Annotated in this window: 54 protein-coding genes; 34 read left to right on the forward strand and 20 right to left on the reverse strand. The window is 68.6% G+C overall.

Going from position 1 to position 55,514, the window contains the following annotated elements; genetic code table 11:
* Positions 1-139 precede the first annotated feature (139 nt).
* The 3 genes from mltG to V5F48_RS04615 all read right to left on the reverse strand — a co-directional run bounded on the left by mltG (position 140) and on the right by V5F48_RS04615 (position 3,225).
* On the reverse strand, positions 140-1,156 hold the full coding sequence (gene mltG / locus V5F48_RS04605; protein ID WP_394040529.1) for an endolytic transglycosylase MltG: 1,017 nt from the start codon (positions 1,154-1,156) through the stop codon (positions 140-142).
* A 460-nt stretch (positions 1,157-1,616) separates the two neighbouring features.
* Positions 1,617-2,879 (reverse strand): beta-ketoacyl-ACP synthase II, encoded by a 1,263-nt coding sequence (fabF, locus tag V5F48_RS04610; protein ID WP_394040531.1) that lies wholly within the window; start codon positions 2,877-2,879, stop codon positions 1,617-1,619.
* A 109-nt stretch (positions 2,880-2,988) separates the two neighbouring features.
* Positions 2,989-3,225 (reverse strand): acyl carrier protein, encoded by a 237-nt coding sequence (locus V5F48_RS04615; protein WP_012115109.1) that lies wholly within the window; start codon positions 3,223-3,225, stop codon positions 2,989-2,991.
* A 724-nt stretch (positions 3,226-3,949) separates the two neighbouring features.
* On the opposite strand from V5F48_RS04615, the gene murA reads away from it, so the two are divergent.
* The 8 genes from murA (at position 3,950) to V5F48_RS04655 (ending at position 12,879) form a co-directional block, all read left to right on the forward strand.
* Positions 3,950-5,239 carry a UDP-N-acetylglucosamine 1-carboxyvinyltransferase gene (gene murA / locus V5F48_RS04620; protein ID WP_394040533.1) on the forward strand — a complete coding sequence of 430 codons (1,290 nt, stop codon included), beginning with the start codon at positions 3,950-3,952 and terminating at the stop codon, positions 5,237-5,239.
* Positions 5,240-5,341: 102 nt separating this feature from the next.
* Positions 5,342-5,872: a CDP-alcohol phosphatidyltransferase family protein gene (locus tag V5F48_RS04625; RefSeq protein WP_394040535.1), complete on the forward strand. Its 531-nt coding sequence runs from the start codon at positions 5,342-5,344 to the stop codon at positions 5,870-5,872.
* Between the two features lie 289 nt (positions 5,873-6,161).
* On the forward strand, positions 6,162-7,235 hold the full coding sequence (locus tag V5F48_RS04630; RefSeq protein WP_394040537.1) for an AI-2E family transporter: 1,074 nt from the start codon (positions 6,162-6,164) through the stop codon (positions 7,233-7,235).
* A gap of 2 nt (positions 7,236-7,237) precedes the next feature.
* On the forward strand, positions 7,238-7,972 hold the full coding sequence (locus V5F48_RS04635; RefSeq protein WP_394040539.1) for an HdaA/DnaA family protein: 735 nt from the start codon (positions 7,238-7,240) through the stop codon (positions 7,970-7,972).
* Positions 7,973-8,046: 74 nt separating this feature from the next.
* Positions 8,047-10,251 (forward strand): RNA degradosome polyphosphate kinase, encoded by a 2,205-nt coding sequence (locus V5F48_RS04640; protein ID WP_394040541.1) that lies wholly within the window; start codon positions 8,047-8,049, stop codon positions 10,249-10,251.
* 7 nt (positions 10,252-10,258) lie between these two features.
* Complete coding sequence (ppx, locus tag V5F48_RS04645) at positions 10,259-11,770, forward strand: exopolyphosphatase (protein WP_394040724.1); 1,512 nt, start codon at positions 10,259-10,261, stop codon at positions 11,768-11,770.
* A gap of 148 nt (positions 11,771-11,918) precedes the next feature.
* Positions 11,919-12,272, forward strand: a complete 354-nt coding sequence (locus tag V5F48_RS04650; protein WP_394040543.1) for a hypothetical protein — start codon at positions 11,919-11,921, stop codon at positions 12,270-12,272.
* 154 nt (positions 12,273-12,426) lie between these two features.
* Positions 12,427-12,879: an ion channel gene (locus V5F48_RS04655; RefSeq protein ID WP_394040545.1), complete on the forward strand. Its 453-nt coding sequence runs from the start codon at positions 12,427-12,429 to the stop codon at positions 12,877-12,879.
* A 188-nt stretch (positions 12,880-13,067) separates the two neighbouring features.
* Here V5F48_RS04655 and guaB read toward each other — a convergent pair whose 3' ends face one another.
* The 6 genes from guaB to V5F48_RS04685 form a co-directional block, all read right to left on the reverse strand.
* Positions 13,068-14,600 carry an IMP dehydrogenase gene (gene guaB, locus V5F48_RS04660; protein ID WP_394040547.1) on the reverse strand — a complete coding sequence of 511 codons (1,533 nt, stop codon included), beginning with the start codon at positions 14,598-14,600 and terminating at the stop codon, positions 13,068-13,070.
* 580 nt (positions 14,601-15,180) lie between these two features.
* Positions 15,181-15,762, reverse strand: a complete 582-nt coding sequence (gene rplI / locus V5F48_RS04665) for a 50S ribosomal protein L9 (protein ID WP_394040549.1) — start codon at positions 15,760-15,762, stop codon at positions 15,181-15,183.
* Between the two features lie 42 nt (positions 15,763-15,804).
* Complete coding sequence (locus V5F48_RS04670; protein WP_394040551.1) at positions 15,805-16,761, reverse strand: DUF2232 domain-containing protein; 957 nt, start codon at positions 16,759-16,761, stop codon at positions 15,805-15,807.
* A 132-nt stretch (positions 16,762-16,893) separates the two neighbouring features.
* Entirely contained in the window at positions 16,894-17,175 is a 282-nt protein-coding gene (gene rpsR / locus V5F48_RS04675) for a 30S ribosomal protein S18 (protein WP_394040553.1), read from the reverse strand.
* Positions 17,175-17,633: a 30S ribosomal protein S6 gene (rpsF, locus tag V5F48_RS04680; protein WP_394040726.1), complete on the reverse strand. Its 459-nt coding sequence runs from the start codon at positions 17,631-17,633 to the stop codon at positions 17,175-17,177. The genes rpsR and rpsF overlap by 1 nt, the downstream gene beginning before the upstream one ends.
* Before the next feature lie 267 nt (positions 17,634-17,900).
* On the reverse strand, positions 17,901-19,013 hold the full coding sequence (locus tag V5F48_RS04685) for a DUF3047 domain-containing protein (RefSeq protein WP_394040555.1): 1,113 nt from the start codon (positions 19,011-19,013) through the stop codon (positions 17,901-17,903).
* A 108-nt stretch (positions 19,014-19,121) separates the two neighbouring features.
* Between V5F48_RS04685 and V5F48_RS04690 the strand changes: the two genes are divergently transcribed.
* Positions 19,122-20,141: a helix-turn-helix domain-containing protein gene (locus V5F48_RS04690; protein WP_394040557.1), complete on the forward strand. Its 1,020-nt coding sequence runs from the start codon at positions 19,122-19,124 to the stop codon at positions 20,139-20,141.
* Between the two features lie 167 nt (positions 20,142-20,308).
* On the opposite strand, the gene V5F48_RS04695 is transcribed toward V5F48_RS04690, so the two are convergent.
* On the reverse strand, positions 20,309-21,355 hold the full coding sequence (locus V5F48_RS04695; protein WP_394040559.1) for a polysaccharide deacetylase family protein: 1,047 nt from the start codon (positions 21,353-21,355) through the stop codon (positions 20,309-20,311).
* Positions 21,356-21,562: 207 nt separating this feature from the next.
* On the opposite strand from V5F48_RS04695, the gene fabD reads away from it, so the two are divergent.
* From fabD to V5F48_RS04715, 4 genes are all read left to right on the forward strand, one after another.
* Complete coding sequence (gene fabD / locus V5F48_RS04700) at positions 21,563-22,549, forward strand: ACP S-malonyltransferase (protein ID WP_394040561.1); 987 nt, start codon at positions 21,563-21,565, stop codon at positions 22,547-22,549.
* A 199-nt stretch (positions 22,550-22,748) separates the two neighbouring features.
* The gene (gene fabG / locus V5F48_RS04705; RefSeq protein WP_394040563.1) at positions 22,749-23,492 is read left to right on the forward strand and encodes a 3-oxoacyl-[acyl-carrier-protein] reductase; all 744 of its coding nucleotides are present in this window, start codon (positions 22,749-22,751) and stop codon (positions 23,490-23,492) included.
* A 96-nt stretch (positions 23,493-23,588) separates the two neighbouring features.
* Positions 23,589-26,105 carry a hypothetical protein gene (locus V5F48_RS04710; protein ID WP_394040565.1) on the forward strand — a complete coding sequence of 839 codons (2,517 nt, stop codon included), beginning with the start codon at positions 23,589-23,591 and terminating at the stop codon, positions 26,103-26,105.
* Between the two features lie 136 nt (positions 26,106-26,241).
* Positions 26,242-26,661: a hypothetical protein gene (locus tag V5F48_RS04715; RefSeq protein ID WP_394040567.1), complete on the forward strand. Its 420-nt coding sequence runs from the start codon at positions 26,242-26,244 to the stop codon at positions 26,659-26,661.
* Positions 26,662-26,744: 83 nt separating this feature from the next.
* Here V5F48_RS04715 and V5F48_RS04720 read toward each other — a convergent pair whose 3' ends face one another.
* Complete coding sequence (locus V5F48_RS04720) at positions 26,745-27,662, reverse strand: peptidylprolyl isomerase (protein WP_394040569.1); 918 nt, start codon at positions 27,660-27,662, stop codon at positions 26,745-26,747.
* 348 nt (positions 27,663-28,010) lie between these two features.
* Between V5F48_RS04720 and rpmF the strand changes: the two genes are divergently transcribed.
* The 3 genes from rpmF (at position 28,011) to V5F48_RS04735 (ending at position 29,260) form a co-directional block, all read left to right on the forward strand.
* Entirely contained in the window at positions 28,011-28,196 is a 186-nt protein-coding gene (gene rpmF, locus V5F48_RS04725; RefSeq protein WP_394040571.1) for a 50S ribosomal protein L32, read from the forward strand.
* A 306-nt stretch (positions 28,197-28,502) separates the two neighbouring features.
* Positions 28,503-28,904 (forward strand): hypothetical protein, encoded by a 402-nt coding sequence (locus V5F48_RS04730; protein ID WP_394040573.1) that lies wholly within the window; start codon positions 28,503-28,505, stop codon positions 28,902-28,904.
* Positions 28,905-28,984: 80 nt separating this feature from the next.
* Positions 28,985-29,260: a hypothetical protein gene (locus V5F48_RS04735; protein WP_394040575.1), complete on the forward strand. Its 276-nt coding sequence runs from the start codon at positions 28,985-28,987 to the stop codon at positions 29,258-29,260.
* Between the two features lie 69 nt (positions 29,261-29,329).
* Here V5F48_RS04735 and phaR read toward each other — a convergent pair whose 3' ends face one another.
* Positions 29,330-29,956 (reverse strand): polyhydroxyalkanoate synthesis repressor PhaR, encoded by a 627-nt coding sequence (phaR, locus tag V5F48_RS04740; RefSeq protein WP_394040576.1) that lies wholly within the window; start codon positions 29,954-29,956, stop codon positions 29,330-29,332.
* A gap of 298 nt (positions 29,957-30,254) precedes the next feature.
* Here phaR and V5F48_RS04745 point away from each other — a divergent pair, with 298 nt between their 5' ends.
* Both V5F48_RS04745 and phbB read left to right on the forward strand, forming a co-directional pair.
* Complete coding sequence (locus V5F48_RS04745; protein ID WP_394040578.1) at positions 30,255-31,433, forward strand: acetyl-CoA C-acetyltransferase; 1,179 nt, start codon at positions 30,255-30,257, stop codon at positions 31,431-31,433.
* Positions 31,434-31,652: 219 nt separating this feature from the next.
* Positions 31,653-32,375, forward strand: coding sequence for an acetoacetyl-CoA reductase (phbB, locus tag V5F48_RS04750; protein WP_394040580.1), 723 nt, complete (start codon positions 31,653-31,655; stop codon positions 32,373-32,375).
* Between the two features lie 86 nt (positions 32,376-32,461).
* Here phbB and V5F48_RS04755 read toward each other — a convergent pair whose 3' ends face one another.
* A complete protein-coding gene (locus tag V5F48_RS04755) occupies positions 32,462-32,920 on the reverse strand; it encodes an acyl-CoA thioesterase (RefSeq protein ID WP_394040582.1) in 459 nt (152 codons plus the stop codon).
* An 84-nt stretch (positions 32,921-33,004) separates the two neighbouring features.
* On the reverse strand, positions 33,005-33,919 hold the full coding sequence (locus V5F48_RS04760) for a methyltransferase domain-containing protein (protein WP_394040584.1): 915 nt from the start codon (positions 33,917-33,919) through the stop codon (positions 33,005-33,007).
* A 204-nt stretch (positions 33,920-34,123) separates the two neighbouring features.
* Between V5F48_RS04760 and V5F48_RS04765 the strand changes: the two genes are divergently transcribed.
* Positions 34,124-35,380, forward strand: a complete 1,257-nt coding sequence (locus V5F48_RS04765) for a glycerate kinase type-2 family protein (RefSeq protein ID WP_394040586.1) — start codon at positions 34,124-34,126, stop codon at positions 35,378-35,380.
* A 247-nt stretch (positions 35,381-35,627) separates the two neighbouring features.
* Positions 35,628-36,254: a GNAT family N-acetyltransferase gene (locus tag V5F48_RS04770; RefSeq protein WP_394040588.1), complete on the forward strand. Its 627-nt coding sequence runs from the start codon at positions 35,628-35,630 to the stop codon at positions 36,252-36,254.
* Positions 36,255-36,314: 60 nt separating this feature from the next.
* Here the strand turns inward: V5F48_RS04770 and V5F48_RS04775 are convergent, their stop codons facing one another.
* Entirely contained in the window at positions 36,315-36,644 is a 330-nt protein-coding gene (locus tag V5F48_RS04775; protein WP_394040590.1) for a DMT family transporter, read from the reverse strand.
* 212 nt (positions 36,645-36,856) lie between these two features.
* Between V5F48_RS04775 and V5F48_RS04780 the strand changes: the two genes are divergently transcribed.
* From V5F48_RS04780 to V5F48_RS04810, 7 genes are all read left to right on the forward strand, one after another.
* A complete protein-coding gene (locus tag V5F48_RS04780) occupies positions 36,857-37,330 on the forward strand; it encodes a PaaI family thioesterase (protein ID WP_394040592.1) in 474 nt (157 codons plus the stop codon).
* Positions 37,330-38,043 carry a DNA/RNA nuclease SfsA gene (gene sfsA, locus V5F48_RS04785; RefSeq protein WP_394040594.1) on the forward strand — a complete coding sequence of 238 codons (714 nt, stop codon included), beginning with the start codon at positions 37,330-37,332 and terminating at the stop codon, positions 38,041-38,043. The genes V5F48_RS04780 and sfsA overlap by 1 nt, the downstream gene beginning before the upstream one ends.
* Positions 38,044-38,144: 101 nt before the next feature.
* Entirely contained in the window at positions 38,145-39,194 is a 1,050-nt protein-coding gene (locus V5F48_RS04790; RefSeq protein ID WP_394040596.1) for a L,D-transpeptidase, read from the forward strand.
* Positions 39,194-40,123 carry a penicillin-insensitive murein endopeptidase gene (mepA, locus tag V5F48_RS04795; RefSeq protein WP_394040598.1) on the forward strand — a complete coding sequence of 310 codons (930 nt, stop codon included), beginning with the start codon at positions 39,194-39,196 and terminating at the stop codon, positions 40,121-40,123. Before V5F48_RS04790 ends, mepA begins: the two co-directional genes overlap by 1 nt.
* 130 nt (positions 40,124-40,253) lie before the next feature.
* The gene (locus V5F48_RS04800; protein WP_394040600.1) at positions 40,254-40,538 is read left to right on the forward strand and encodes an HdeA/HdeB family chaperone; all 285 of its coding nucleotides are present in this window, start codon (positions 40,254-40,256) and stop codon (positions 40,536-40,538) included.
* A 142-nt stretch (positions 40,539-40,680) separates the two neighbouring features.
* Positions 40,681-41,586 carry an alpha/beta fold hydrolase gene (locus tag V5F48_RS04805; RefSeq protein WP_394040602.1) on the forward strand — a complete coding sequence of 302 codons (906 nt, stop codon included), beginning with the start codon at positions 40,681-40,683 and terminating at the stop codon, positions 41,584-41,586.
* Between the two features lie 289 nt (positions 41,587-41,875).
* Positions 41,876-42,292 (forward strand): hypothetical protein, encoded by a 417-nt coding sequence (locus V5F48_RS04810; RefSeq protein WP_394040604.1) that lies wholly within the window; start codon positions 41,876-41,878, stop codon positions 42,290-42,292.
* A 25-nt stretch (positions 42,293-42,317) separates the two neighbouring features.
* Here V5F48_RS04810 and V5F48_RS04815 read toward each other — a convergent pair whose 3' ends face one another.
* On the reverse strand, positions 42,318-42,761 hold the full coding sequence (locus V5F48_RS04815; RefSeq protein ID WP_282642625.1) for a nucleoside deaminase: 444 nt from the start codon (positions 42,759-42,761) through the stop codon (positions 42,318-42,320).
* 158 nt (positions 42,762-42,919) lie between these two features.
* Here V5F48_RS04815 and V5F48_RS04820 point away from each other — a divergent pair, with 158 nt between their 5' ends.
* Both V5F48_RS04820 and rsmD read left to right on the forward strand, forming a co-directional pair.
* Positions 42,920-45,214 carry a pseudouridine synthase gene (locus V5F48_RS04820; RefSeq protein WP_394040606.1) on the forward strand — a complete coding sequence of 765 codons (2,295 nt, stop codon included), beginning with the start codon at positions 42,920-42,922 and terminating at the stop codon, positions 45,212-45,214.
* 18 nt (positions 45,215-45,232) lie between these two features.
* The gene (gene rsmD, locus V5F48_RS04825) at positions 45,233-45,784 is read left to right on the forward strand and encodes a 16S rRNA (guanine(966)-N(2))-methyltransferase RsmD (RefSeq protein ID WP_394040608.1); all 552 of its coding nucleotides are present in this window, start codon (positions 45,233-45,235) and stop codon (positions 45,782-45,784) included.
* A gap of 90 nt (positions 45,785-45,874) precedes the next feature.
* Here rsmD and V5F48_RS04830 read toward each other — a convergent pair whose 3' ends face one another.
* The gene (locus tag V5F48_RS04830) at positions 45,875-46,150 is read right to left on the reverse strand and encodes a metal-sensitive transcriptional regulator (protein WP_394040610.1); all 276 of its coding nucleotides are present in this window, start codon (positions 46,148-46,150) and stop codon (positions 45,875-45,877) included.
* Between the two features lie 146 nt (positions 46,151-46,296).
* Here V5F48_RS04830 and V5F48_RS04835 point away from each other — a divergent pair, with 146 nt between their 5' ends.
* The 5 genes from V5F48_RS04835 (at position 46,297) to V5F48_RS04855 (ending at position 51,607) form a co-directional block, all read left to right on the forward strand.
* On the forward strand, positions 46,297-48,882 hold the full coding sequence (locus tag V5F48_RS04835; protein ID WP_394040612.1) for a heavy metal translocating P-type ATPase: 2,586 nt from the start codon (positions 46,297-46,299) through the stop codon (positions 48,880-48,882).
* A gap of 115 nt (positions 48,883-48,997) precedes the next feature.
* Positions 48,998-49,765, forward strand: coding sequence for a ComF family protein (locus V5F48_RS04840; protein ID WP_394040614.1), 768 nt, complete (start codon positions 48,998-49,000; stop codon positions 49,763-49,765).
* A gap of 67 nt (positions 49,766-49,832) precedes the next feature.
* Positions 49,833-50,087 carry a glutaredoxin 3 gene (gene grxC / locus V5F48_RS04845; protein WP_394040616.1) on the forward strand — a complete coding sequence of 85 codons (255 nt, stop codon included), beginning with the start codon at positions 49,833-49,835 and terminating at the stop codon, positions 50,085-50,087.
* 138 nt (positions 50,088-50,225) lie between these two features.
* On the forward strand, positions 50,226-51,113 hold the full coding sequence (locus tag V5F48_RS04850) for a carbon-nitrogen hydrolase family protein (protein ID WP_394040618.1): 888 nt from the start codon (positions 50,226-50,228) through the stop codon (positions 51,111-51,113).
* Positions 51,110-51,607, forward strand: coding sequence for a DUF1178 family protein (locus V5F48_RS04855; RefSeq protein WP_394040620.1), 498 nt, complete (start codon positions 51,110-51,112; stop codon positions 51,605-51,607). The genes V5F48_RS04850 and V5F48_RS04855 overlap by 4 nt, the downstream gene beginning before the upstream one ends.
* A 30-nt stretch (positions 51,608-51,637) precedes the next feature.
* Here V5F48_RS04855 and ubiG read toward each other — a convergent pair whose 3' ends face one another.
* From ubiG to murJ, 3 genes are all read right to left on the reverse strand, one after another.
* Positions 51,638-52,381, reverse strand: a complete 744-nt coding sequence (ubiG, locus tag V5F48_RS04860; RefSeq protein WP_394040622.1) for a bifunctional 2-polyprenyl-6-hydroxyphenol methylase/3-demethylubiquinol 3-O-methyltransferase UbiG — start codon at positions 52,379-52,381, stop codon at positions 51,638-51,640.
* A 93-nt stretch (positions 52,382-52,474) separates the two neighbouring features.
* Positions 52,475-53,512, reverse strand: coding sequence for a tryptophan--tRNA ligase (trpS, locus tag V5F48_RS04865; protein WP_394040624.1), 1,038 nt, complete (start codon positions 53,510-53,512; stop codon positions 52,475-52,477).
* Positions 53,513-53,754: 242 nt separating this feature from the next.
* Positions 53,755-55,332: a murein biosynthesis integral membrane protein MurJ gene (gene murJ, locus V5F48_RS04870; protein ID WP_394040626.1), complete on the reverse strand. Its 1,578-nt coding sequence runs from the start codon at positions 55,330-55,332 to the stop codon at positions 53,755-53,757.
* Positions 55,333-55,514: the final 182 nt, after the last annotated feature.

The raw sequence follows: 55,514 nt of genomic DNA on the forward strand, positions 1-55,514 counted from the left end.
TCTAAGCCCGCTCCAGACTCCAACCAGGAAAACGCCTATCCGGCCGGAGTGCGATGCAATCGGATCGGCGCGTGCTCTAGCGCATTTTCGAGCGAAGGGGATACCGGTTCGCGTAAAGAAAACGCGTAAACTCAATGACCTAGTTGCCCGCGTTCGGCGCTGCGGCGGGAGCCGGCGCGGCCGCAGCCGGAGCACCGCCCTGCTCGATGGCGCGCCACCGGGCCACATTCTTGTTGTGGTCGGCCAGCGTCTCGGCGAAGGCGTGGCCGCCGGTGCCGTCCGCGACGAAGAACAGGTCCTTCGTCTTGGGCGGGTTGGCCACCGCCGCCAGCGCGTCGCGCCCCGGATTGCTGATGGGGCCGGGCGGCAGGCCGTCGATGGCGTAGGTATTATAAGCCGTCGCGGTGGTGATGTCGGTGCGGCTGATGGGCCGCCCCAGCGCGCCGCGCCCGCCGACGATACCGTAGATGATGGTCGGATCCGACTGGAGCCGCATCTTCTTGTTCAGCCGGTTGATGAACACCGCGGCCACCTTGGGCCGTTCCGCCGCAAGGCCGGTTTCCTTCTCCACGATGGAGGCGAGGATCACCAGCTCCTGCGGGCTCTTGACCGGGATATCGGGCGCACGCTTGGCCCAGAGGGTGGCCAGCAGCTTGCGCTGCTCATCGGCCATCTTCTTCAGCACCTCCTCGCGGCTCTGCCCGCGGGTAATCTGGAACGTCTCGGGCAGCAATGTGCCCTCGGCCGGCACCGCCGGGGTGCCGGTGAGCAATTCGTTGTCCATCAGGCGCTTGACCACCTGCTGGCTGGTGAGGCCCTCGGGAATGGTAACTTGGTGCACTACCATCTTGCCGGACGCCAGCGTATCGATGACGCTCGCCAGCGACTGGCCGGGCTTGAACACGAATTCGCCGGCCTTGAAGCTGGCGTCGGGCCGGGCCAGCCGCTGGCCGGCCAGGAACAGCAGGGCGTTGCTGATCACGCCCTCGCGCTCAAGGATATCCCCCATGTCGCGCACGCCCGACCCACGCGGGATGTTCACCACCTTCTCGGTGGCGAGCGGTCCCGGGGCATAGAAGGCGCGCTCGGCGTACCAGGCTCCGAGCCCGCCGCCCACGGCGAGGAACAGCAGGAAGGTGAAGAGGCCGCTGAGCACGGTCACCGCCGGATGACGCGCGCTGCGCGAGGGGCGCGGCGGCTTGGCCTGCCGTGCGCTACGGCCGGATCGCGCGGATGCCTTCGGCGCGGGTTTGGGCGCTGCGGGTGCGGCGGGCCGGGGCGTTGCGGAACCCGCGGAGAGGGCGGTGTTCGCGCGAGGACTTCCGGCCGGGGGCACGGGCGAGCCGGCGGGCACCGCGACGTCCGGTGCTCCGGCCTCTGGTGATCCGTCGTTGGATTCGGCCATCCAAGGGCTCCCTGTCGTCGGCGAAGGTGCGTGGTCGAACGTTCAGGCCGGAACGCCGCCGCATGGGAGGCTTGCTAAAGGCACATTCGGGCGCAACGGCGGCATATGGCCCGGCATCTTCCGGTACGTCGGCCGGGCTGCGCCCCGCCGCCCGCCGATGGGACCACTTCAGGCGGGCGCCGGCCGGGGCGATGCACCGGCCAGCGCGCAATCAGGCGTCGTAGCGGCGGAAGATGAGGGACGCGTTGGTGCCGCCGAATCCGAACGAATTGGAAAGCACCACGTCGATCTTGCGCGGCTTCGCCTTGAGCGGCACCAGATCGATGGGGGTCTCCACCGACGGATTGTCGAGATTGAGCGTCGCCGGGGCGATCTGGTCGCGGATGGCGAGGACGGAGAAGATCGCCTCCACCGCGCCCGCGGCCCCCAGCAGGTGGCCGATGGACGATTTGGTGGACGACATGGAGGTCGTCGCCGCGGCATTGCCGAGCAGCCGTTCCACCGCCTTCAGCTCGATCTCGTCGGCCATGGTGGAGGTGCCGTGGGCGTTGATATAGTCGATGTCGCCCGGCGCCAGACCGGCCCGCTTCAGCGCCGCCGACATGCAGCGGAAGGCGCCGTCGCCATCCGGCGAAGGGGCGGTGATGTGGAAGGCGTCACCGGTCAGGCCGTAGCCCACCAGCTCCGCATAGATGTGCGCGCCGCGGGCCTTGGCGTGCTCGAGTTCCTCCAGCACCACCACGCCGGCACCCTCGCCCATGACGAAGCCGTCCCGGTCCCGGTCATAGGGGCGCGAGGCGCGGGTGGGATCGTCGTTGAAGGCGGTGCAGAGCGCCTTGCAGGCGGCAAAGCCGGCCAGCGCCAGGCGGTTGACCGTCGATTCGGTGCCGCCGGCCACCATCACGTCGGCATCCCCCAGCGCGATGAGCCGTCCGGCATCGCCGATGGCATGGGCGCCGGTGGAGCAGGCCGTGACCACCGCGTGGTTCGGACCCTTCAGCCCGTGGGTGATGGAGACGTAGCCGCCGGCCAGGTTGATGAGACGGCCGGGAATGAAGAAGGGCGAAATCCGCCGCGGCCCGCGCTCCTTGAGCAGCAGGGACGATTCGGCGATGCCCTCGATGCCGCCGATGCCCGAGCCGATGAGCACGCCGGTGTTGATCTGGTCCTCGTAGGACGAGGGATGCCATCCGGCATCATTCAGCGCCTGGGTGGCCGCAGCCATGGCGTAGACGATAAACTCGTCCACCTTGCGCTGCTCTTTCGGCTCCATCCACTGGTCGGGATTGTAGGTGCCGTCGGAACCATCGCCGCGCGGAACATTGGCGGCAATCTTGCACGCAAGGTCCGCCACTTCGAAATGGCTGACCGCCTTCACGCCGCTCTCGCCAGCGATGAGCCGCCGCCAGGTCGGCTCGACGCCGCAGCCGAGCGGCGTCACCATGCCGAGGCCGGTGACGACAACACGTCTCATGGGAAAAACTCCGGCAGGCGGGCCGATGGCGCAGATGGCGCGCGACCCGGTGCGACAACGGCCGCGGGCGCCCAGCGCCGCGCGACCGTCGAATGAACAGGCGTGAGGATCAAGCCGCGTTCTTTTCCAGGAACTTGATCGCGTCACCCACGGTCAAAATGGTCTCGGCGGCATCGTCCGGGATCTCGCAGTTGAAAGCCTCCTCGAAGGCCATCACGAGTTCCACGGTGTCGAGGCTGTCGGCGCCGAGATCGTCGATGAAGGAGGCGCTCTCCGTGACCTTCTCGGGTTCCACCCCCAGATGCTCCGCGACAATCTTCTTCACCCGCTCGGCGATGTCACTCATAGATGCAACCCTCGTTGTTCGGATAATCCCGTTGCCGTTCGGCGGCTGGTGGAGGGCATAATGCCTTTTTTCCGCCGTGCCCAGCCCCCTCCGCCGCAAGGAACGTACCTTGCGAGCGGCACATGGATTGCGCCGGACAGCCCCCACCGCCGCGCGCGGATGAGAAGAGCCTTTTCAAGGCGCCCTTTCCCGGCCCAGCAATGCGGCTCGTTAGCACACTCCCCGCAGCAAGGCCAGCCAAGCTCGGCAACGGCCGGCCAGGCGATGGCGGAAGGTGATGACCGACCTGCGGCGATGCCCGTTCTTGCGCGACGCGTGTGTGCCGGCTACTCACTTTCCATGCCCGGGACCAGCGACCGATCGGAACGCCTCGCCGCCGCCCTGCGCGCGAACCTGTCGCGGCGCAAGGCCCAATCCCGCGCGCGCCGCACAGGTGATGCCGAAAGCGACACCGCTGCCGGCGCAGCGGGAGAACCGGAGGGACACCCCCCCGCCGGCGCCGCGGAAGGCCAGGACGCCGCGGAAGGCCGGGGCGCCCCATCGGCCGCCGAAGCGCCCCCGAACCACATGAATAGCGGTGAAAAGCTTGCGCGCGGCGGTAGCACGACGCCGGAGGCGGGTGCCGCCAAGATTGTGCCGGAGGGCGAGCCGGGCTAGAGCTTTTCTCTTAAATGCGCGGTCGGCCGGCTTGGGGGGGCCAGCCGGTAGGAGGCACAGGTAACGCATGGACAAGATTCGCATCGTCGGCGGAAACGAGCTGAAGGGCACCATTCCCATCTCCGGTGCGAAGAACGCCGCCCTGCCGCTGATGATCGCCAGCCTGCTGACCGAGGAGAAGCTGATTCTCGAGAACGTGCCGCGCCTCGCGGACGTGGCGCTGCTCCAGCGCATTCTCGGCAATCACGGCGTGGACATCACCACCAACGGCAAGCGCAACGGCGACGATCCCTACGCCGGCCAGACGCTGGAGATCGACGCACGGGTGATCGTGGACACCACCGCGCCCTACGATCTGGTCTCGCGCATGCGCGCTTCTTTCTGGGTGCTGGGGCCGCTTCTGGCCCGCATCGGCGTGGCCAAGGTCTCGCTGCCCGGCGGCTGCGCCATCGGCACCCGTCCGGTGGATTTCCATCTCGACGCCCTGCGCGCCCTCGGCGCCGAGATCGAGATCGACGCCGGCTATGTGGTGGCCAAGGCGCCCAACGGGCTCAAGGGCGCGCGCATCGTGTTCCCCAAGGTGTCCGTGGGTGCCACCCATACCGCCCTCATGGCCGCCGCCCTCGCCCGCGGCGACAGCATCATCGAGAATGCCGCCCGCGAGCCGGAGGTGGTGGATCTCGCCGACTGCCTCATCAAGATGGGCGCCCGCATCTCCGGCGCCGGCAGCTCCACCATCCATGTGGAGGGAGTAGCCCGCCTGAAGGCCGCCCGCCACGCCGTGCTGCCGGACCGCATCGAGACCGGCACCTATGCCATGGCCACTGCCATGACCGGCGGCGACGTGATGCTCGCCGGCGCCCGGCCCGACCTTCTGGAAAGCGCGCTGGACGCCCTGCGCCAGGCCGGCGCCGAGATCGACGCCACCAACGAGGGCATCCGGGTGCGTCGCAACGGCGCCGGCATCCTCCCGGTGGATGTGACCACCGCGCCCTACCCCGGCTTCCCCACCGACCTGCAAGCCCAGTTCATGGCGCTCATGACCAAGGCCAAGGGCAATTCCCGCATCACCGAGACCATTTTCGAGAATCGCTTCATGCACGTGCAGGAGCTGGCCCGTCTCGGCGCCCGCATCCACCTGGAGGGCGACACCGCCGTGGTGGAGGGGGTGGAGCGGCTGACCGGCGCGCCGGTGATGGCCACCGACCTTCGCGCCTCGGTCTCCCTCGTCATCGCCGGCCTTGCGGCGGAGGGCGAAACCATGGTGCAGCGCGTCTATCACCTCGACCGCGGCTTCGAGAAGCTGGAGGAAAAGCTGTCGCGCTGCGGGGCGCAGATCGAGCGCATCAGCAGCTGACCCTCAGCGTGGATCGCCCTTAACCTGAAGACAGGGAACGCGATATCCGGCCAGCCTGCGATCCAGGCGACCGCGCGTCCCCAAGGCGGCGCGGAGGCCGTGGTGAGCCTGCCGAACATCATCACCCTCATACGCATCCTGCTGGTGCCGGCCGTGGTCTGGTCGATCGCCTCCGGCGAGTTCGCGCTGGCCTTCTGGCTGTTCCTGGCGGCCGGCATCTCCGACGCGCTCGACGGCTTCATCGCCAAGCGCTTCCACATGCAGACCGAGCTTGGCTCCTATCTCGACCCGGTGGCCGACAAGGCCCTGCTGATCTCCATCTATGTGGCGCTGGCGGTGTGCGGCCTGATCCCGCGCTGGGTGGCCATCGCCGTGGTGTCACGCGACGTGATGATCATCGGGGCGGTGGTGCTGTCCCTCGTCATGGCCCAGCCGGTGGCCATCAGCCCGCTGCTCGTCTCCAAGGTGAATACGGCGGTCCAGATCGTGTTTGCCGCCTTCGTGCTGGCCGCATCCGGCTTCGGTCTGGACCTGCCGGGGCTGTTTCAGGTGGGGCTTGTGATGGTCGGGCTCTTGACGGGCCTTTCCGCCGCTGCCTATCTCGCCGAATGGACGCGCCACGTTGCGAGCTGACGCAGGCGGACCAACCAATGGCGATCCAACGAATGGTGTGCTCACGAACGGCGAGCTGATGGACCGTGAGCTGATCGGCGAACGCGACCCCCGCACCACCGCCGCCGGCCCGGCGCACGGTGGCGGCCTTCGCGCGCCCGGAATGCCGGAACCTCCCGCGCCGGAACCTCCCGCGCCGGAACCTCCCGCGCCAGACCATCCGGCACCAGGCCGCCCGACGCCAGCGCGTCGCCCACCCGACCTGAAGGATCTGGCGCCGGCGGAAGCCGCGATTCCGGTCCGGTTCCAGATGCGCTTCTGGGTCACGGCCCTCATCCTCACTGCCATCTCCCTGTGGCTGCTGAGCGGCATCCTGCTGCCGTTCGTTGCCGGCATCGTGCTCGCCTATTTCCTCAATCCCGTGGTCGCGCGACTGGAGCGCATCGGCGTCGCCCGCACCCTCTCCGCCCTGGTGGTGGTGGGGATCATGCTGCTCCTGGTGATGCTGTTCTTCCTGCTCGCCCTGCCGCTGCTCTCCTCGCAGATGTTCGAGTTCATCCAGCGCCTGCCGGCCTACGTGGCGCGGCTGCAGGGGCTTTTGACCGAAGAAAACCGCGAGTGGCTGAGCGGCATCGTCGGCGATCGCCTGCCGGACATGCAGCGCTCCATCTCCGATCTCATGACCCAGGGGGTCAGCCACCTGGTGGGCCTGCTCTCCTCCGTTTGGTCCGGAGGGCAGGCGCTGATCGCCCTGTTCGCGCTGATGGTGGTGACGCCCGTGGTCGTCTTCTACATCCTGTGCGACTGGAACAATATGGTCGCCTTCGTGGACCGGCTGGTGCCGCTGCCCCACCGCACGGAAGTGCGCAGCCTTGCCTGCGCCATGGACATGGCGGTGGCCGGCTTCGTGCGCGGGCAGGCCACGGTGTGCCTGCTGCTCGGCACCTTCTATGCGGTGGCGCTGACCATGGCGGGGCTGAATTTCGGCCTGCTCATCGGCATCGTGTCCGGCGTCATCACCTTCATTCCCTATGTGGGCTCGCTCACCGGCTTCGTGCTGGCCATCGGCGTCGCCATCGTCCAGTTCTTTCCCGACTGGGGCATGATCGGGATCATCCTCGCCATCTTCGTCATCGGCCAGACCATCGAGGGCTACGTGCTCTCGCCCAAGCTCGTGGGCGACAGCATCGGGGTGCATCCGGTCTGGCTCATGTTCGCGCTGTTCGCCTTCGGCTACCTCTTCGGCTTCGTGGGCCTGCTGCTCGCCGTTCCGCTCACCGCGGTGACCGGCGTGCTCGTGCGCTTCGCCATCAATCGCTACCTGCAGTCCGAACTTTACCAGGGCACCGCCGAAGATGCCTTGCCCCCGTCGGAGACACCCTGAGCATGGCGGAGCGCGACGGACGTCCGCGCCAGCTTCCCCTTGACCTGCCGGCTTACCCGGCGCTGCGGCGCGAGGATTTCCTCGCCGCGCCGGGCAACTCGGCGGCCCTTGCCCTGATCGATGCCTTTCCCGAGTGGCCGGCCCGCGTCGTCTGCATCGTGGGGCCGGAGGGGGCGGGCAAGAGCCACCTGGCGGCCATCTTCGCCGAGCGCTCCGGTGCGCGGACGCTGGAGGCGCGCGCCCTCACCCGCGACGGCGTGCCCGACGCCCTTGCGACCGGCGCGCTGGTGCTGGAAGATCTGGAGGCCGGCACCTTCAGCGAGGCCGCCCTATTCCACCTGCTCAACCTCGCCGGCGAGCAGCAGGCCTACCTGCTGATGACGGCGCGCATGCCGCCCGCCACCTACAGCCTCGCCACCGCCGACCTCGCCTCGCGGCTGCGCGCGGTGCCGGTGTTCGAGATTACGCCCGCGGACGACGCCCTGCTGGCGGCGGTACTGGTGAAACTGTTCGCGGACCGCCAGCTTTCGGTGGACGAAGCCACCGTCCAATACCTTCTCATGCGCATGCAACGCACTGTGGCGGGCGCCAAGCGGATCGTCGACGCACTGGATACAGCGGCCCTCGCCGCCCGGCGCCCGGTGACGCGCGCGCTCGCGGCGCAGGTACTGAAGGACCTGGGCGAAGAGCTGGGCGAAGACCCGCCTGTCCCCGATGTCCAAGGGGAAAAGGACTGATACCGCCGGGCGTCATAGAGTAGTCATCTAACGCGGCCATGGTCCGGCCGAAACGCGGGGGACCGAGCATGGGTATGAACGAGGCTGCAGCGCTCGCGGACGAAAATATGGACGTGAACTCGGACGTGAACCTGGAAATCTTGGAAAACGCGACCGAGGCGCTGGCCCAATCGCCGCAGCGCTTCATCAACCGCGAGATTTCCTGGCTGCACTTCAACCGGCGCGTGCTGGAGGAGGCGGAAAACCGCAACCATCCCCTGCTGGAGCAGCTGCGCTTCCTCTCCATCTCCGCCAACAACCTCGACGAATTCTTCATGGTCCGCGTGGCGGGCCTGAAGGAGCAGGTGCGCGAGGGTGTGCAGACACGCAGCCCCGATGGCCTCACCCCGTCCGAGCAGCTGACCACCATCCTCGCCAGCGCGGCCCAGCTCATCTCCGACCAGCAGGGCCGCTGGCTGGAGCTGCGGCGCGACCTCGCCAACGTCGGCATCGTGCTGGTGGACGGCGCGGAGGTGACCGCCGACGATCTGGTGGTGCTGGACCGGCACTTCCTCAACCACGTCTTCCCGGTGCTGACCCCGCTGGCCATCGATCCGGCGCACCCCTTCCCGTTCATTCCCAACCTCGGCTTTTCCCTCGCGCTCCAGCTGGTGCGGCAGTCGGACGGGCGCGGCATGAACGCGCTCATCCGCATCCCCGCCAAGGTGGAACGCTTCATCCGCCTGCCGGATTTCGGCACCGGCGCGCTGCGCTTCATCACCCTTGAGCAGATGATCGGCCTGTTCATCTCCCGCCTCTTCCCCGGCTATGCGGTGAAGGGACAGGGGGTGTTCCGGGTGGTCCGCGACAGCGATCTTGAAATCGAGGAGGAGGCGGAGGACCTCGTCCGCCTGTTCGAGACCGCGCTGAAGCAGCGCCGCTACGGCGAGGTGATCCGCATGGAGGCCGACGCCGCCATGCCGGCCGAACTGCGCAACTTTGTCGCCCGCGAGCTGGGCGTGAACGACGACGAGATCTTCGTGGTAGGCGGCGTGCTCGCCCTCAACGAATTCTCGCAGCTGGTGTCGGTGGACCGGCCGGACCTGAAGTTCCAGGCCTACAACGCCCGATTTCCCGAACGCATCCGCGAGCACGCCGGAGACTGCTTTCTGGCTATTCGCGAGAAGGACATACTGGTTCACCACCCTTATGAATCCTTTGACGTGGTGGTTCAGTTTCTCCGCCAGGCCGCCCGCGACCCCAACGTCGTCGCCATCAAGCAGACCCTCTACCGCACCTCCTCCGACAGCCCCATCGTGAAGGCGCTGGCCGAGGCGGCGGAAGCCGGCAAGTCGGTAACCGCTCTGGTGGAGCTGAAGGCCCGCTTCGACGAGGAAGCCAACATCCGCTGGGCGCGCGACCTGGAACGCGCCGGCGTGCAGGTGGTGTTCGGCTTCATCGAGCTGAAGACCCACGGCAAGCTGTCCATGGCGGTACGGCGCGAGGGCGCCTCACTTGCCACCTACGTGCATGTGGGCACCGGCAACTATCATCCCATTACCGCGCGCATCTATACGGACCTCAGCTTCTTCACCGCCGATCCGGTGATCGCCCAGGACGTGGCCCGCATCTTCAACTTCATCACCGGCTATGCCACCCCCGGCGAGCTGGACGCCATGGCGGTGTCGCCCACCGCCCTCAAGCCTCGGCTGCTGAAGCACATCGCCGACGAGATCGAATATGCCAAGGCCGGCCGCCCGGCCGCCATCTGGCTGAAGTGCAACTCGCTGGTGGATCCGGAGATCATCGACGCGCTGTACGAGGCGAGCGCCGCCGGCGTGCAGGTGGACTGCATCATCCGTGGCATCTGCTGCCTGCGGCCCGGCATTCCGGGGCTCTCCGAGAATATCCGGGTGAAGTCCATCGTCGGCCGCTTCCTGGAGCACTCGCGCATCTATTGCTTCGGCGCCGGCCACGGCCTGCCGAGCCCGAACGCGGTGGTCTACATCTCCTCCGCGGACCTGATGCCGCGCAACCTCGACCGCCGGGTCGAGACCCTGTGCCCCATCACCAATCCCACGGTGCACGAGCAGGTGCTCGACCAGATCATGGTCGCGAACCTTATCGACAACCAGCAGAGCTGGGACGTCTTGCCGGACGGCTCCTCCGAACGCATAGTCCCCGCGCCGGGCGAAGAGCCGTTCAACGCCCATCAATATTTCATGACCAACCCGAGCTTGTCCGGACGTGGAAAGTCTCTCAAAGATTCTTCGCCGCGTAGCCTCTTCGTCCGTCGCTGACGAGGAACTGACCCGCGCGCCTGGCCGGCTTTTCACCGGGGCGCCGGTTGCGGTCATCGATATCGGCTCCAACTCGGTCCGCCTCGTGGTCTATGAGGGGTTGAGCCGCGCGCTCACGCCCATCTTCAACGAGAAGGCCCTGTGCGGGCTGGGGCGCGAGGTGCTCTCCACCGGGCGCCTGCCGCAGGATGCGGTGGACCGCGCCCTGGCCGCGCTGAAGCGCTTCCGCGCCCTGTGCGACGCCATGGAGGTGGGCGAGGTCCATGCCCTCGCCACCGCCGCCGCGCGCGACGCGGAGAACGGTCCCGCCTTCATTGCCCAGTGCGAAGCCATCTGCGGCCAGAAGATCGAGCTGCTCACCGGCAAGCGGGAGGCGGAACTCGCCGCCGCCGGCGTGGTGGCCGGCGTCCATGCGCCGGACGGCATCGTGGGCGATCTCGGCGGCGGCTCGCTGGAGCTGGTGGACGTGAAGGGCCGCGTCGTCGGTACCGGCGTCACCCTGCCCCTCGGCGGCCTCGCCTTGCAGGACCGATCGTCCCGCTCGCCGCGCAAGGCGGAGAAGATCGTCCGCGAGACCATCCCCGAGGCCGAGGTTCTGAACGCCCTCGCCGGCCGCACCTTCTATGCGGTGGGCGGCACCTGGCGGGCGCTGGCGCGCCTGCACATGTACACCAAGGGCTATCCGCTCCATGTGATGCACGGCTATGTGATTCCCGCCCGCGAGGCGCTGGACTTCACCCGCATCGTGCACCGGGCCGATGCCGAGGCCCTTGCCCATATCGACGTGGTCTCCGACGCGCGCCGGCCCCTGCTCGCCTATGGCGCGCTGGTGCTGGAAAACATCGTGCGGCAGGGCCGGCCCTCCGAGGTGGTGATCTCCGCCCTGGGCGTGCGCGAGGGCCTGCTGAATTCCCTGATGCCCGAGGAAGAGCGCGTCCGTGACCCGCTCCTGATCGCGGCGGCCGAAATGAATGTGCTGCGCTCCCGCTCGCCCCGCCACGGGGAGGAGTTGGTGGCCTGGACCGATGGCTTCTTCGCCTCGGCTCCGGTGCTGGAGGAGGCGGAGGACGAGAAGCGCCTGCGTCGCGCCGCCTGCCTCCTGGCGGACGTGAGCTGGCGCGCGCACCCCGACTATCGTGGCGAGCAGAGCCTGAACATGATCGCCCATGCGGCCTTCGCCGGCATCGATCATCCTGGCCGCGCCTATGTCGCCCTCTCGGTTTATTTCCGGCACATGGGCCTCAACACCGACGAAACCGACACCCGCATTCTGGAGCTGCTGACCACCGGCATGCTCGACCGCGCCCGCATCCTCGGCGCCGCGATGCGGGTCGCCTACGTGCTTTCGGCGGCCATGCCCGGCATCCTGCCGCAGATGCCGCTGCAGGTGCGCGGTGACCAACTGGTGCTGGGTGTGCCGCGCAAGGTGGTCTCGCTGGTGAACGACAGAGTTTATAACCGCCTGCGCCAGCTGGCCCGGCTCATCGGCCGCGAGCCGCTGCTCGAACAGGGCGATTGATTGGTCCCGCTTTCGTCGTGCTGTCGTCCGGGTGCGGCGAAGCGGGAATGAGTAACGCCGGGCGGGCGCTGATCCATCTGTGATCGGCATCACGCCGGCGGCGCGGGGCGGTCGCAAGTCCGCCCCAATCCACCTCCACGCTGGTGCCATGAAACAGCTTCTGAACCTGTTTGGCGGAGTTGCCGGCCTGGTGGTCGCGGGCCTCGTGGGCCTTGCGCTGTTCACGCTTGTGGGCGGCCTCATCATCGTGGCGGGCATCGCGATCACGGCCCTTGTGCTCGGCGGGGGCGTCTATGCCCTTGTCACCGGCCGGGCGCCGGGCATGCGCCGCGGCGGCTTTTCGTCCCGCTTCGGCTCGGTGCGGGTGTTCGACCTGCGCACCGGTCAGCCCTTCGGCAATTCCGAAGGCGCGACCGACGAGAACGGCATGATCGACGTGACGCCGCCCAAGTCTTCCGCGTCTCCCGCGTCTCCCACCCGCACGCCCCGCAACGGCGCCTGAGGGCCAAGGGACCGGCTGATCTGCTGACCGGCTGACCTGCTGACCTGCTGACCTGCTGACCTGCTGACCTGCTGACCGGCGATTTTCCTCAACGCCGGAAGCAGGTAGGCTCCCTCGACGCGCGATACCACGCTGACGGGGGCCGGCACGGGACATGGACGGGAACATTGAAGCGGGCGAGTATCTGGCGTTGCTCGTGGTGTGCGTCGCGCTGGCCATGCTTACGGTGGTCTCTCACGCGATCGCGCTGGCGATCATCCGCCGGCGCCTCAGTTGGCGCATCCGCGGCAAGAGCTACTCGGACCACGTGTTCCTCGAAGCGGTGATCATCAGCGCCACCGTGCTGAGCCTCAGCGTCGCCCACCTGTTCGAGATCTGCATCTGGGCTGCGGCCTACGTCGCGCTCGGCGCCATCGCAAACCCGCACGATGCCCTCTATTATTCCATCTCCACCTACACGACGGTGGGCGCGGACGGCGTATCCATCGCCAAGTCCTTCCGCGCCATCGCCGGGTTCGAATCCCTCATCGGCCCGATGATGGTGGCCTGGTCCACCGCCTTCCTGGTGGAGTTCGTCACCCGCATGCGCGGGTCCAGCTCCACCTGAGCCGGGCCGCCGCCCATACCAACGCCGCCGGTCTTTGACCGGCAGCGGACCCTAGAGCATTTCCCCGTTTCACTGAATCGGGGAAATGCTCTAGATTATTGAGTTTACGCGTTTTCTTTACGCGAACCGATATCCACTTCGCTCGAAAACGCTCTAAGCCCGGTCGCGGCAACAGCCGGAACCGGACATCACACGCTGGTGGGATAGTTCGGGCTCTCGCGGGTGATGGTCACGTCATGCACGTGGCTCTCGCGCAGGCCGGCGGACGAAATTCGCACGAACCGGGCCCTCTCGCGGAACTCCTTCAGCGTGCTGCCGCCCACATAGCCCATGGCCGCCCGCAGGCCCCCGGCGAGCTGGTGCAGCACCGCGCTCACCGGACCCTTGTAGCCCACCTGCCCCTCGATGCCTTCCGGCACCAGCTTGAGCGTGTCGCGCACTTCCGCCTGGAAGTAGCGGTCCGCCGAGCCACGGGCCATGGCGCCCACCGAGCCCATGCCGCGATACGACTTGTAGGAGCGACCCTGATAGAGGAACACCTCGCCGGGGCTTTCGTCGGTGCCGGCGAGCAGCGAGCCCACCATGGCGGCGGAGGCGCCGGCCGCCAGCGCCTTGGCAAGGTCGCCGGAATATTTGATGCCGCCGTCGGCGATCACCGGCGTGCCGGTGGCGTAGGCGGCTTCCACCGCATCCATCACCGCGGTCAGCTGGGGCACGCCGACACCCGCCACGATGCGGGTGGTGCAGATGGAGCCGGGGCCGATGCCCACCTTCACCGCGTCCGCCCCGGCGTCGATGAGCGCCCGGGCGCCCTCGGCGGTGGCGATGTTGCCGGCAAGGATCTGGGTGCGGTTGGAGAGCTTCTTGATGCGCTCCACCTGGTCCAGCACCTTGCGGGAATGGCCGTGGGCGGTGTCCACCACCACCAGGTCCACGCCGGCGTCGATCAGGCGCTCGGTGCGCTCGAAGCCGTCGGGGCCAACGGTGGTGGCGGCGGCGACCCGCAGGCGGCCTTGCTCGTCCTTGGCGGCGTGGGGATAGGCCACCGCCTTCTCGATGTCCTTGACGGTGATGAGGCCGACGCAGCGCTCGTTGTTGTCCACCACCAGCAGCTTCTCGATGCGGTACTGGTGCAGGAGGCTCTTGGCTTCCTCCTGGTTCACCTGCCCCTCGCGGACGGTGATGAGCCGGTCCTTGGTCATCAGCTCGGCCACGCGCTGCTCGGGATTGTGGGCAAAGCGCACGTCGCGATTGGTGAGGATGCCGACCAGCCGCCCGGCGATGGCGCCGGTGCCGCGCTCCACCACCGGAATGCCGGAGATGGAATAGCGCTTCATGAGGGTCAAGGCGTGGGCAAGGGTCTCGTCGGGATGGATGGTGACCGGGTTCACCACCATGCCCGATTCGTATTTCTTCACCTGCCGCACGTGCTCGGCCTGAAGCTCGGGCGTGAGGTTGCGGTGGATGACGCCGATGCCCCCCGCCTGCGCCATGGCGATGGCGAGGCGCGATTCGGTGACCGTATCCATGGCCGCGGAGATGATGGGCAGGTTGAGGCTGATGGTCTTGGTGAGCTGGGTGGCGACATCCACCTCGCCCGGCATCACCTCGGAGGGGCCGGGCGTCAGCAGCACGTCGTCGAACGTCAGCGCCTCGCGGAACGGCGCGCGGCCGTTGGCATGATCCGCGGAGGGGGGAACGTTCGAAATCGGGGTGGTCATGGCCAACTCCTTAAGGCGGCGCGGAAGCCGGGCCGCTGGATCGGGGCCGGAACGGGTTGCAGTCACGCACTCCGCTACGAGTTGGCAGTGGCCGATACCATGAGTGGACGACGAATAGAAGACCTGTTGCGAGGCATTCGCTGCAACGCTCCCATGCGTGCAGCGGTGGGGGAACCATGCGCGGAGCGGCGGGGGAACCATGCCAACGGCCGATGAGCCTGACGCATTGCCCATGGGCACAGGCCGGCACGGCGCGTGGTCCAAGATCCACAAGCCAAGATCCACAAGCCAAGATCCACAAGCCAAGATCCACAAACCAAGATCCACAAATCGGAAGCGCCCGAAGTGTGGCGCGACACCCGCTTGGCGTCGGCCGAGATCGAAGCCTAGAGCGTTTTCGAGCGAAGCGGATACCGGTTCGCGTAAAGAAAACGCGTAAATTCAATAACCTAGAGCATTTCCCCGATTCAGTGAAACGGGGAAATGCTCTATGGTGCATGAACGGCGCCCCGGCTGGTACCGGGGCGCCGTCTGTCGCCGCAAAGTCAAAACCACCGCGCCATGGCGCAGGACGAAGGCCTCAGCCCTCGGTACCTTCCTCGGCCGCCAGCTCGGCGGCGACTTCGGCGCGCTCGATGGCGAGTTCAGCCTCGATCTCGGCATCCTCGTCGCGGGCGGTGCGCACGTCCTCGCCGCGGGCCTGACGCTCGGCCTCTTCAGCGTTGCGGGCGACGTTGACCTTCACGGTCACCTCCACCTCGGGATGCAGGGTCACCGGAACCAGATGCACGCCCAGGGTCTTGATGGGATGGTTGAGAACCACCTGCTGGCGATCCACCACGAAGCCGGCGGCGGTGAGGCCATCGGCGATGTCGCGGGTGGAGACGGAGCCGTAGAGCTGGCCGCTCTCGCCCGCCTGGCGGATCATCGCCACGCTCTGGCCATTGAGCTTCTCGGCCACCGCCTCGGCGTCCTTGCGGCGCTCGAGGTTGCGGGCCTCCAGCTCAATCTTCATGGTGTCGAAGCGGGTCTTGTTGGCCTTGGTGGCGCGCAGGGCCTTGCCGTTCGGCAGCAGGAAGTTGCGGGCGTAGCCGTCGCGCACCTTCACCACTTCGCCCATCTGGCCAAGCTTGGCGACGCGCTCAAGAAGAATCACATCCATTTTCGTTTCTCCTGTCTCGTATTCGGTTGGGATTTTTGAAGATCAGCGGTCGTTCGCGGCCGGCGGTCCCTTGCCGGTGGCGATACGGGCGCGGAAGTCGAGCATGCCGTCGACAAAGCCGAGCACGGCCATGGCCAGCACCGGCCAGCCCAGCACGGCGGAGGTCACCCACAGGGCGCCGAGAATGAGCGTCCGCGCCGGATGGCCTTCGGTCACGGCGTGGACCACGGCAAAGCCGGCCAGCGCATAGGCGCCGGCAAGGGTCACGGCACCGGCCGAGGCCGCGAGGCCGGACAGGCCCCCGGCCATGGACAGGGCCAGCACCACGGCAAGCACCAGCGAGGTCACCGGCGGGAGCCGGAAGGCGGCAAGGTTGGGCCACGGCCGCGCCAGCCGCCCGGAGACCCGCGCCGCGCGGGCGGCGAGGTAGAGGCAGGCGAGGTACGAGACCATGGCCATCCCGGCCGCCATGGCGGGCAGGACGTGGGCGATCAGCGAGGCCATGGCGAGGGGGTCGCGCCCCTCCGTCTCCAGGGGCAGGCCCGGGCCTGCCACCAACGCCTCGAAGGCGGCGGTCACCGCGGCATGGTAGGCCTCGTAATCGTGGGCCATGCCGAACAGCGCGACGGTAACGGAGACGGTGGCAAAGCCGGCCGCCAGCAGCACCAGCCCACCGACGGGAAACCAGACGAGGCCGTCACGGGCCGCCGGGTCGCTCCGGGCCATCAGCGCGGCATAGGACAGGCCCAGGGCCGGGCCACCGAGGCCCACCAGATAGGTCGCGAGAAAGGTGCCGCCGAAGGCGAGCCAAAGCCCGGCGCCGCCCGTGATCGCGGCCAGGGTCGCCGCCAGCGGGCTGAAGGCGATGCCGGCGATCATCACCGGCAGGGGCGAGAGATAGAACAGGGGGACGGCCAGAAGCGTCCCCGCCGCGGCACCGGCGGCAAGAAGCGCGGAGGCCGATCCGGCGGCCAGGCCGATAAGGACAAGAAGCATCATTCGACAAGCTGTCCCGCTCACGCGGTTAGAGGCAGACCTTTGGCCCACCCCAGCAGACGCCCCGGGGACCTCCCCGCGGCGCGTCGCCAAAACCTGAGAGAAACGCCCGCCCCGTCGGGGCGGGCGAATGGTTCAGCGGATCACGAAGGGCAGGAGGCCCAGGAACCGCGAGCGCTTGATGGCGGCAGACAGCTCACGCTGCTTCTTGGCGGAAACCGCCGTGATGCGCGAGGGCACGATCTTGCCACGCTCGGAGATGTAGCGCTGCAGGAGCCGCACATCCTTGTAGTCGATCTTCGGCGCGTTGGGGCCGGAGAACGGGCAGGTCTTGCGACGACGGAAGAAGGGGCGACGCTGGCCACCGCCACCGCCACCGCCGGCAGCACTGGCACCACCGGATTGAGCGAACGCCATCAGACTTCCTCCTCGCCGCCGTGGGATTCGTCAGAGGGACGCGGACGGCGCGGGCGGTCCTCGCGACCACCGAAGCCGCGATCGCCACGATCACCGCGATCGCCACGGTCCCCACGCTCGCCGCGATCGTCGCGGTCGCGCTTCTGGAGCATGGCGGACTGGCCTTCCTCGTGCTCATCGACGCGCAGGGTGAGGATGCGCAGGACGTCCTCATCGATGCGCTGCTGGCGCTCAAGCTCCTGGATCGCCGCCGCCGGGGCGTCGATGTTCAGCAGCGTGAAGTGCGCCTTGCGGTTCTTGTTGATGCGATAGGTCAGGGACTTGACGCCCCAGTACTCGGTCTTGCCGACCGAGCCGCCATTCGCCTCAATGACACCCTTGAACCGGGTGGTGAGTTCCTCGACCTGCTGCGCCGTCACGTCCTGGCGCGCGAGGAACACGTGCTCGTAAAGCGGCATGTGTTCGTGTGCCTTTCGTTTCATTTCCGTCCACCGGCGCCAAGCCCTTCTTGCCGGAAAGGCGCGAAGCTCGGAAGGCGGGGACACGGGACGACGGGCACTTGCCCTGTTTCTCATTGCCACGGCGGATCATCGCCAAGCCAAAGAGAGACCGTCCGTTCAGCCCCCGGCCGGGTGCGACGGAAGCGAGGGCATATAGCAGGTTCTGCGCGGAAGGCAAGGCGGGCGGAGCCTTCGGCATCCATCCCGCCCGCGTGGCGCAGCCGGTCAGGGCTGCATGGGCGCCCAGGGAGCGACCTTCACCTCGCCGCCGGCATGGTCAAGGCGAATGCGGGCGAAATCGCATACGCCCTCGCCCCGCTGAAAGGCGCTGACGGCGATCAGCCAGACGCCGACGATCCGTGCGGGGTCCGGCCCGCCGACCGCAGCCCTGTAGTCAGCGAGCACCGGGCGGCGCTCGCTGGTCCAGGCGCCGAGCCCGTCGTGCCCGGAACGCACGGCGATGTGCGTCTCCACCTTGTCCCACCCCGGCAGCGGGCAGCGGAAGGTGGTACCCACCGGCAGGCTGGAGCTCCAGAAATAGGTGACATCCTGGCCGTTGTCGAACTCCACCGCGATGGAGAGATAGTCGTGCGTGGGTACGCTGTCCTCGGCCTCCAGCGACGGCAGTTGCCGGATCCGCCAGTCCCAGGCGAGTTCCACGTCGGCGGCGAGGGGAACATCGAGCGGATACTTGAGGATGCCCGCATCCTGCCGGCAACGGCAGGCGATGTGCGGGGGCGCCCCCTCCTCCACCGCCTCGCAGAAGATGGCGGTCTGTCCCAGCCGCCAGAGGGGACCCCAGCCCCGCGGCACCGGGCGGGCCGCGGGGATGCGCGCGGCCTCGCTGGCGGCGAGCCCCGTCGCGTCGCCCGCGGCGAAGCGCGGAAGGCCGGCGGCAGCGGTCCCCTTCCACACCACCGCCGCCACGCAGAGCGCGCCGCCTTCCAGAGTGGAGGCCGGGTCGAAGCGTCCGGTCTCGTCGATCCATTGACCCGCAAGGCGGGCGATGACCATGAGCGGGCCGTCGCGGTCCGCAACGAAGCTCGTGGTGGAATCGATGGCCTTGGCGATGGGCCCGTCGCCGACGCGATACCAGAGCGACAGCTTGCCCTCGACGCCCAGGTCGAGCGCCCGGGACATCCAGACCACGCCACGGGACAGCAACGACACCGCCTCACCGCGGGCGAGCACGAGCCCGGTGTCCTCCCAGCCGGCCTCGTGGGCCGCAAGATGCATCACGGCCCCCGCCCGCACCACGTCGTCCGGCGCGCGGGCGATGGCGTCCCGCAGGGCTTGCTCCACCTGAGCGTGATCGATCGTTTCAAAAAATTTGCTCATCTGCGTTCCGTCCCTGATCGTGTGATCGCGGTCTTCGCCGCCGCTGGCAGGATGACGGCGCGGCAGGTGCGGTTCTTGCCATTTGGCGCCATCCGGACGGACGTGAGCATGGCGGTGCTGGGATTGACCAAGGCCCGCTCCATGGGGCCGGTCGCCGATGCGGTGGAGCGGGCGGGAGGCTCCCTGGCCCGCGTGTTCCGCACCGCCGACCTGCCGCTTCGGCTGATCGAGCAGCCGGAACGTTTCATCCTGCTGCGCGATCAGCTGCGCCTGGTGGCCTGCGCCGCGCGCGAGGTCGGCGACCCGGCCCTGGCCGCCCGCCTGTCGATGGAGGCCGGCGTGCCCGGTCTCGGCGCCCTGGGGCAATCCGTGCTCGCCGCCGACCGCCTCGACGCCGCCATCTCCCGGACCAACGGGATGATGGGGCGCATGCTGCAATCCTCGACCCGCCTTGAGCTGATCGCCGAGGACGGAATGGCGCACTGGACCTATCGGGTCACGGATGCGTCCGAGGTCGGCCGGCAATTGAACGAAATCCTGGCCCTCGGCTACATGCTGGACCTGTTGCGCCGCTTCCTCGGCCCCGGCTTCACGCCACTCCGGGCCGCGGTCACCGGGGCACCGGTGACCGGCCGGCCGGCGGTGGAGCAGGTCCTCGGCGTGGAGCTTTCACGGCATGCCACGGCGCTTCTGAGCTTTCCCGCCGAACATCTGTGCACGCCCAACCGGCGGCGCCTCCCCGGCCCCGGCGCGCCGGAGCGCGACATGCCGCCCGCGCCGATCGCCGACGACCTCGTCGCCCTCGCGCGGCACCTGATCGCCCTTCAGCTGCTGGAGCGCCGCCCCTGCCTCACCACGCTCGCCCGGCGGCTCGGCCTCTCGCCACGGACCCTGCAACGCCGGCTCGGCACGCGCGGCACCACCTTTGAGGCGTTGCTGCGCACGGTCATGGAAGAGGAGGCGGAAGTCTTGCTCCGGCACGGGCACCTGTCCGTCGCTGCCGTGGCACTGGAGCTCGGCTTTGCCGATGCCGCCCATTTCTCGCGCGCGTTCCGGAGCTGGAAGGGCATGCCGCCCCGCAACTGGCGACGCACAGCGCTCGCACAGCAGCATCGGCCGGACCCTTAGAGCGTTTTCGAGCGAAGTGGATACCGGTTCGCGTAAAGAAAACGCTTCAACTCAACGACTTAGAGCATTTCCCCGATTCAGTGAAACGGGGAAATGCTCTAGGTCCGCGACGTGCGACACTCCCTTCACCGTCAGGCGAGGAAGCCCTCCGCCCAGCCGCCCCGCTCTCAGAACAGCCCGACGCTGCCCGCTGGGGTAGGCTTGGTCGCCGGCTTCGCGGACGCGGGCTTGGCGGAGACCGGCTTCGCCGAAACCGGCTTTGGCGCCATGCCATTGGCGCCGGCCGCGGAGGCCGACGCGGCATTGGCCGGCTTCGGCTTCTTCTTCGGCGCGGGGGTGGCGGAGGCCACCTTCGGCTCCGGCACGCCCTTGTTCATGGCGATCAGCTCGGAGACGGTGACGAACTTGTAGCCCTTGGCCTTGAGGTCATCGAACACCTTGGGCATCGCGTCCACCGTGGTGGGGTGGATGTCGTGGACAAGCACGATGGCGCCCGGATGGGCATGGGACACGATCCGGTCGTGGATGACCTGCGGGTTGCGGTCCTTCCAGTCCAGCGGATCCACCGACCAGTAGATGAAGGTCGAGCCGAACTTCTCACGCAGATGGGCGCGCAGCGCCGGGGTCATGGCGCCGTAGGGCGGGCGCACATAAAGCGGCGACTTGCCGGTGAGCTGCTCGATGACGGCATTGGTGTCGCCGATCTGCTTGTCGGCGGCCGCCACCGAAATCTTGGGCAGCTGGGGGTGATCCCAGGAATGGTTGGCCACCTCGTGGCCCTGCGCGATCATCTGCTTGATGATGGCGGGCGAGGCCGTCGCCCGGCTACCGAGCACGAAGAAGGTGGCCTTGATGCCGCGCTGCTCCAGCATCTTCAGCAGCCGGGGCGTGGTCTCGGGGTTCGGGCCGTCGTCGAAGGTCATTGCGATATAGGGGCCGTCCACCACCGCGGAGGAATAGGCCACCAGCTTCTGCGGCGAGGTCCCAGCCACCGCCGGCGTGGCGGCTGGCGCGGACATGCCTGCGGCGAGGGCCGGCGGCTCGGCGGCGGTCTGCGCCGCGGCGAAAGTGCCGGTGGGCGTCATGGTCGCCAAGGGTTTGGTCGCGAGGGGCGTAATGGCGGAAGGCAGCGGCTGGAAGGTCTGGCCAAAGGCTGAGCCAAGGCCCATCACGCCCACGACGGCAAAAGCGAGAAATCCCCAGGAAGCCTTCACGATGGACCACTTTCCATGTCTGTGCCGGGCGACCATAGCCCGGTTTCGTTCACGCCCTACGCACAAGTTCGCCTAGCCCTTATGCATAAAATGTGAAGCGGGAGAGGCAAACGCCCCTCATTCCGCAAAGTCAAGTTCCCTCGCCTTGACTCGCCCACATTCCGGGTGTCTCTGCCCTCCCCAAATTTGATAACCGGAGGGCCGCGCATGTCGGATGGGCCGCGTACAGGATCTCAGACCGCCTTTATCTTCCCCGGCCAGGGCAGCCAGGCCGTGGGAATGGGCAAGGCGCTGGCGGACAATTTCCCGGCTGCGAAGGCCGTGTTCGATGAAGTGGACGCCGCCCTCAACGAGAGCCTGACGCAGGTGATGTGGGATGGCCCCATCGACGCGCTGACCCTCACCGCCAATGCCCAGCCGGCCCTCATGGCGGTCTCCCTCGCCGCGCTGCGCGTGCTGGAGGCCGAGGCGGGGCTGGACCTTGCCCGCGAGGCCGCCTTCGTGGCCGGCCATTCGCTCGGCGAATACTCGGCCCTCGCCGCCGCCGGTGCCCTCACCATCACCGAGGCGGCCCGGCTGCTGCGCATCCGCGGCAGCGCCATGCAGGAGGCGGTTCCGGTGGGCGAAGGCGCCATGGCCGCCCTGCTGGGCCTCGACTACGACCAGGCGGTGGCCGTGGCGGCGGAAGCCGCCGGCGACGACGTGTGCGAGGCGGCCAACGACAACGCCCCCGGCCAGGTGGTGGTCTCCGGCACCAAGGCGGCGGTGGAGCGCGCCATCGTCATCGCCAAGGAGAAGGGCGCCATGAAGGCCCTGCTGCTGCCGGTGTCCGCCCCCTTCCATTGCCGTCTCATGGGCCCGGCCGCCGAAGCCATGGAAGTGGCCCTCTCCGGCTCCACCGTCATGACGCCGCGGGTGCCGCTGGTGGCCAATGTGCGCGCCTCCCCGGTGACCGACCCGGCCGAGATCGTCCGCCTGCTGGTGGAGCAGGTGACCGGTACCGTGCGCTGGCGCGAGAGCGTCATCTACATGGCGGGCGCCGGCGTGACGCGCATGGTCGAGGTCGGCACCGGCAAGGTGCTGTGCGGCCTCGTCAAGCGCATCGACAAGTCGGTCTCCGCCAGCGCCGTGGGCACGGCGGAAGACGTGGCGGCCTTCATCGCCGCCCGCAACGCCGCCGCGTCGGCGGCCTGAGGCACCTTTCTCCCTCACAGATGTACCGTCATGGCCGGCTTTATGCCGGCCATTCGCGCGTTCGACCCGCGCCGCCATTGCGGAACGCCGGTAAACCCCTGCACAAGGCCGGGGATAATCCAGGCGATGTGCTCAGGCTGGCTTGCTCATCTCCAACCGGCCCTGAGGCCGGATACCCGATAAAGGACTGGGGGCACACATGTTCGATCTTTCCGGCAAGACCGCGCTCGTCACCGGCGCCACCGGCGGCATCGGTGGCGCGATTGCCAAGGCGCTGCACGCCCAGGGCGCCATCGTCGCCATTTCCGGCACCCGCAAGGAAGCCCTCGACGCCCTCGCCGCCGAGCTGGGCGGCGACCGCGTCCACGTGCTGCCGTGCAATCTCGGCAGCACGGAAGAGGTGGAGAAGCTGGTGCCGGCCGCCGAGACGGCGCTGGGCGGGCATATCGACATTCTCGTCAACAATGCCGGCATCACCCGCGACAACATCTTCATGCGCCTCTCCGACGAGGCGTGGGACCAGGTGATCGCGGTGAATCTCACCGCCGCCTTCCGCCTCAGCCGCGCCGCCGTGCGCACCATGATGCGCCGCCGCTCGGGCCGCATCATCTCCATCACCTCCATCGTCGGCGTCACCGGCAATGCGGGCCAGGGCAATTATGCCGCCGCCAAGGCCGGCATGATCGGCATGTCCAAGTCGCTGGCCCAGGAAGTGGCCTCGCGCGGGGTGACGGTGAACTGCGTCGCCCCCGGCTTCATCGCCACCCCCATGACCGACGCCCTCAACGACAAGCAGCGCGAGAGCATCCTGAAGGCCGTGCCGGCGGCAAAGCTCGGCACCCCCGAGGACATCGCCGCCGCCTGCGTCTACCTCGCCTCCAACGAGGCCGCCTATGTCACCGGCCAGACCCTGCACGTGAACGGCGGCATGGCCATGATCTGATCCGGACCACGGCCGGCCCGCACTGCGGTGGCCGGCCGTTGTTTGTGCCCTCCGAAAAGAGTAACGTCCTCATGCGTGCGGGGACTGGAGGCACGCATGAAGATCGAGCTTGAGAGCCCTGAAACCGGGCTCATGGGACGCAGTCCGGCAAAGCCCGGCGCATCCAGTCTGCTCGGCCGGATCTGGGGTCGCGTTCTCGATTTCGGGCTGATCCTGTGGGTGGTGAGGGTGCCGCTGGCCAGCGTCGTCCTTGGCCTGCTGCTCATGTCCGCCGTGACCCAGGCCCAGGATGTGACGCTGGACGTCGCCATGGCGGGATCGCCCGTTGGCGCGGCCGCCGGCCTGTCACGGGCCATGATCGCCCTCCTGGCCGCCGTCTTTCTGCTCTGGGCCATGCCGGTGCACTACGCCGCCCGCCTCCTGATGGAGACGGACCGCGGCCTCGCGGACACGGGCGCCCGGCGCAACGCCGCCGCCGTCGCGCGGGGACGGCAGCGCGATCTGATCTTCTGTCTCATGCTGCGCCACGTGCCCCGCATTCTCGGCGCGCTCACCTTCGTCGCCTTCGCCATCGGCGCGCGCAACGCCATCGGCAACCTGCCCACCCTCGCCGACCGGCCGGCCATGGCGGCTGCCCACGACCAGCTGGCGCTGCTGGCCTGGGTGATGCTGGCCGGCGCGCCGCTGTTCTACGCCTACTGCCTGCTGCGCGGGCTGTTCACCGACGTGGGCCCCCTCAAGGCCTTCGATGCGGCGCTGGGGCGACGGCTCGCCGGCGTGTTCGCCCTGCTCGGCATCGAGGCCCGGCCGGACGATCCCGAAGCCGAGTTGCACGCCACGGGCCGGCTGATCCTGCTCGCCTACGCGGTGCTGGTGCTCGTGGTGCTGGCCGCCAGCCCCCACTGGCTGGCCCGGCACCTGCCGCTCGCCTTCGCCGTACCGCTCATCTTCGGCGGCTGGGTGCCGATTCTCGCCTACCTGTCATCGGTGGGGCGGCGCTTCCACGTGCCGATCCTGACCGGCCTCTTCCTCCTCGGCGCCCTCGGCGTCTATGTCTTCGGCGACAATCACGCCGTGCGCACCCTCGCGGCCGTCGAGCCGGCTTACCGACGCACCTCCATGACGCCCGCGGTCCAGCTTTGGATGCGCGCCAATGGCTGCGCGGAGGCCCCCGCCTCGTGCCCGCGGCCGATCATCGTCGCGGCGGCGGGCGGGGCCAGCCGGGCCGGCTTCTTCACCGCCAGCGTCATCGGCCATTTCCTCGACTTCGAGCGCCACAAGCAGGGCTTCTCCTTCACCCGTGCTGACGGCTCGAAGATCAACCGGGCCGCCCGCGACGACGGCCGCTTCACCGCCGCCATCGAGCAGGCGCTGAACGGCAAGGACATCGCCACCCGCATCTTCGCCATTTCCGGCGTGTCCGGCGGGTCCTACGGTGCCGCCGTGGTGGCGGCAGCACTGGCGGCCCGCACCGGCGCCGCCGCCCCCTGCCCCAACAAGGCGCCGGACGGCTGGTTCGGCGGCACCCTCGCCGGCTGGCGCGACTGCCTGGAGAGCATGACGGCGGGGGACTATCTCACCGCCACCTTCTTCGGCCTCGCCTTCCACGATCAGGTCCAGCTCTTCCTGTCCGATCGCGCCGCGCTGCTGGAGCAGTCCTGGGAGGACAATTTCGCCCGGCATGTGCTTGCGGCCGGCGCAAAGGCGGCGCCCGACACGGCAGGCCGGCTAGCCATCCCCTTCCTCGGCGCACCGCCCGATCCGGGCCGCTGGGTGCCCTTCCTGGTGTTGAACGGCACCTCGGTGGAGACCGGCCAGCGCATCGTCACCACCGACCTTCTGCCCACCTATGCCGCCTCCGGCCGCTGCCCCTCGGGCGGCTCCAACGCGGAATGCCCGCTCTTCACCCACGCCATCGATTTCCACGGCATGGTCCGGTCCGATCTCGACGTGCGCCTGTCCACCGCCGCCACCAACTCCGCCCGCTTCCCGGTGATCTCCCCGCCGGGCTCCATCTACCAGATGGACAAGGACGTGGTGGACCGCATCGTGGACGGCGGCTTCTTCGAGAATTTCGGAGTGGAGAGCGCGCTTGAGCTGGCCCAGGCCATGGTGGAGATCGAGCCCCGGCTCGCCCCCTTCATCCTCGTCGTCGCCAACGATCCCGGCAGTGTTTTGACAGAGGAGCGCACCGCCCGCACCAGCAGCGGCGTCGTGGTGCCCGACGCCCCGGACCATGCCGCCTTCACCGAGATCGGCGGGCCGGTGGGCGCCATCGGCGCGGTGCGCAGCGGCCGCGGACGGCTGGCGGTGGCAACCGCCACCCACTGGCTCGATGCCCGCTTCAGCGACCGGTGCGCCACCAATCTCGCGCAGATCAAAGTGTGGCCGGAGTCCGTGAAGGACGGGCACTGCCCGGTGGGCGAGCCTACGCCGGAGAAGATCCGCGACGTATCCATGAGCTGGTGGCTCTCCAAGCCGGTGCAGATGAACCTGCACGAGCAGCTGGAAGCCACCGCCGACCGCTGCAACAACGCCGCGGCGGTGGAAGCCGTGTGGGCGGCGCTGGCGACGCCGTCGCAGGCCTGCATCGGCGGCGCCCCGCCGCGCTGATCCGGCTGCCCCGGGCCACGGACGCCGGTGCGGATCTTCCACGCGCCGGCGATCCGCTTTAGGATTTCCCCGTTTCAGCCCGCTGCCGGCCCGCCCGGCAGCCCCTTTTCAGTGACCCGATTTGAAAGGAGCCGCCATGGCGCGCGCCCAGACCGCCTTTTTGTCCCGCAGCGACGTGCCGGCCCGCCCGGCCCTGCAACAGGCCCTCGACGCCCTCAAGCTGAAGCTGGTGCTGGATGACGGCTACGTGCCATTCGAATCGTCCGGCTACCTGCCCTGCACCCTCGACGGCGAGGATGCCGGCTTCACCCTCCGCTTCAGCGCCGTGGACGCCGGCGGGGCCCGTTCGGCGGCGCTGGCCGAGGCCCTGGGCGGACGGGACGTGGCCCTGGACTTCAAATGGAGCGGCGACGTGCGCGAGCAGGTCAGCGCCATGGGCGTGTGCGCCGCGCTCGCCGGCAGCTTCGGCGCCCTTGTTCACGATCCCGACAAGGATGTGATTCTCGACGCCGCCAAGCTCCTCGCCCGTGCCAAGGCCGGGCTGGAGGAACTCTGACCGGCGGCCCTGGTACACCACCGCAGCACCGGAACAGAAAAGGGGCGCCGAGGCGCCCCTTCACACATGGCGCGTGACGCCGATCACTTCTTGGCGGGATCGGCCGCAGGCGCTGCAGGAGCGGGCGCTGCAGGAGCGGCGGCCGCGGTCTTCTCGACCTTGGCGTCGGTGCGCAGCTTGGTGACGAGGTCCGCCTGGGCCTTGCGCACGAGATACTGCTCCACCTGGTCCGACACCTGCTCATAGGTGGGAACCGGCTTCTGGCGCTTGTCCTCGACCTTGATGACGTGCCAGCCGAACTGGCTCTTCACCGGGTCGGAGACCTGGCCCTTTTCCAGCTTGAAGGCCGCCTCGGCGAACTCGGGGACCATCTGGTCCTTGGTGAAATAGCCCAGATCCCCGCCGTCCTCGGCGCTGTCCTTTGAATTTTCCTTGGCGAGCTTGGTAAAGTCCTCGCCGGCCTTGGCCTTCTTGGCGATTTCCTTGGCCTTGGCCTCGTCGTCCACCAGAATGTGGCGGGCGCGAACCTCACCCTCGGCCGGCGCGGACTTGACGAATTCGTCATAGGTCTTGCGCTTGGCCTCTTCGGAAACCGCCTTCTTGGCCTCCTGGTTCATCAGCGTTTCCATGAGCGCCTTGGTGCGGGCATAGGCCAGGCGCTGCTGGAAGTCGGGGGTCTGGTCCAGCTTCTGCGCCTCGGCGGCCTTGGCCAGCAGGGTCATGTCGGTGAGGAAAGACAGGACATATTCCTCCCGCTGCGGGCCCTGGAGCTGGGGCGGCAGGCCGGCGCCGATGTCGTCCATGGCGATGGTCACGTCGCTCTGGCGGATGGGCGTTCCGTTGACGATCGCAACCACGGTGTCGGGGGCCGGCGCCGCCTGCGTCGCGGCGGGGGGAGCAGCCGGGGCGGCCCCCTGCGCGAGCGCTGCCGAAACGGACGCGACGGATACGGTCGCGACGAGCGCGGCGGCGAAAAGACGGGTTTTGGCGGAACGCATCATGGGTCCGGTTTCCTCGGATTGTCTTCGGGCAAGCCGAAGCGGGCGCAACCTCGCTTAGCTCTCCTCGGCTGACAAGAGGGCATTGTTGGGGCATAGAGCGACTGGAAAAGCGCGTGGCAGGGCTTTCGCTCCCCCGCGTGAGCCTGTATAAGGCGCGCCTTCCATCGGGAATGCTGGCCGTTCAGCGAGCCCCGGGCGAACCGCTCCAAGCGGCTCGCATCTCGGCTCTGCTTTCGGCGCGTTCACGATCACAAGTTCGCCAATTCACAAGTTGGCCAAGTCGGCAGCGCGCCTTGTTCCAGCGACCACGCCGCGCTTGCCACGTTATGTCGTTCAGGAGTTTGGACAATGGCTGTCCCGAAGAGAAAAACCTCGCCGTCCCGCCGTGGCATGCGCCGCTCGGCCGACGCGCTGAAGCGGCCCACCTATGTGGAAGACAAGGATTCGGGCGAGCTGCGCCGTCCCCACCACCTTGACCTGAAGACCGGCATGTATCGCGGTCGCCAGATCCTGAAGCCCAAGGCCGAAGCCTGAGGCTGCTGCGCGGCGCCGATTCGCCGGCGTCGCTTGAAAGCGGATGGCCCGCGCCTCCGGCGCCGGCCCATGCCCTGGCCGCGTCGGCCCGGCCCTTCGGGGCAACCCCCGGGGATTCGACGATTTCCTGTCGACGATCTCCTGTCGATGATTTCCTGTCGGCGGCGCGGACTCCGGCTCGCCGAGGCGCGCAACGCCGCAGGGCGGGACCGTGACTTTCCCGGCCTGATGTGGCATCCATCCGCAGCGCCGGGGCTGGGCATCAATGGAGCGTGCGCCCGCGGCACAGCGGCCCGAGGAGCACATATGCTGACGCCCGTCCCGTTGCTGATCGTTCCTCTTGCGATCTACAACATCATCACCTTCCTGATGCCCGGCATCGCGTGGTCTACCGTGTTGACCACCATTTCGATGCTTTCGGGGGCGGAATGGACCATCAGCATGGCGGAGACGTTCATCGTCGTCAGCCTGTTCTTCCTGTTCTTCGAAATTCTGAAGGCGACGCGGATCACCCACCGCTCCATCGTCGATCACATGCTGTCCATGCTGGTATTCGTGATCGCCATGGCGGAATTCCTGCTGGTGCGGCAGGCGGGCAATTCCGTGTTCGCCATCCTGCTGTGCATCATGCTGCTGGACGTGGTCGCCGGCTTCTCGGTCTCGGTCCGGGTCGCCCAGCGCGATTTCTCCGTCGAGCCCCGGGAATAGAGCGTTTTCGAGCGAAGCGGATACCGGTTCGCGCAAAGAAAACGCGCAAAATCAACGACATATAGCACGCACCGATCGGCTTGCACCGCAAGCTGATCGGCCAAAGCGTTCTCGTTTTTAAGCGAGAGGGCACGGCAACGATTGCCCCGCGCAAGCCGGCAGGCCGCAAGACAGAAACGCCACAAGACAGAAACGCCACAAAATCAATCACGGCGCACAATCAGGCAGGCCGTGCGGAGAGCCACGCGGCCTTCATCAAACAGCAAAACCAGATGACCTGGTGGATGGTTGAACTGGTGGATCCGTTGACCTGGTGGATCCGCACGCGGCCGCATGATGCCGGGCACGCCGGCTGAGCCGCGTGTCATGCGGACAGGAAGGCCTGACGGGCCGGCGTGGCGAGACGCACGCGCCGGCCCTCAGACTCAGCTGTCTCCGCCTTCCGGCTTCGGCTCGCTCTTCGGCACCAGTTGCTCAAGCTTGGCCTGCATGTCGGCCATCTGGCGCTTGAGCGCGTCGAGATCGTCGCTGCGCTCGACCACCGGCACGGCGGGCGTCTGCGCAGGTACCGTCGACGAAGCCGTTTCCGCAGGCTCCTCTCCCTTGGGGAAGGGCAGGAAGATGTGGAAAGCACGCTCGAACATTTCCATGTTGCGGCGCACGTGATCGTCAAGCCCGATGAAGCTGGTCCCGGTCATCGTCTTGGCGACGTGCTCGCGGAACTTTCCCTGATCTTTGGTGAAGCTGTCGATGGACGCTTCCAGGTAACGCGGCACCAGCATCTGCATGCTGTCGCCGTAGAAGCGGATGATCTGGCGCAGGAAGGCGATGGGCAGAAGATTCTGGCCCTTGTTTTCCTGCTCGAAGATAATCTGCGTCAGCACCGAGTGGGTGATGTCGTCGCCGTTCTTGGCGTCAAACACCACGAAATCCTCCCCCTCCTTCACCATGTTGGCGAGGTCTTCGAGGGTCACATAGGTGCTCGTTCCCGTGTTGTAGAGACGGCGGTTGGCGTATTTCTTGATGGTGACTGGCTCTTGCGATTTTGCCATTGTCCGGTCATCCGTTTTCCTTGGGCGCTGCCGCAGGTTAAGGCGTTTTCAAGTGCAGAGCTACCACTTTGTGTGCGCCGCGCACCGGCCATTTTGCGATGCGCGCCAGCGTCATCGGGCTGTCGCCCAGACGAAGGTTCAATTTGCGTGCGAGGCGCTCCCTTGCAATGAGGTGGGTCATTGACACATGGTCGGCCCCGGCCACGATAGGGGCCGGTATTCCACACGGCACTGGCAGCACCGCACTGGCAACGAGGCGCAAAGCCGCCCGCCCGATCTTCCCCCAGGAGAGACACCCATGAAGGACGAGGTCGTCATCGTCAGCGCAGCGCGCACCGCGGTCGGGTCGTTCAATGGCGCGCTCGCGCCGTTGCCCGCCCATGAGCTCGGCGCGATTGTCATCAAGGCGGCGCTGGAGCGCGCCGGACTTCCCGCCGACACCGTCAGCGAAGTGATTCTCGGCCAGGTGCTCACCGCCGCCCAGGGCCAGAACCCGGCGCGCCAGGCCTCGCTGAAGGCCGGCCTTCCCATCTCCGTCCCGGCCTGGGAAGTGCAGATGGTGTGCGGCTCCGGCCTGCGGTCCGTGGCGCTGGGCGCCCAGGCCATCGTCAACGGCGATAGCGAGATCGTCGTGGCCGGCGGCCAGGAATCCATGAGCCAGTCCACCCACGCCGCCCACGTGCGCAACGGCACCCGCATGGGCGGCCTCGAGTTCGTGGACACCATGATCAAGGACGGCCTGTGGGACGCCTTCAACGGCTACCACATGGGCAACACCGCCGAGAACGTGGCGCGCCAGTTCCAGATCACCCGCCAGGAGCAGGACGAATTCGCCGTCGCCTCCCAGAACAAGGCGGAAGCGGCCCAGAAGGGCGGCAAGTTCAAGGAGGAGATCGTCCCCGTCACCATCTCCACCCGCAAGGGCGACGTGGTGGTGGACCAGGACGAGTACATCCGCCACGGCTCCACTATCGAAGCCATGACCAAGCTGAAGCCCGCCTTCGCCAAGGACGGCACGGTCACCGCCGGCAACGCCTCCGGCATCAATGACGGCGCCGCCGCCGTGGTGCTCATGAGCGCCGCCAAGGCCAAGGCCGAAGGCCGCACCCCGCTGGCCCGCATCGTGTCCTGGGCGCAGGCCGGCGTCGATCCGGCGGTCATGGGCACCGGTCCCATCCCCGCCTCCCGCCTTGCGCTGGAGAAGGCCGGCTGGAGCGCCTCCGACCTCGACCTCGTGGAAGCCAACGAGGCCTTCGCGGCCCAGGCCATCGCCGTGAACAAGGACCTCGGCTGGGACACCAGCAAGGTGAACGTGAACGGCGGCGCCATCGCCATCGGCCACCCCATCGGCGCCTCGGGCACCCGCATCCTGGTGACGTTGCTGCACGAAATGCAGAAGCGCGACGCCAAGAAGGGCCTTGCCACCCTGTGCATCGGTGGCGGCATGGGCATCGCCATGTGCCTCGCCCGGGACTGATCTGGCTGGCGCAGCGCATCGGGACCCGCCGTCCGGCTTGCCGGGCGGCATGGGGCCGGCAACCTGCGCGGGTACGCAACCGGGCCGCGACCTTCCATCGCGGCCCGCTGTTTCCTTACGGAAATACAGACTTGCTAAACCGCCGGAGCGTGGCTCGACCCGCTCCGGGGCACGGGTGAAGTGTCGTCAGGTCGAGCCAATAGAAGTGAGGAGGGAACCATGGGACGCGTCGCGTTGGTCACGGGCGGCACACGTGGAATCGGCGAAGCGATTTCGGTGGCTCTGAAAGCCGCCGGCTACAAGGTCGCTGCGAACTATGCCGGTAACGACGAGGCAGCCAAGGCGTTCACCGAGAAGACCGGCATTGCCGCCTTCAAGTGGGACGTGTCCGATTTCGAATCCTGCAAGGCAGGCATCGCCAAGGTCGAGGCCGAGGTCGGTCCGGTCGAGGTGCTGGTGAACAATGCCGGCATCACCCGTGACGGCCAGTTCCACAAGATGACGCTGGAGCAGTGGAGCGCGGTGATCAACACCAACCTCAACTCCGCCTTCAACATGACCCGCCCGGTCATCGAGGGCATGCGCGAGCGCAAGTTCGGCCGCATCGTCTGCATCTCGTCCATCAACGGGCAGAAGGGCCAGTTCGGCCAGACCAACTATTCCGCCGCCAAGGCCGGCGAGATCGGCTTCGTGAAGGCGCTGGCCCAGGAGAGCGCGCGCTCCGGCATCACGGTGAACGCCATCGCCCCCGGCTATATCGGCACCGAGATGGTGAAAGCCGTGCCGGCCGAGGCCCTGGCCAAGATCGTGGCGACCATTCCGGTGGGACGCCTCGGCGAGCCGGAGGATATCGCCCGCGCCGTGGTCTTCCTCGCCTCCGACGACGCCGGCTTCATCACCGGCTCGACCATGACGGTGAACGGCGCCCAGTACATCACCTGAGCGCGGCCCGGTTCCAATCTCAGCAATATCGCCATGCCCCGGCTCGTCCGGGGCATGTGCGTTTGCGGGGGTGCCGCCGTCCCCTCTCACACCACCAGGGTGTGGAGCAGCGCCCGGACCGGATCAGGGATCGGCACCGGCTTCTGGGTGGCGCGGTCCACATAGACATGGACGAAATGCCCCTGCGCCGCCGCGCGGGGATCCTCGCCCTGGAACAGGGCAATCTCGTAGCGCACCGACGCGGAGCCGAGCTTCGCCACCCGCATGCCGGCCTTGACCGGGGCCGGATAGGTGAGGCTGCGGAAATAGGTGCAGCGCGTCTCCACCACCAGGCCGATGATGGGGCTGGTCTGCGGGTCCAGCAGGCCGGCGGAGACCAACTGCTCGTTCACCACCGTGTCGAAATAGGAATAATAGACCACGTTGTTCACGTGGCCGTAGACGTCCACGTCCGCCCAGCGCGTGGTGATGGGCAGCACATGATGGAAGTCACCGAGAAGAACCGGCTCTTCCCGCCCCCCGCTTTGGCCCGCCTGTCCGCTCATCCGCTTCCCCCATGCTGAAGCCGCACCAGCGGCCTGCCTTTTACCGTCCGTCCGGACCGGAATGCACCCGGCCAACGGCCTTGCTCAGCCCTCGTCAGGACCCGCAGGCGGCAGCGGCACTTCGCGCGCACCCAGGGCATCGGCAAGGCGCATCTTGGCGGAGCCGGGGCGCAGCGGCTTCTGCTGGCTCTCGTGGGGCACCCAGCCCGACAGGAAGACAATCTCGAAGGTCGCGCGCACCCGCCCGTCCGGATCAGCGAATCGCTCCCCATAGATTTCCGCGGCGCGCACCAGCGTCGCGCGGCGCAGCGGCACCCGCCGCCGCTCCAGCAGTGCATTGGCCCCGCCCATGCGGCGCAAATCCGAAAACAGGGAAAAGGGCGAGCCGTAGCGCACCACCACGCGATCCACGTCGGTCACCGGCAGGGCGAACCCGGCGCGCTGAAGCAGGGCGCCGAGGTCCCGGACGTCCGCAAACGGCGCAACGCGGGGGGACAGCCCGCCGGTGGTCTCGCTTTCGGCCATGGCGAAGGCCTGCCGCAGCTCGGAAAGGCTGCCGCCGCCGAGCAGCGCGGCCATGAACAGCCCGTCCGGCTTCAGCGCCCGGCGCACCTGGGCAAGAACCCCCGGCAGGTCGTTCACGCTCTGCAGCGACAGGGCGGACACCACGAGATCGAGCGATCCGGCGGCGAACGGCAGGGCCTCTTCGTCCGCCACCACGCCGGGTGTGGCCAGCCCCCGCGCCAGCGGCGCGGCGCGGAACAGGTGCCCGATCGCGGCGTGGCCTTCGAGCGCGCGGGCCAGCGCATCGGTGGGCGTACCGAGATCCACCGCCGTCTCGAACTGCCGCTTCACCGCCGCCAGCCGGTCGGCCATGTCCTCCGCCGCCCGCTCCAGCAGGAAGGGCTCGGGACCGAGGCGGGCCGCCCGCTCCAGGCGGCGGCGCAGCAGGGGCCGGTCGAAGACGAGATGGGGCGCATCGCGCATGACATCGCTCATGGGCGCCATATAGGGCCTCGGGCGGTGCGATGCGAGCGGGGCGCCGCCGCGCGCGCGGCGCGTTGTCCGCGACCAGCCTTGCATTCCGGATTAAAGCTGCCTTTCGCTTTCCCGCCATTGATCGCCCGTGGTGGCGCCGCTAAAGCCGAGCCTGAAACGAATGAAGGGTCCGCCCCCTTGCAAGGCGGGCCGCGGGAGAACGCCATGACCACTGCGACCCTGTCCGACCGGGACATCCTCCTCGCCTTGTTCGATGCGGGGCTCGCGGCGGCGCTGCCGGAAGGCAAGTTCAAGGACCGCCTGCCCGAGCCACCCAAAGGACGCACCATCGTCATCGGCGCCGGCAAGGCCTCGGCCCGCATGGCCCGTGCCTTCGAGGACGAGTGGGGCCGCCCTTGCGAGGGGCTTATCGTCACCCGCTACGGCCACGGCTGCGAAACCCGCCATATCGAGATCGTGGAGGCCTCCCACCCGGTGCCGGACCAGGCCGGGCGCGACGCCGCCCGCCGCATCCTCGACCTGGCCAAGAGCGCCGGGCCGGACGATCTCGTGGTCTGCCTCATGTCGGGGGGCGCCTCCTCGCTCCTCACCATGCCGGCGGACGGACTGGACCTCGCCGACAAGCAGGCGCTGAACAGCGCGCTGCTGAAATCCGGCGCCCCCATCGGCATCATGAACCTGGTCCGCAAGTCGGTCTCCGCCATCAAGGGCGGGCGCCTTGCGGCGGCCATCGCGCCGGCGCGGGCGGTGACCTACCTCATCTCCGACGTGCCCGGCGATGATCCGGCCGCCATCGGCTCCGGCCCCACCATTCCCGAGGCCTCCGACCCCGAGCAGGTGCTGGGCCTGATGCGCACCTGGGGCATCGAGGTGACGGACAAGCTCGAACGGGTCATCCGCGCCAACACCGTCCCCGGCGATGCCATCCCCGGGCAGGAGGTGCACATGATCGCGACCCCGCTCATGGCGCTGAAGGCGGCGGAGGCGAAGGCGCGCGAACTGGGCATCACCCCCCTCATCCTCGGCGACGCCATCGAGGGCGAGGCGCGGGAAGCCGCCATCGTCTTCGCCGGCATCGCCAATTGCACGGCCTCGCACGGGCTGCCGGCAACGGCCCCCTGCGTGCTGCTGTCCGGCGGCGAGACCACCGTGACCGTGCGCGGCAAGGGCCGGGGCGGACGCAGCGTGGAATTCCTGCTCGCCCTCGCCCTTGCGCTGAAGGGCCGGCCCGGCATCTCCGCCGTCTCCTGCGACACCGACGGGGTGGACGGCACCGAGGACAATGCGGGCGCCTGGTTCGATTCGAGCATCCTGGAGGAGGCGGCGGCGCGCGGGCTGAAGCCGGCGGACTTCCTCGCCAACAATGACGGCTACAGCTTCTTCTCCGCCCTCGATCGGCTGGTCATCACCGGCCCGACCTTGACGAACGTGAACGATTTCAGGGCGATCCTGGTGCGATAGACGCTGCCCCGGTTCCATTGCGGCAGGGCTGTGGCCGAGGCCCGCCCCTGCGGCGCAGCCGCGCTGCGCCGCACGCATGGCGGTGTATTTGTATTTAAAATCAATATGTTATTTGATAAACTCGCCAATTCCGGGAAGACATTAACCTATTGGTAATGTCAATCCTATTGACCTTTGCTGCAGCGCACCTAAATTCCGTTGCGGAGGAACCGGGGGGCTTTCCGAGACGCCAAGTCTGGAGACCACAATGACCGTTGAGGTCACACCGGGGATCATCCGCAAGCTGTGGACCGGAGAGGCCGGAGCATTCCGCGACCATCTCCTTCGGCTCGATACTGAGAGCCGCCGGTCCAGGTTCGGCTCTGCGGTGTCTGCCGAATTCGTCGAGCGCCACGCGTCGCGGGTATTCCGCACGGGTGCGATCGTGCATGGCTGCTTTGTGGACGGCGAACTGCGCGCAGCAGCCGAGCTTTATCCCATGGGCGACGTTCTGCCTGGAGAGGCGGAAGCCGCCTTCAGCGTGGAGCAGGAATTTCAGAACCACGGCCTCGGCAGCTTGCTGCTGGAGCGCGTGATTCTCAGCGCCCGCAACCGCGGGATCCGGACCTTGTGCATGAACTGCCTCGCCCACAATCGGCGGATGCAGCAGATCGCGCGCAAGTTCGACGCCGAACTGAGCTTCGACACCGACGAAGTGGTCGCCGAGCTCACCGCCCCCTTCCCCACCGCGCTGTCTCTGGCGCAGGAAGCGGCGGCGGATGCCCAGGGCATGGCCGGCGCCGTGCTGCAGGCCCAGCGCATGGCCACCGGTCGCTTGTTCGACTGGCTGATGCCGGAACCCGCCTCGGTTGAACCGGAGCTGGAGCCGAACTGACGAGGACCCGTCTGCCCCGACAGGACGAAAAAGGCGGCGCCCCACAGGGTGCCGCCTTTTTCAATGGGCGACGCTCTTGGACAGGAGGTTGATCACCATCACCCCGGCGACGATCAGGCCAAGGCCGATCAAGGCCGGCAGATCGAGCTTCTGGCCATACCAGAGCCAGGCGATGGCGGTGACCAGCACGATGCCCACCCCGGACCAGATGGCGTAGGCGATACCCACCGGCATGGTCTTCAGCGTCAGCGACAGGCAGAAAAAGGCGGTCGCGTAGCCCACGATCACCAGCACCGACGGGCCGGGCCGGGTGAAGCTCTCCGTGGCCTTGAGGGCAGAGGTGGCAATGACCTCGGCGACGATGGCGATGATCAGGTAAAGATAGCTCATGGGCGCAGGGTTCCGGCACGGCCGGTGCGCCGCTTGCGGAAGAAGAGGCGGTGGCAGGCCACCCTGTCAATGCGGCGCTGACGCTCGCCGCCAGGCTGGAAAAGGGCGATGCGGGGCACGGGCGATAGGCTATGGTCAGGCCCTTGCGCCGCTTCTGATCCTTGCGCCGCCAACCGCCCCCGCTACATCGCCCCGCCAAGATCACTGCCTTCATGCCAAATCATCCCACGCCCGCCTTCACCCCGCCGGATCCCGCGTTCGAGACCAAGGTGCGCGAGAGCTTCGCGCGCCAGCCCTTCATGGCCACCCTCGGCGCCGGGCTCGGCGCGGTGATGCCGGGGCGGGTCGAGGTGGTGTTGCCCTATGGGGAGGGCGTGACCCAGCAGCACGGCTTCTTCCACGGCGGCGCCATCGGCGCCATTGCCGATACGGCGGGGGGATATGCCGCCTTCACCCTGTTTCCGCCCGACTCCACCGTGCTCACGGTGGAATACAAGATCAACATCATGGCCCCGGGCCGGGGCGAGCGGCTGATCGCGGTGGGCGAGGTGACCCGTTCCGGCCGCACCCTCACCATCGTGCGGGTGGATGTCTATGCGCAGGCGGGGGAGGCGCGCACCCATTGCGCCACCGCCACCCAGACCCTCATCTGCCTTCATGGCAAAAGCGATGCGCGCGCAGGCTGATGCGCTTCGCCACGCCGCTCATGCCGGGCCGCCTGATCCGGCGCTACAAGCGCTTCCTCGCCGACGTGGTGCTTGCCGACGGCACCGAGACCACAGTCCATGTGGCCAATTCCGGCGCCATGCTGGGGCTCGGCGCGCCCGGTAGCCGGGTGTGGCTGTCGCGCGCCAGTAATCTCGCCCGCAAGCTGCCGCTGAGCTGGGAGCTGGTGGAAGCCGATTTCGGCGCGGGTCCCGAGCTGGTGGGCGTCAACACCATGCATCCCAACCTGCTGGTGGCCGAGGCCATCGCCGCCGGGGCGGTGCCGGCGCTGGCCGGCTACGGCCGTCTGCGGCGCGAGGTGAAATATGGGCTGTCCAGCCGCATCGACATCCAGCTGGAGGACGAGGCGCGGCCGCTCTGCCTGGTGGAGGTGAAGAACGTGCACCTCATGCGGGCGCCGGGCTATGCCGAATTCCCCGATTGCGTGACGGCCCGCGGCGCCAAGCATCTCGAAGAGCTGGGCGCGGAGGCGGACAAGGGCAACCGCGCCGTCATGGTCTATCTGAGCCAGATCGGCTCGGCCCGCTCCATCGGCCTCGCCCGTGACCTCGACCCCGCCTATGGTCGCGCCTTCGATAAGGCGCGGGACCGCGGCGTGGAGGCCATCGGCCTCGTCTGCCGCATCGATGCCGAGGGTATCGAAGTGGCCGACATCATCCCCATGACGGGGTGAAGGCCCCCTCCCCCCTCGTCATGACGCACCGCGCATGGACAGGCCCGGCGCGGCGCGCCACACATAGAGGAAAGGCGATTCGCACCTTGGGGGGCCTTGAGATGCCGTTCACCCTTCACCTGTCCCGGCGCGGCGCGCTCCGGCTGGGCGCAACCCTCGCCACCGCGCTCGCCGCCGATGCGCTGATGCCGGTCCGGGCCGAGGATGACCCGGACGTCATCGCCATCAAGGGACTGAAGCCCGGCCAATGGGTGTGGTATCCCGAACGCGCGCCGGAGGGCTTCGTCGCCATCGTGGTGAACCTCACGGACCAGCTGTGCTTCGTCTACCGCAACGGCCTGCGCATCGGCGTGGCCACCGTCTCCACCGGCAAGGACGGGCATGAGACGCCCGCCGGCGTCTTCACCATCCTCGGCAAGGACGTGGACCACCATTCGTCCATCTACAACAACGCCTCCATGCCCTACACCGAGCGCCTCACATGGTCCGGGGTGGCGCTGCACGCGGGCGGGCTGCCGGGCTATCCCTCCTCCCACGGCTGCGTGCACCTGCCGCTGGCCTTCTCCAAGCTGGTGTTCGGCGTGACCCACGTGGGCACGCCGGTGATCATCGCCGATGCCCATTCGGCGCCGCAGGACGTGCTCCATCCCGGCCTGCTCATGGGCGAAGGGCTGGAACAACAGCTCGCCGTCTCGGCCACCGGTCAGGGCGCGCCGCCGGAGGATACGGCGCAGGTGGCGGCGGCTGCAGGAGCCGCGGTCCCCATCGCTCCGGCCCCACCGGAGCCCGTCTCCATGGTGGTCAGCGGGGCGGACAAGACCATTACCGTGCTGCGCGGCGCCCAGACCACCGTGAGCGGTGCCGTTACCATCCGCGATCCGGCAACGCCGCTGGGCAATGTGGTCTATGTGCTCCAGCGCCCGGACGGGGGCACGCCGCGCTGGAGCGCCATTTCCTACGAGGGCGGCAACCAGCCGCCGGGCGCGGCGCAGCAGGCTCTGGCGCGCATCACGGTGGACCCCGCCATCAACAAGCAGGTGGCAGCGCTGGTGACGCCGGGCGCGACCCTGTTCGTCACCGATCTTCCGGCCCATCCGGGCACCCGCAACGACGGCGGCTTCGTGGTGATGACCCACAAGGCGGAAAGCTGATGCGCCGCGCCGTCGTCGCCCTGCTCGGCCTGCTGGTCGCGGGCGCGCCGGCACTGGCGCTCGCGCAACAGGTGGCGCCTCCGGCTTCGGTTCCCGGCAAACCGGCGGCGCGGCCCGCAGCAGCAGGCCCGGTCCCCGCCAAGGAGCTGTTCGGACGGGTCGGCAGCCCGGCCCCCCTCGCCGCCCGCTCCATCGGTTTCTATTCCAAGGGCTGCCTCGCGGGCGCGCAGGCGCTGCCGGTGAACGGACCGAGCTGGCAAGTGATGCGCCTGTCGCGCAACCGCAATTTCGGCCATCCCGATCTCGTCGACTTCCTGGAGCGCTTCTCGGCGCAGGTGCCGAAGGTGTCGTCCTGGCAGGGCATCCTGGTGGGCGACATGTCCCAGCCGCGCGGCGGCCCCATGCTCACCGGCCACGCCTCCCACCAGATCGGCCTCGACGCCGACATCTGGCTGACGCCCAGCCCCGGCCGCGAACTCAGCCGCGAGGAGCGCGAGCAGCTCTCCGCCACCATGATGGTGCGTGCCGACCGCCGCGATATCGACCCCGCCAACTGGCGGCCCGACCACTGGAAAATCGTCCGCGCCGCGGCGCTGGACCCGCGCGTGGAGCGCATTTTCGTGAATGCGGCCATCAAGAAGGCCCTGTGCCGCGAGGCGAGCGGCGACCGCTCCTTCCTCGCCAAGGTGCGCCCCTATTGGGGCCACGACTATCACATGCACGTCCGCCTGACCTGTCCTGCGGGCAACCCCGAATGCCGGCCGCAGGAAGCCCCGCCCACCGGCGAGGGCTGCGGATCGGAGCTGGACTGGTGGTTCACCGACGAGGTGCTGCGCCCCAAGCCCGAAAAGGAACCGGCGAAGCCCAGGCCGCCCTTGACCCTTGCCGACCTGCCCGAGGCCTGCGCGGCGGTGCTGGGCGCGCGATAGGCCGCCGTTCCTGCGGGTCCGAGCGCGGCGGATGAGGACCCTCGAAGGCTTGTCGATCCAAGTTCCCAGGGCGCATGATGCTCGGACCGCCCCACTTCGGGTGGATATATAATGAAAAAGGGAGGCGCCCATGAAGCATATGCTCATCCTGGCGGCACTTTTCGCCGGCATCAGCCCGGCGGTGGCCCAGAAATGGGACTTGTCGACCATGACTTGCCAGCAATTCCTCAACAGTGACAAGGCGACGATCTCGATCATCCTGACCTGGCTTGATGCCTACTACAAGGATGATGATGCACCGCCGGTCATCGATACCGACAAGTTCACGCAGAATGCTGAAAGGCTTGGCGCCTATTGCGCTGTGAACCCGCAGATCGGCCTGATCACCGCGGCGGACCACCTGTTCGACGACTGAACGCAAGGCGGACGGACCATTCATCGCGGTTCCGGCACCCACCGGAGCCGGGCGCCACGCGGGCTTACGCGGTGTCCGGCGCGGCACGCCCGCCGGACACCGCGATGACCCGCGCCGGACGGCGGCAACGAAGGAGCAGATCATGACCGATCTCACCGACCTCTTCCCCGGCTTCGCCTCCCACTATGTGGACACCAGGGCCGGCCGCATCTTCCTGCGGCAGGGCGGCACCGGATCACCGTTGCTGCTGCTCCACGGTTTTCCGCAGAGCCATGTCATGTGGCACAAGGTGGCGCCGAAGCTCGCCGAGCAGCACACCCTCATCATCCCCGATTTGCCCGGCTACGGCTGGAGCGCGGCGCCGGAAGGGGGCACCGACCACGCGCCTTATTCCAAGCGCGCCATGGCCGCCGCCATGGTGGAGGTGATGGAGCATCTGGGCTTCGCCCATTTCTCCCTCATGGGCCACGATCGCGGCGCGCGGGCGGGCTACCGGCTCGGCCTCGACCATCCCGGCCGGCTGGACCGCCTGGTGGTGCTCGACATCGTCCCCACCTACGTCATGTGGCACAAGATGGACCGGGCGCGGGCGCTGCAGGTCTATCACTGGTCCATGCTGGCCCAGCCCAAGCCCCTGCCCGAGAAGCTCATCGGCTCGCATCCCTCCTGGTTCCTCGACTGGACCATGGCGAGTTGGACCGCGTCCAAGGACCTTTCCCCCTTCGATCCCCGCGCCATGGCCCAGTACCGCGCCGCCATCTCCTCCCCCGACCGCCTCCACGCCATGTGCGAGGACTACCGGGCCGGCGCCACCATCGACCTCGCCCATGACGAGGCCGACCTTGCCGCGGGGCGCACCCTCTCCTGCCCCACCTTCGCCCTGTGGGGCGCGGCGGGCATCCCCAGCCGGGGCGCCAGCCCGCTGGAAGCCTGGAAGGTCTTCGCGCCCAAGCTGGAGGGCACCGCTGTAGAGGCCGGCCACTTCGTCGCCGAGGAGGCGCCTGGCGCGGTGCTGGCCGCGGTGCTGCCGTTCCTGACGGGAGATTGATACCATCGGCCCACGCGGCACTTGAGACCCCGTTTGAAAACTCAAAAGGGCATGACGGTGGGAAAGCCCCCTGCGGGGGCTACAGGCGCCCATCTGAGCGAGTTTTCAAACGGGCTCTGAGACTCCGGCCGCGGGAACAGGATTTCCTCCTCCGATGGGGTCGCGAATTCTTCCATCCCTCAAACAGTGGATGTGCCGGACAGCCGGCTTTCTATGCTTAACGCCATGACAACACGTCATCGCATGCGTCAGGACACGCCCTGAATGCACAACAGCATGGAGAGAGCCGATGATACCGTCTTTCCTGCCGCTGGCGACGTGCGCCGCGGCCCTCGCCACCCTCGCCACCTTTACGACCACCGAAGCCGAGGCGGCCACGCGCTACGGCGTCGCCTGCATCCACAACAAGACGCAGCACACGATCAACTTCGACATCAGGCTCGGAAAAGACGGAAGCTGGAGAAGCTACCGCCTCCAGCCCGGCTGGAACCGCAGCTTCTCGCATCAATACGACAAGCAGAATGAAAACCAGTCTCCCCCGATCTACATCCGGTTCGATTCCGATCTGCGCGGCAAGACCTTCTGGACCGAATACAAGCTGGAGCGTCGGGCGGCGTCCGGCGAAACATGCGGGGAAGGCAAGCCCTACAACTTCAGATATGAGCGGGACAATCAGAACTTCATCGACCTGAAGGCGTCCAGCTGAACGCCCGGCCGCTCCGGAGCAACGGCTACCGCCGATCCTGGAAGAACGCCTTGAGCACCTCGGCGGCCTGCCGCTCGGCGATGCCGCCGTAGACTTCCGGCGTGTGGTGGCAGGTGGGCTGGGAGAAAAAGCGCGGCCCGTGCTCCACGCCGCCGCCCTTGGGATCGGACGCGCCGTAATAAAGTCGGCGGATGCGCGCAAAGGACAGGGCTGCCGCGCACATGGCGCAGGGCTCCAGCGTCACATAGAGATCGCAGTTCAAAAGCCGCTCGGATTTCAGCCGGGCGCCGGCGGTGCGCAGCACCAGAACCTCGGCGTGGGCGGTGGGATCATTGAGTTCCCGCGTGCGGTTGCCGTCGCGGGCGATCACCTCGGCGCCGCGCACCAGCACGGCCCCCACCGGCACCTCGCCGCGCTCTGCCGCGGCCCGCGCCTCGTTCAGCGCCATTTGCATATAGGTTCCGGACATGTGCCCCTGCCATCGCCGCGCTCGCCGCGCCGCCTCGCCTGTGCTAGAGCGTTTTTCCGTTTCGCTGAAACGGGAAAACGCTCCGGATCGATGAGTTGACGCGTTTTCTTCACGCGAACCGGCATCCACTTCGCTCGAAAACGCTTTAGATGCCCCTCATGCCCCGCACATCACCGCCCCGCAAGGACAAGAACCGCGTTCCGCGCGTCAAGCGCGAACTCGCCCCCGCCGCGCCCAAGGAGGCCGAGCGGATCGCCAAGGTCGTCGCCCGCGCCGGCCTCGGCTCGCGCCGCGAGATCGAGGAATGGATCGAGGCCGGCCGCGTGGCGGTCAACGGCACGGTGCTGACCACCCCCGCCGTCACCGTCACCGCCGAGGACGCCATCACCGTCGATGGCGCCCCCCTGCCCGAGCGCGAACGCACCCGCCTCTTCATTTACCACAAGCCCAAGGGCGTGGTGACCACCAATCGCGACCCCGAGGGCCGCACCACCCTGTTCGAAATTCTCCCCCAGGGCCTGCCGCGCCTCGTGAGCGTGGGCCGGCTCGACCTGAATTCCGAAGGCCTGCTGCTGCTCACCAACGACGGCGGCCTTGCCCGCGTGCTGGAGCTGCCGGAGACCGGCTGGCTGCGCCGCTACCGGGTGCGCGCCAATGGCGAGGTCAACCAGGCCCAGCTCGACAGCCTGCTCAAGGGCATCACCGTGGACGGGGTGGAGTATGGCCCCATCGAGGCGGAGCTTGACCGGGTGCAGGGCGCCAATGCCTGGATCACCGTGTCCCTGCGCGAGGGCAAGAACCGTGAAATCCGCAACGTCTTCGGCGCCCTGGGCTTGCAGGTGAACCGCCTGATCCGCGTCTCCTACGGCCCGTTCCAGCTGGGCGATGTCCCGGAAGGCGGCATCGAGGAGGTGCGCACCCGCGTGCTCCGCGACCAGATCGGCGCCGACCTCGCCGCCGCCGCAGGGGCGGATTTCACCGGCCTGCTGGTGGAGCGCGAGGTGGAAGAGGTCCCGCCCCGCGTGGCGCTGCGCCCCGCCGGCAAGCGCCAGGCGGCGGCGGAAACCGGCGGTACCCTGAAGGGTCCGGCGCGCCGTTCTTCGCGCCAGGACGAGGATTTCGACGCACCGGTGGAGGATGTCATTCGCCCCACCGGTCCCCGCACGCGCCGGCGCATGAGCGATGAAAATGCCGTGGAGAGCCGTGGCTCGGTGGCCGACCGCAAGGGCCGCACGGTGAAGGTGGAGCGTGTGGTGGCGCCGAAATCGGACGCCCCGGCGCGCGGCGCCCGGACCGGCGCCCGCAGCGGCGACAGGGACGCAGCCGGCGCCCGCCCGTTCCGCCGTGGCCCCGCCGAGGGCAAGGAGCGCTTTTCCGAGCGCGGCCCGGCCCGCCCCGGTTTCCGCGACGATGCCCGCGGCCCCCGCCGCGAGCGCGACGAGCGCGAGGATTTCCGCCGCCGTCCCACCCGGGAGGGAGAGGATCGTCCCCGCCGCCCGCGGCCGGAGAGCGCGGATGGCCCGCCCCGGCGCAGCCGCGACGAGCGCCCGCAGCAGGGCGAGCGGCCGTTCCGCGCCCGCAGCGAACGGCCGGAAGGCCGCACCGGCGAGCAGGACGGCCGGCCCGCCCGCAGCGGCAGCCGCCCCTATGGCGACAAGCCGGCGGGGCGGCCCCGTCCTTATGGTGACAAGCCAGCCGGAGGCGCTGGCCGCGCTTACGGTGATCGGTCATCCGAGGGCGCGGGCCGTGCTTATGGCGACAAGCCGGCGGGCCGCGCCCGTCCCTCCGGTGACAGGCCGACCGGCGGTGCTGGACGCTCCTACGGCGAGCGCTCATCCGAGGGCACTGGCCGTGCCTATGGCGACAAGCCGGCGGGCCGCGCCCGTCCCTCCGGTGACAGGCCGACCGGCGGTGCTGGACGCTCCTACGGCGAACGCTCGTCCGAGGGCGCCGGCCGTGCCTATGGCGACAAGCCGGCGGGGCGCGCCCGTCCCTCCGGTGACCGGCCAACCGGCGGTGCGGGTCGCTCCTACGGCGAACGCTCGTCCGAGGGTACAGGCCGTTCCTATGGCGACAAGCCGGCGGGGCGCACCCGTCCCTCCGGTGACAGGCCGACCGGCGGTGCTGGCCGCTCCTACGGCGAACGCTCGTCCGAAGGCGCCGGCCGTACCTATGGCGACAAGCCGGCGGGGCGTGCCCGTCCCTCCGGTGACAGGCCGACCGGCGGTGCTGGGCGCTCCTATGGCGAGCGCTCCTCCGAGGGCGCGGGCCGTGCTTATGGCGACAAGCCGGCCGGCGCACGCAGCGGCGGGTTCGGCGGCAAGCCGGGGGGCAAGCCAGGCGCCGGTCGTGGCGGCTTCGGTGCCAAGCCGGGCGGGAAGCCGGGCGGCCGACCGAGTGGTGGCAGCAAGGCTGGCGGCAGCAAGCCTTCAGGTCCGCGCGGCAAGCGCTGATCGGCGAGCCAAACAGCCATGCGTATCGTCGGCGGCAGACTGAAGGGGCGGGCGCTGAAGGGGCCCTCCTCCGGCGCCACCCGGCCCACCTCGGACCGGCTGCGCGAGAGCCTCTTCAATGTGCTCGCCCACGCCTATGGCAATCCGTGCGACGGCGCGCGGGTGCTGGACCTGTTCGCCGGCACGGGGGCGCTCGGCATCGAGGCGCTCTCGCGCGGCGCACGCTTTGCCTTGTTCGTCGAGGATGCGACGGAGGCGCGCGGCCTCATCCGCGACAATGTGGAGGCGCTGGGCCTCACCGGCGTCACCAAGGTGTTCCGCCGGGACGCCACCCGCCTCGGCGACATGGGGCCGGGCGAGGCCCACGGCCTCGTCTTCTGCGATCCGCCCTATGGCAAGGGCTTGGCCGAGCAGGCGCTGGCGAGCGCGATTGCAGGCGGATGGCTCGCGCCCGACGCACTGGTGGTGGTGGAGGAGCGCACCAGCCTCTTCACCCTGCCCGAGGGCTTCCGCGAGATCGAGCGCCGCGCCTATGACGAGAGCGAGCTGATCTTCCTGGAACGGGCCTGAAGCCCACCTCGTGGCCGAAGCTCGGGTCTTCGACCGGTGCCGCGCTGGATTGACCGAAGGGCGGTCAATCGAGCCGATTGCCGCGCGAAATCACCGCTCGGCGCGGACGATCACATCCATCAGTTCCTTGACCTTCTGCCGCTGGTCCTCCGCATCGCCGGAGCGGATGGCATGTTCCACGCAATGGGCCACATGATCGCGCAACACCTCCTCCTCCACCCGCTTCAGGGCGGCGCGAACGGCGGACACCTGGGTGATCAGGTCGATGCAGTAGCGGTCCTCCTCCACCATGCGGGAGAGGCCGCGCACCTGGCCCTCGATGCGGCTCAGGCGCTTCAGGACTTGTTCTTTCGTCGGGCTGCGCATGGCTTGTCATATACCCCCTCAGGGTATATTTAACAAGGCAAGATACCCCCAGGGGGTTATGACAGCACCCTGAACATGCGCCAGAGCAAGGCCCCCTCGCGGAAAATGGCCTTCATCTGGCCCCGACACTTCCGGAGCCGCCGCCCATGGCAGATCATGATTCCCACCACGCGGACGGCGCCCACGACGGCGGTCCCGACTGCTGCGGCGGCAAGGCCCCTCCGCCCCTGGATCTCAATGCCCCGCCCAACTCCGCCCCGAAGGCCGCCGCGCTGCCGGAGACGGTGAAGGACCCGGTCTGCGGCATGGACGTGAAGACGGACCCGGAGGCCGCAAAGCCCACCTCGGTCTACAAGGACCAGACCTTTTTCTTCTGCTGCAACGGCTGCAGGACCAAGTTCGAGGCCGAGCCGGAGAAGTACCTCGCCCCGGTGAAGGACCCGGTCTGCGGCATGAGCGTGGAGCCCGGCCGCGCCAAATATTCGGCGCGCCACGACAAGAAGCCCTATTTCTTCTGCTCCTCGTCCTGCGAGACCAAGTTCAAGGCCGATCCCGGCCGCTATGTGGAAGGGGGGGCCAAGGGATTGTCCTCCGCTCCGCCGCCGGAGAAGGTGCCGGAAGGCACCATCTACACCTGCCCCATGGATCCGGAGATCCGCCAGATCGGCCCCGGCATCTGCCCCATCTGCGGCATGGCGCTGGAGCCGGAGATCGTGACCCTCGACGAGGGGCCGAACGCAGAGCTTGCCGACATGACGCGGCGGTTCTGGGTCGGCCTTGCGCTGACCCTTCCCGTCTTCGTGCTGGAGATGGGCCAGCACCTGCTCGGCCTGCACCTTTTGCCGCAGCAGACCTCTAATTACGTGCAGTTCGCTCTGGCGACGCCGGTGGTGCTGTGGGTGGGCAAGCCCTTCTTCGAGCGCGGCTGGCTCTCGCTCAAGTCGCGCCATTTCAACATGTTCACCCTCATCGCGCTGGGCACCGGGGTGGCCTATCTCTATTCGCTGGTGGGCACCTTCGCCCCCGGCCTGTTCCCGCACGATTTCCACGCCCATGAAGGCGGCGTGCCGGTCTATTTCGAGGCCGCCGCCGTCATCACCGTGCTGGTGGCGCTGGGCCAGGTGCTGGAGTTGCGCGCCCGCGAGCGCACCTCCGGTGCCATCAAGGCGCTGCTGTCGCTGGCGCCCAAGACCGCCCTGCGCGTGAAAACCGACGGCACCGACGAAGAGATCGACCTCGGCCTCGTCGCCCCGGGCGACGTGCTGCGGGTGCGCCCCGGCGAGAAAGTGCCGGTGGACGGCGTCGTCGCCGAAGGCCGCGCCGTGCTCGACGAAAGCCTCGTCACCGGCGAGAGCCTGCCCGTGAGCAAGGAAGCCGGCGAGAAGGTCATCGGCGGCACGCTCAATTCCTCAGGCGCCTTCACCCTGCGCGCCGAAAAGGTGGGCCGCGACACGCTGCTCGCCCAGATCGTGCAGATGGTGGCGCAGGCCCAGCGCTCCCGCGCGCCCATCCAGCGGCTGGCGGACCAGGTGTCCGGCTGGTTCGTCCCCCTCGTCCTTGCGGCGGCGCTGGTGGCCTTCGCGGTGTGGATGATGGTGGGACCCGAGCCGCGCCTGACCTTCGCGCTGATGGCGGCGGTCTCCGTGCTCATCATCGCCTGCCCGTGCGCCCTGGGCCTTGCCACACCCATGTCGGTGATGGTGGGGGTCGGCCGCGGCGCCCAGCTCGGCGTGCTGGTGAAGAATGCCGAGGCGCTGGAGCGCATGGAGAAGGTGGACGTGGTGGTGGTGGACAAGACCGGCACCCTCACCCTCGGCAAGCCCAAGGTGGTGGCGGTCGTCTCCCTGCGCGACATCGATGAGGTGGAACTGCTGCGCCTCGCCGCCAGCCTTGAGCGCGCGAGCGAGCATCCCCTCGCCGCCGCCATGGTGCAGGAGGCGAAGGCGCGCGCACTCAAGCTGTCCGAGCCTTCCGGCGTGGAGAGTCCCGCCGGCAAGGGCATCACCGGCACCGTGGACGGCCGCCTCGTGGCGGTGGGCCATGCCGCCTTCATGAACGAGACCGGCGTCGCCACCGACCACCACACCGCCGCCGCCGAGGCCTATCGCCGCGAGGGCGCCACCGCCGTGTTCGTGGCCGTGGACGGCAAGGCGGCCGGCCTCATCGCCATCGCCGATCCGGTGAAGGACACCACCGAGGCGGCCCTGAAGGCGCTCACCCGCGACGGCGTGCGCGTGGTCATGCTCACCGGCGACAATCGCACCACCGCGCTCGCCGTGGCCAAGCGCCTCGGCATCACCGAGGTGGAGGCGGAAGTGCTGCCCGACCACAAGGCCGACGTGGTCCAGCGCCTGCGCGCCGAGGGCCATGTGGTGGCCATGGCCGGCGACGGCGTGAACGACGCCCCAGCCCTTGCGGTGGCGGACGTGGGCATCGCCATGGGCACGGGCACGGACATCGCCATGGAAAGCGCCGGCATCACCCTGTTGAAGGGCGATCTCTCCGGCATCGCCCATGCGCGCGGCCTGTCGCGGGCGACCATGGCCAATATCCGCCGCAACCTGCTGTTCGCCTTCCTCTACAATGCGGCCGGCGTGCCCATCGCCGCGGGCGTGCTCTATCCCTCGATCGGCCTCCTGCTTTCGCCCATGGTGGCGGCGGCGGCCATGGCGCTCTCCTCGGTGAGCGTCATCACCAACGCTTTGCTGCTGCGCGGCTGGCGCCCACGCTGAAGGCAACGAGCGGGCCCGGCGCTCCGGGCCCGAACGGCTTGAGCGATCCCGGGCGGCAAGTGGGCCTTCCCTTTACACCCGCGCCCCGCCCGCCGATCATGGCGCGGGATCACACATGGCTGGCATGTCCGTCCAGATTGCACAGGCGCGTGGCGCACTCCGGGCCTTCGGCTCGGGGTTGCTGGGCCTTGCCCTGCCACCCACCTGCATTGCCTGCGGCGGCATCACCGGCATGGCCGGCGGCCTGTGCGGCCCCTGCTGGGGCAGGCTCGCCTTCATCAGCCGGCCGTTCTGCGAGCGCACCGGCGCGCCGTTCGCCCATGATCCCGGCGGGGCGCGCATCTCGGCGCAGGCGCTGGACGATCCCCCCGCCTTCGACCGCGCCCGCGCCGCCGTGACCTTCAACGACGTCGCCCGCGACCTCGTCCACAAGCTGAAATACGCCGACCGGCTGGACGTCGCCGCCCCCCTCGCCCGGCTGATGGCCCAGGCTGGCGCAGATGTGATCGCTTCCGCCGACCTCATCGTGCCGGTGCCGCTGCATCCGTTCCGCCTGTGGCGCCGCCGCTTCAACCAGGCGGCGCTCCTCGGCCGGCATCTGGCGGCGACCACCTCCATTCCCCAGCGCACCGACGTCCTCGCCCGCCGCCGCTCCACGCCCTCCCAGACCGCGCTGGGCCGGGCCGAACGCCGCGCCAATGTGGCGGGCGCCTTCGTCGCATGCGGCATTGCAGCATCGCATCTCGACGGCCGGCGCGTGTTGCTGGTGGACGACGTCTTCACCACCGGCGCCACACTGGACGCCTGCGCGCGCGTCCTGCGCCGCGCCGGCGCCTCAGGCGTGGATGCCCTGACATTTGCGCGGGTTGTCGATTTCACCTGAAAACCTTAACTATGCTACGACGCTTTCGTGACGGTGCCCCGCCGTCGCTCAACCGATTTGTGACAGCATGAAACCGATCGAAATCTACACCAAGAGCTGGTGCCCCTATTGCCATTCCGCCAAGGAATTGCTGCGCCGCAAAGGCTTGACCTTCACCGAGATCGACGTGACCACCGACAGGGACGGCCAGGACGAGATGACCCGCCGCGCCGGCGGCCGCACCAGCGTGCCGCAGATCTTCATCGGCGAGACCCATGTGGGCGGCTGCGACGACCTCTATGCCCTTGAGGACGCCGGTCGGCTGGACCAGCTGGCCGTCTGAGCTTTTCTTCCGTGGTACGCGGACCCGTGCAAGACTAGAGGGATGCCCCATCTGTCTGGGGATACGCCGGCATCAGGCGCACGCGACGTGCGTATGACGGATCAGGGCGGGTTCAGCATCCAGGAAAGAGCGGGCCTCATGACCTCGGCCGACACATCCGACACCCTCCGCATCGCGCTGGTGCAGCTGCGCAGCGGCCGGGATCCGGCAGCCAATCTCGACGCCGTCTCCGCCTTGGTGCGCGAGGCCGCACGGGACGGGGCGCGCTACGTGCAGACGCCCGAGATCACCAACATCATGGAGCTGGACCGCGAGGTCCTGTTCGAAAAGCTCCGGGAGGAGGCGGCCGACGCAACCCTCGGCGCCCTGCGCCAGCTGGCGCAGGAGTTGGGCATCTTCCTCCACATCGGCTCGCTGGCCCTCAAGGTGTCCGAGAAGAAGGCAGTCAACCGCGCCTTCATGATCGGGCCGGACGGCGAGATCATCGCCCGCTACGATAAGATCCACATGTTCGACGTGGATCTGGGCAATGGCGAGAGCTACCGCGAATCCTCCGCCTATCGCCCCGGCGAGCGGGCGATCCTGGCCAATGTGGGCGCGTTCCGCTTCGGCCTCACCATCTGTTACGACCTGCGCTTCCCCTCCCTCTACCGGGCCCTGGCCGAGGGGGGCGCTAAGGTGCTGACCGTGCCTTCCGCCTTCACCCGCCCCACCGGCGAGGCCCACTGGCACGTGCTGCTGCGGGCCCGGGCCATCGAGAACGGCGCCTATGTGCTCGCCGCCGCACAGGGCGGCAAGCACGAGAACGGGCGGGAGACCTTCGGCCATTCCCTGGTGGTGGACCCCTGGGGCCGGGTCATCGCCGAAGGTGGCACCGACCCCGGCGTGATCTTCGCCGAGATCGACCTGAAGGAAGTCGCCGCCGCCCGCGCGCGCATCCCCTCCCTCTCCAACGGCCGCCGGTTTGAAATCTCCGAGCCCGGCCAGACCATCGGGCACCTCAGCGTGGTGCGGGCCTCGTCATGATCCGCTACACCCTCAATTGCGCCGTAGGCCACCAGTTCGAGAGCTGGTTTCCCTCCTCCGCGAGCTTTGACGCCCAGCAGTCGCGCGGGCTTGTCACCTGCCCCGCCTGCGGCTCGGCGCAGGTCGAGAAGGCAGTGATGGCCCCCTCCGTCGCGCGCACCGACCGCGCGCCCGCTCCGGCGGTGGAGGACGCCGCACCGGCGGTCGGCGCCCCGGCCGCCACGCCCGCGCCTGCACCTGCAGAAGCTCCGGTGCCGGTGATGAGCCGCCCCGACAGCGAACTGCGCGCCCTGCTGCGCGAGTTGCGGGAGCAGATCGTCAAGACGTCCGACTATGTGGGCGACGACTTCGCCGATCTCGCCCGCAAGATGCACGAGGGCGAGATCGAGCACCGCTCCATCTATGGCGAAGCGACGGTGGAGGAGGTCAAGGCCCTGCGCGAGGACGACGTGGAGGTGCTGCCCCTGCCCGTGCTGCCGGAAGACCGCAACTAAGGCGCGTCCTCGTCCAGCGCGCGTGGGTCTTTATCCTTCCCGCTCCGCCACCATGAAATAATTCACCGACAAATCCCCGGTCAGCCGGAAGTCGCCGGAGAGCGGCTCGTAGGCAAGACCCGCCTTTTCCCGCGCGACGAAGCCGGCGGCGGCAAGGGTCGCCTCCAGCTCTTCGGGGGTGATGAACTTCTCCCAGCGATGGGTGCCGGGGGGCAGCCAGCGCAGCACATATTCGGCCCCCACGATGGCGAGGGCAAAACTCTTGGCGGTGCGGTTGAGGGTGGAGAGCACCAGCACGCCGCCGTCCGCCACCAGGCTGGCGGCGGTGCGCACGAACAGGCTCACGTCCGCCACATGCTCCACCACCTCCAGCGCCACCACCACGTCGAAGCGGGCGCCGCGGGATGCCAGTTCCTCGGCCGTGACTGCCTCATAGTCGATGGCGAGGCCGGAGGCGGCCGCATGGGCGCGGGCGATCGCCACATTGCCGGGGGCAGGATCGATGCCGCGCACCTGCCCGCCCATGCGCGCCAGCGGCTCGCTGAGCAGGCCGCCGCCGCAGCCGATGTCGAGGATGGTCAGGCCCTTCAGCGGGCGCAGCGCGCGGGTATCGCGGCCGAAATGGCGCACCAGCACATCGCGCAGGAAGCCGAGCCGCGCCGGGTTCATGGCGTGGAGGGGCGCCATCTTGCCTTTCTCGTCCCACCATTGCGCGCCCAGCGCATCGAAGCGGGCGACCTCGGCCGGATCGACGGTGGCGTTCATCTGCGACATGGGGGGGCTCCTCGGCTAACGCCGTTTCGCCCCCAGCATTAGGCCGGAGGCGTGGAGGGAGCAAGGCGGCGAAGGCAGCAGCGCCGACCCGGCTCAGCCCCGCACCAGGCCGACGATGTCCTTCACCTCGGCCATGGTCTGGTCGGCGATGACGCGGGCACGGTCGGCGCCGTCGATGAGGATGGCGTCGATGGCGGCGGGCTCCGCCATCAGCCGCTGCATCTCGGCACCGATGGGACCGAGCTTCTCCACCGCCAGATCCACCAGCGCCGCCTTGAAGGCGGAGAACTGGGCGGCGCCGTAATCGGCCAGCACCTCGGCCTTGGTGCGGTCGGAGAGCGCGGCGAAGATACCCACGAGATTGTCCGCCTCGGGGCGGGTCTTGAGCCCCTCTTCCTCGGTGGGCAGGGGCTCGGGATCGGTCTTCGCCTTGCGCACCTTGCCGGCGATGGTGTCGCGGTCGTCGGTCAGATTGATGCGGGAGAAATCGGAGGGGTCCGACTTGGACATCTTCTTGGCCCCGTCCCGCAGGCTCATCACCCGCGTGGCAGGTCCGGCGATGAGCGGCTCGGTGAGCGGGAAATAGCCATCCGCGTGGCCGTGCGCGGCGATGGAGGGGGCGAAATCCGTGTTGAATTTCTGCGCGATGTCGCGCGTGAGCTCCAGATGCTGCTTCTGGTCCTCGCCCACCGGCACATGGGTGGCGCGATAGAGCAGGATGTCGGCCGCCATCAAGTCCGGATAGGCGAACAGGCCCACCGAGACGTTCTCGCGATCCTTGCCCGCCTTCTCCTTGAACTGGGTCATGCGGTTGAGCCAGCCCATGCGGGCGACGCAGTTGAAGATCCAGGCGAGTTCCGCGTGGCCCGACACCTGGCTCTGGTTGAACACGATGTGCGCCTTGGGGTCGATGCCGCAGGCGATGAAGGCGGCGGTGACCTCGCGGATGTGGCGCTTCAGCTCCACCGGGTCCTGCCAGACGGTGATGGCGTGGAGATCCACCACGCAATAGATGCACTCGTGGCTCTCCTGCAGCGCCACGAAGCGCTTGATGGCGCCGAGATAATTGCCGAGGTGCAGATTGCCCGTGGGCTGCACGCCGGAAAACACGCGATCCGCGACCGCCGCCATGGCGACCTCCAAAAGAGCGGCGCACCGCTCGTAAAAGCCTTGCGGCGGCAAGGCACGGCGGGGACCTTGGGACGGCGGGAACCTCGGCGCGGCCGCGGCATTTTCCCGGCGCAGCTTTGGCCTTCCCAACCCGCATGGATGAACCCCGGCGGGCCGGCAACGCGACCATGTGCGGGGAGACGATGGGCCGCGTCATGCCATCTGGTGCCGCGCCGCGCAAGGGGCGCGGGAGCGGGGGTGCCTCAGACCCGCGCCAACTTCGGCAGCAATGCCTTGAGCAGCCATGCCGCGCCGCCATAGACCACGCCGCCGCTGCCCACCAGCCCGCCGAGCCGCACGGCGGCCGCGCTCTGGCCCTCCGGTGCCGGCCACAGCGCCGCGAGTACGGCGACGCATCCGCCCATGAGCAGGCTCGCTGCCACAAGCCCCAGGCCCCAGAGCAGGACCGCACGGGAGAAGGCGAGCGCCCCCGCGCGCAACAGCAGCCCGCCCAGGACCAGGATGGAGGCAAAAGCCGATAGTGCCGCCGCGGCCGCCGCGGCCTGCGGGCCAGCGACCAGCCCCAGGGCGAAGGCCGAAAGCAGGCAGACGGCGAGGGAGCCGAGGGCGACGCGCTCGGCCATCTTCACCTGGCCGCAGGTGGAGGCGGTGGCGGACAGGATGCGCTCCAGCCCCTGCGCCGGCAGCGACAAGGCGAGCACGGTCAGAAGCGCGGCTGTAAGGCGAGCATCCTCGGCATCGAAGCTGCCGCGCTGGAACAGGGTGACGACGATGGGGTCGGCCAGGACGGCCAGCCCCGTGGCCGCCGGCAAGGCGAAGGCGAGGGCGGCCAGCATGGCGCGGCCCGAAGCCTCCGGGGCGTCGCCGGCCTGGCCCGAGAGCGCGCTCTTGCGCAGCAGGGCCGGCACCAGCACGGCACCCGCGCTCGCGCCCACGAGGCCGAGGGGCAGGTCCATGAGCCGCTGAGCATAGTTCAGCGCCGCCACCGCGCCGGGGCTCGCCGAGACGGCGGCGGCGATGATGATGAGGCGGAACTGGCTCAGCCCCGCGAACAGGAGCGCCGGCGCGGCGGCGCGGATGACGCCCAGCGCCCTGCGCCACGGCCAGCCGCCCGTCGCGCGCCCGGGCGCCGCCGGGCAGCCCCGCGCGGCAACCATCATGAGGCAAAGCTGGGCGATGCCCGCGACCACGGTGGCGGCAGCGATGGCCACGGCGGCGGTGTCGCTCTCCATCAGCCCGCGCAGGAGCAGGACCGCGATGACGGCGAGCACGGTGAGGTTCGCCACAACCGGTGCCAGGGCCGGCAGCAGCACCCGATAGGCGCCGTTGGCGACGCCCCCATAAATGGCGGCGAGCCCGGCGAACGGCAGGTAGAGCACCGCCACCCGCCCGCACAGCACTGCCACGTCGGCCCGCGCGCCGCCCGGCTCGAAACCCGGCGCCAAAAGGCGGATGACCTGCGGCATGAACAGGGCGGCGAGAAGCGCAAACGCGAGGAGCCCGCCGAACAGCAGCGCCAGCGTCGCCCCTGCGAGCCGGCGGGGGGCGCCCTCCCCCTCGCCCTCAGCATGGGCGAGGGCCGGAATGAAGGCGAGGTTGAAGGCGCCTTCCGAGAGCAGCCGCCGCGCCAGCAGCGGCACGGCGAGCGCCGCCACCAGCCCATCGGCGGCGGGCCCGGCGCCGAGCACCGCGGCGGTGGCCGCATCCCGCACGAAGCCGAGGACGCGGGAGGAGAGCGTCGCCGCCGAGACGATGGAGGTGCGGGCGAGGAGGGACATGGCGCGGTTCTGCCCCGCCCCGCTTGTGCTGTCGATGGCCATCCGGTGTCGCGGGGAATGCTGGGTTGAAGGGCGGAGGTCGCCTCGTTGTCCTGATGCTCCCGCACCCCGACCCTCTCCCGCGGGGGGAGAGGGAGCACCGGCGCCATCGACCACCACGGCCGATGGCGCATCCGCGATTGCTTCGGCCAAGCACGCGCGGCGTTTGAGCCTAGAGCATTTCC

The sequence above is a fragment of the Xanthobacter autotrophicus ATCC 700552 genome (assembly GCF_043194565.1).
GTDB lineage: Bacteria > Pseudomonadota > Alphaproteobacteria > Rhizobiales > Xanthobacteraceae > Xanthobacter > Xanthobacter autotrophicus_F.

Excerpts from the sequence above, each read along its gene's own strand:
- murJ (WP_394040626.1), bottom strand. The coding sequence starts at position 55,332 with ATGGCCATCGACAGCACAAGCGGGGCGGGGCAGAACCGCGCCATGTCC.
- fabD (WP_394040561.1), top strand. The coding sequence starts at position 21,563 with ATGTCGGATGGGCCGCGTACAGGATCTCAGACCGCCTTTATCTTCCCC.
- V5F48_RS04745 (WP_394040578.1), top strand. The coding sequence starts at position 30,255 with ATGAAGGACGAGGTCGTCATCGTCAGCGCAGCGCGCACCGCGGTCGGG.
- rpsR (WP_394040553.1), bottom strand. The coding sequence starts at position 17,175 with ATGGCGTTCGCTCAATCCGGTGGTGCCAGTGCTGCCGGCGGTGGCGGT.
- V5F48_RS04815 (WP_282642625.1), bottom strand. The coding sequence starts at position 42,761 with ATGTCCGGAACCTATATGCAAATGGCGCTGAACGAGGCGCGGGCCGCG.
- V5F48_RS04715 (WP_394040567.1), top strand. The coding sequence starts at position 26,242 with ATGGCGCGCGCCCAGACCGCCTTTTTGTCCCGCAGCGACGTGCCGGCC.
- V5F48_RS04780 (WP_394040592.1), top strand. The coding sequence starts at position 36,857 with ATGCCAAATCATCCCACGCCCGCCTTCACCCCGCCGGATCCCGCGTTC.
- V5F48_RS04840 (WP_394040614.1), top strand. The coding sequence starts at position 48,998 with ATGGCTGGCATGTCCGTCCAGATTGCACAGGCGCGTGGCGCACTCCGG.
- V5F48_RS04650 (WP_394040543.1), top strand. The coding sequence starts at position 11,919 with ATGAAACAGCTTCTGAACCTGTTTGGCGGAGTTGCCGGCCTGGTGGTC.
- fabF (WP_394040531.1), bottom strand. The coding sequence starts at position 2,879 with ATGAGACGTGTTGTCGTCACCGGCCTCGGCATGGTGACGCCGCTCGGC.
- rpmF (WP_394040571.1), top strand. The coding sequence starts at position 28,011 with ATGGCTGTCCCGAAGAGAAAAACCTCGCCGTCCCGCCGTGGCATGCGC.
- V5F48_RS04790 (WP_394040596.1), top strand. The coding sequence starts at position 38,145 with ATGCCGTTCACCCTTCACCTGTCCCGGCGCGGCGCGCTCCGGCTGGGC.
- ubiG (WP_394040622.1), bottom strand. The coding sequence starts at position 52,381 with ATGTCGCAGATGAACGCCACCGTCGATCCGGCCGAGGTCGCCCGCTTC.
- V5F48_RS04855 (WP_394040620.1), top strand. The coding sequence starts at position 51,110 with ATGATCCGCTACACCCTCAATTGCGCCGTAGGCCACCAGTTCGAGAGC.
- V5F48_RS04615 (WP_012115109.1), bottom strand. The coding sequence starts at position 3,225 with ATGAGTGACATCGCCGAGCGGGTGAAGAAGATTGTCGCGGAGCATCTG.
- V5F48_RS04720 (WP_394040569.1), bottom strand. The coding sequence starts at position 27,662 with ATGATGCGTTCCGCCAAAACCCGTCTTTTCGCCGCCGCGCTCGTCGCG.
- fabG (WP_394040563.1), top strand. The coding sequence starts at position 22,749 with ATGTTCGATCTTTCCGGCAAGACCGCGCTCGTCACCGGCGCCACCGGC.
- V5F48_RS04710 (WP_394040565.1), top strand. The coding sequence starts at position 23,589 with ATGAAGATCGAGCTTGAGAGCCCTGAAACCGGGCTCATGGGACGCAGT.
- sfsA (WP_394040594.1), top strand. The coding sequence starts at position 37,330 with ATGCGCTTCGCCACGCCGCTCATGCCGGGCCGCCTGATCCGGCGCTAC.
- V5F48_RS04835 (WP_394040612.1), top strand. The coding sequence starts at position 46,297 with ATGGCAGATCATGATTCCCACCACGCGGACGGCGCCCACGACGGCGGT.
- V5F48_RS04800 (WP_394040600.1), top strand. The coding sequence starts at position 40,254 with ATGAAGCATATGCTCATCCTGGCGGCACTTTTCGCCGGCATCAGCCCG.
- V5F48_RS04635 (WP_394040539.1), top strand. The coding sequence starts at position 7,238 with ATGGCGGAGCGCGACGGACGTCCGCGCCAGCTTCCCCTTGACCTGCCG.
- V5F48_RS04690 (WP_394040557.1), top strand. The coding sequence starts at position 19,122 with ATGGCGGTGCTGGGATTGACCAAGGCCCGCTCCATGGGGCCGGTCGCC.
- guaB (WP_394040547.1), bottom strand. The coding sequence starts at position 14,600 with ATGACCACCCCGATTTCGAACGTTCCCCCCTCCGCGGATCATGCCAAC.
- V5F48_RS04755 (WP_394040582.1), bottom strand. The coding sequence starts at position 32,920 with ATGAGCGGACAGGCGGGCCAAAGCGGGGGGCGGGAAGAGCCGGTTCTT.
- V5F48_RS04640 (WP_394040541.1), top strand. The coding sequence starts at position 8,047 with ATGAACGAGGCTGCAGCGCTCGCGGACGAAAATATGGACGTGAACTCG.
- V5F48_RS04810 (WP_394040604.1), top strand. The coding sequence starts at position 41,876 with ATGATACCGTCTTTCCTGCCGCTGGCGACGTGCGCCGCGGCCCTCGCC.
- V5F48_RS04775 (WP_394040590.1), bottom strand. The coding sequence starts at position 36,644 with ATGAGCTATCTTTACCTGATCATCGCCATCGTCGCCGAGGTCATTGCC.
- V5F48_RS04820 (WP_394040606.1), top strand. The coding sequence starts at position 42,920 with ATGCCCCGCACATCACCGCCCCGCAAGGACAAGAACCGCGTTCCGCGC.
- V5F48_RS04685 (WP_394040555.1), bottom strand. The coding sequence starts at position 19,013 with ATGAGCAAATTTTTTGAAACGATCGATCACGCTCAGGTGGAGCAAGCC.
- rsmD (WP_394040608.1), top strand. The coding sequence starts at position 45,233 with ATGCGTATCGTCGGCGGCAGACTGAAGGGGCGGGCGCTGAAGGGGCCC.
- V5F48_RS04730 (WP_394040573.1), top strand. The coding sequence starts at position 28,503 with ATGCTGACGCCCGTCCCGTTGCTGATCGTTCCTCTTGCGATCTACAAC.
- V5F48_RS04830 (WP_394040610.1), bottom strand. The coding sequence starts at position 46,150 with ATGCGCAGCCCGACGAAAGAACAAGTCCTGAAGCGCCTGAGCCGCATC.
- V5F48_RS04670 (WP_394040551.1), bottom strand. The coding sequence starts at position 16,761 with ATGATGCTTCTTGTCCTTATCGGCCTGGCCGCCGGATCGGCCTCCGCG.
- V5F48_RS04765 (WP_394040586.1), top strand. The coding sequence starts at position 34,124 with ATGACCACTGCGACCCTGTCCGACCGGGACATCCTCCTCGCCTTGTTC.
- rplI (WP_394040549.1), bottom strand. The coding sequence starts at position 15,762 with ATGGATGTGATTCTTCTTGAGCGCGTCGCCAAGCTTGGCCAGATGGGC.
- phaR (WP_394040576.1), bottom strand. The coding sequence starts at position 29,956 with ATGGCAAAATCGCAAGAGCCAGTCACCATCAAGAAATACGCCAACCGC.
- murA (WP_394040533.1), top strand. The coding sequence starts at position 3,950 with ATGGACAAGATTCGCATCGTCGGCGGAAACGAGCTGAAGGGCACCATT.
- V5F48_RS04630 (WP_394040537.1), top strand. The coding sequence starts at position 6,162 with ATGCGCTTCTGGGTCACGGCCCTCATCCTCACTGCCATCTCCCTGTGG.
- phbB (WP_394040580.1), top strand. The coding sequence starts at position 31,653 with ATGGGACGCGTCGCGTTGGTCACGGGCGGCACACGTGGAATCGGCGAA.
- grxC (WP_394040616.1), top strand. The coding sequence starts at position 49,833 with ATGAAACCGATCGAAATCTACACCAAGAGCTGGTGCCCCTATTGCCAT.
- mepA (WP_394040598.1), top strand. The coding sequence starts at position 39,194 with ATGCGCCGCGCCGTCGTCGCCCTGCTCGGCCTGCTGGTCGCGGGCGCG.
- V5F48_RS04770 (WP_394040588.1), top strand. The coding sequence starts at position 35,628 with ATGACCGTTGAGGTCACACCGGGGATCATCCGCAAGCTGTGGACCGGA.
- V5F48_RS04760 (WP_394040584.1), bottom strand. The coding sequence starts at position 33,919 with ATGAGCGATGTCATGCGCGATGCGCCCCATCTCGTCTTCGACCGGCCC.
- V5F48_RS04655 (WP_394040545.1), top strand. The coding sequence starts at position 12,427 with ATGGACGGGAACATTGAAGCGGGCGAGTATCTGGCGTTGCTCGTGGTG.
- trpS (WP_394040624.1), bottom strand. The coding sequence starts at position 53,512 with ATGGCGGCGGTCGCGGATCGCGTGTTTTCCGGCGTGCAGCCCACGGGC.
- V5F48_RS04850 (WP_394040618.1), top strand. The coding sequence starts at position 50,226 with ATGACCTCGGCCGACACATCCGACACCCTCCGCATCGCGCTGGTGCAG.
- V5F48_RS04805 (WP_394040602.1), top strand. The coding sequence starts at position 40,681 with ATGACCGATCTCACCGACCTCTTCCCCGGCTTCGCCTCCCACTATGTG.
- rpsF (WP_394040726.1), bottom strand. The coding sequence starts at position 17,633 with ATGCCGCTTTACGAGCACGTGTTCCTCGCGCGCCAGGACGTGACGGCG.